Raw genomic sequence first — 57,671 nt, forward strand, 5'->3', positions numbered from 1 at the left:
GGACGAGCGCCTCGCCGAACTCGGGGCCACCCGCCTGCACCCGCGTACCGACTGCGAACCCGACGACGACGGGCCCGCCTCGCACTGGCTCGACGAGGTCACCGCCGCTCTCGCCAGGGCGGGCGCCGTGGTGGGGCCCGGTGGGGGAGTCCCGGCCGAGGTGGTGCCGACCGCCGCGCCCCCCTCCTCCGGCCCGGCCGGACCCGTCACGTACTCGAAGTCCGCCCCCTTCGCGACCCTCCTGATCGGCAATCGGGTGCTGAGCCGGTCCGGATCGCGCAAGGAGGTACGGCAGTTCGCCTTCGACACCCGCGGCGGTGAACTCGCCTACGAGGCCGGTGACGCCCTCGGTGTCTGGCCCTCGAACGGGGCCGCGCTCGTCTCCGAGTGGCTGGCCCTCACCGGTCTCGATCCCGAGGAGACCGTCCAGCTGCGCGGCGACGGAGGGATCCCCCTGGGCGAGGCCCTGCGGACCCGGCTCGACATCACCCGCCTCACCCCGGACCTGCTCGGGTTCGTCGCCGAGCGGACGGGGGACCGCCGGCTCAGACGGCTGCTGCGGCCCGGCAACACGGGCGAACTGGCCAAGTGGAGCTGGAGCCGGCAGGCCGCCGACGTCATCGGCGAGTTCCCCGTCCGGGCCTCCGCCGCGGAGTGGGCGGGCGTGCTCAAGCGGCTCCAGCCCCGGCTGTACTCGATATCCTCCAGCCCGCTGGTGCACCCGGGCGAAGTCCACCTCACGGTGTCCGTCGTCCGCTACACCAACGACCTCGGCCGCGATCGCGCGGGTGTCTGCTCCACCTACCTCGCGGACTGCGCCGACGACGGTCCGGTCCAGGTCTTCGTCCAGCCTTCCCGCCACTTCCGGCCGCCGACGGCCCCCACCACCCCGATGATCATGGTGGGCCCGGGGACCGGCGTCGCGCCGTTCATCGGGTTCCTGGAGGACCGGCGCGCCCGCGGCCACACCGGACCGAACTGGCTGTTCTTCGGCGAGCAGCGCGAAGCCACCGACTTCTACTACCGGGAGGAGTTGGAGGCGTACCGGGCATCCGGTCACCTGGACCGCCTCGACGTCGCGTTCTCGCGCGACCAGCGCAACAAGGTCTACGTCCAGGACCGCATGCGCGAGCACGGCGCGCGCCTGTGGCGGTGGCTCCAGGACGGCGCCCACTTCTACGTCTGCGGCGACGCCGGCCGCATGGCCAAGGACGTCGACCGAGCCCTGCGGGAGATCGTCGCGGCCCACGGCGGCACGGACGAGGAGACGGCCGCCGCGTACGTCCGTCAACTCGCGAGCGACAAGCGCTATGTCCGTGACGTCTACTGATCCCGCCGCGCCGGCCGTGCGGACCCGAACGCGGCGAACCCGACTGGATCGGAGCGGACCGGACCGAATCGGAACGGACCGGACCTGATCAGACCGAGAGCGAGATCTCGGTCGACTTGATCAGAGCGACGACGGGGGAGCCGGCGGCGAGGGCGAGGGCCTCCACGGCGTCCTTGGTGATGGCGGCGGTCAGCTCGCCGCCCTCGACGTCGACCTTGACCGAGCCCATGGCCCCGCCGGTGGCGACATCGGTGACGGTGCCCGCGATCTGGTTGCGGATCGAGATGCCCTCGACCCGGGTGGTCGCGAGGGAGATCTCGGTGGACTTCACGAGCGCCTTGACGGCCGTGCCCTCGGCGATGCCGAGGTCCTTCACGGCGTCGGTGGTGATCGCCGCGGTGATTTCCTGACCGCCGACCAGGCGGACCTTCACCGCGGACATGGCCTCGCCGGCCGTGACGGAGGTGACGGTGCCGGGGATCTGGTTGCGGATGCTCAGGCTCATGGACGTACGCCTCACTCGGGTCGGTCGTGGAAACCGCGGCTTTCGGGCCGCCACCGGCCACGCTAGCCGCGCCGATCACGCCCCGGAGGAAGCCCCTCGCATCCGCGAGGGCAAGGGGCGCGGAGGCGTCGCATTTCCCGTTCGGTCGAACGTCAGGAGAATTCGGGCTCTCGGGCCTCCCCTTTCAGAGCTTTCGGGGCTGCGGATCGCCGCCGCCCCTGATAGGCGGCGGCGTGGCCGCGGGGCAGGGGCCTGACGGCGCCTCCCGGAGCCGCCGTCAGGCCCCGCCCAGCACCTCCACCAGCGCGGTCAGGAACTCCTCCGGCCGTTCCAACTGCACGCTGTGCCCGGCCCCTTCGACGGCGACCTCGCGCACCCGCCCGCCCGCGGCGGCGTAGCGGTCCAGGACGGCGCGGGTCTGCGCCACCATCGGCTGCGCCGGGCAGGTGTCGGCGCCGGGCCAGCCCGGGACGGCGCCGATCGCCCCCAGGTGGGCCAGGTCGAAGAGCGAGGTGTCGGAGACGATCACGTCGGCCGTGCCGCGGATCCACAGGACCGGCGGCTTCGGTTCGACCGACTCCAGGTCGTCGATCCGGAAGTGGGTCGGCGCCATCGAGTTGAGCACCCCGCGGTCGCCGGGCCGGAAGCCCGGCCAGGCCCCGCTCGGGCGGCTGTCGCCCGGGTAGTGGTCCTCGCCGGTCCGGGTGGTCAGCATCGCCGCCAGGTAGCGGTCCGGGTCCGGCAGCGGCTCGCTGACGTAGGCGGTGTTCAGCACGGAGAGCGGCGCGAACGGCGACCCGGAGCCCGTTTCGCCCTCGCCCAGCAGCCGGACGAACTCGGGTGCCGCGCCGCCGGCGCCCGATCCGGCCCCGTCGGGGGAGTTGAGCCGCCCGTCCACCCCGTGGGTACCGCCGAACCCGTAGGGGGAGACCGGATTGACCAGGGTGAGCGTACGGACCAGCTCCGGGCGGTCGCGCAGCAGTTGCAGCGCCACGCCGCCGCCCATGCTCCAGCCGACCAGGTGGACCGGGCCGAGGGCCAGCGCCCGGAGGTAGGACAGCAGGTCCTCGCTGTGGTCGCGCAGGCCCCGGGTGGCGTCCACCGGCAGCGGCTCGGTGCGGCCGAAGCCGCGCAGGTCGGGTGCCAGCGGGCGGTAGCGGTCGGGGAGCGCGGTCATGGTCGGGTGCCAGAAGGCGCCGGAGGAGACGTTCCCGTGCACCAGGACCACGGGTTCCCCGGTGCGGCCCTCGACCTCGGCGTGGTGCACGGTGAGCCGGTCGGTGGTGACCAGTCGTTCGGTGACCAGTCGTTCGGTGATCGGTCGCTCGGTGGTCGGTTGCTCGGTCGTCGGTCGCTCGGTGGTCATTCGGATCGTCCTCAGTTCAGCCAGCCGGCGACCTGCGCGCCCGCGGCGCCGTCCCAGCCGAGTTGCAGGTGGTTGGCGAGGGGGATCAGCGCGGTGCCGCCGACGGTGCCGAAGCCGGTGGTGTCCAGCGCGCTGGACACGAACACCACGCCGTCGCTGGGCCCCCGGTTCTCGTTGAAGATCCCGACGATGCTCGGCGTGCCGCCGGCCAGGAGGTACGCCGTCACCGAGGAGGGCACTCCGGCCCGGTGCAGCGGGGCGATCAGCGAGCCGGCGTCGATCGCGGCCTGGATGCCGCCGCCGTCGGTGTAGAAGCCCTGCCCGCCGTAGTAGGTGGTGTACCAGTCCTGCTGGGTCTGGTCGACGCCGAACACCGAGTCCCAGCGTGCCAGCATCTGCCGCTGCCCCGGGTAGTCGTCGTAGCCGCCCGCCGCCGTGAAGGAGAACTCCGGGTGCGCGGTGTAGGTGCCGTAGCAGGTCATGCGCAGGTGCGGGGACGGGGCGTTGACCGCGCCGCCGCACTGCGGCCAGATCGAGAAGTCGTGCGCCCACCCGTGCGCGAACGGGTAGTCGTAGCCGCCGTTCGGGCCGCCGAGGGTGATCAGCTTGCGCACGTCGCCCGCGTACGGGCGGCCCCAGGAGGGCTTCACCGAGGAGACGTAGGCCCGCGCGGACATCTCGCCCTTGCTCCAGCCCACCACGTCGACCTGCGGGACGCCGAGCTTGGCGCGGATCAGCGCGACGGCGTCGCCGACCTCCTGGGCCTGCATCAGGTTGTCGCCCTGCTTGTGGGCGAACCCGATCGCGAACACCCGGTAGCCCCGCCCGGCGAGGTTCTGCATCAGCCCGGTGTTCGGGCAGGAGGCCGAGCCGCAGCCGTACCCGCCGGACTCGCCGGGGTTGGCCCAGGCCCGGTCCGGGTTGTCGTTGGCGCCGTGCACCAGCAGTACCGGGACCGGGTGCGCGCCGGTGTTCCAGCCGGGGGCCGAGTAGAGCAGGAAGCGGCCGGAGAAGGGCTGCTTGACGCCGCCGAAGAAGGTCAGCCGCTGCCCGTCCTGGTCGCCGCGGCCGTCCGGCGGGTACTGCTCCTGCCGGAAGCCGGCGGTGGTGTCGAGGTAGCGCTCCACGCGGTCCCAGCCGTTGGCGACGGTGCCGTAGGTCGCCTCCAGGCTCAGGTTGGCGGGCACCGCCGCCGCTGCCCGCCCCGCCGGGACGACCACGCCCACCAGCGCCAGCACGGTCGCGAGCAGCCAACCCGCGCCTCTGCGCCCACCACTGCTTCTCCCCGAGCCGTGTTCCATGCCGCGTCCACTCCTCCGCATCGCGCCGCCGGTTCGCGACACCCTACGAACGCCGGAGTGCCCTCCCTATGGCGGCGACCCATACCCCGGCGACCCTGCTGTGGTCGCCGACCACATGGTCAGGACGCGAACCTGGGCGACCCGGCACGATGACACCCAGGGCCTCGCGCCGACCGGGTCCTCTGGCGTTCCGCCGCCCCGCCGGTGGGTTGCCGAGGACCGACCGAACACTCCCGCAGATCAGGCGAGGAGCCAGTGGGCCAGGGCTGCGTCGTCCGATGTCTTGTAGCGCGGGTGGCGGCGGGCGTCCGGGTCCGCCGCCTCGAAGGAGCGGATCCTGTCGATGACGGTGTCCGGTCCGTGCGCCCGGGACAGCGCGGCGATGTGCGGCCAGGTGAGGAGGGCGTAGGAGTCGACGGCCTCGGTGATGCCGTCGGTGGCGAGGAGCAGGTCGGTCAGGCCGTCGGTCGGCCAGGTGGCGGTGATGGCGTTCTGGCCGGCCTCGGGGTCGGCTTCGGCGATCCAGTACCCGCCGGGGCGGTTGACCTGGGTGTTCTGGAAGTCCCGCAGTTCGCGCAGGATTTCGCGGTGGCGCTCGTCGAAACCGTGGCCGTCGCGGAGCCGGGACCGGTAGAGGGACGCCTGGGGCTGGGCGTCGACGAGGTGCGCGAGACGGTCGTCCCGGAGCTGCAGGAGGGTGCCGTCGCGGTGGATGGCGGTGATCGGACTGTCGCCGAGGACGGCGACGTCGACCTGGTGGTCCGCGAGGCGGGCGACGGCGACGGTCGCGGCCGGGGAGCGCCCGGGAATCAGGTGGTGGTCGCGGGCGAGGCCGCCGATGGCGGCGGTGAGGACGTCTCGAAGGTCGGCGCGGGGTGTTCGGGTCAGCAGGTCGGCGATCCGCTCGCCGAGGGCGCCGGCGTACCAGCCGCCGCGTGGCTGCTCGTCGGTGACGGTGCTGACGCCGTCCAGGACGACCAGGGCGTGGTCGAGCACCACGATCCGGTCCTCGGTGGGGCGGTTGTCCTGTCCGGCGCGCTCGCCCGTGCGGACGACGGGCACGGTGGAGGTGGTCGACATCGGGGGTGTCCTTCGCGGGTGTGGAAGCGGTGGTCGGAGCTCAGGCGGTGTGCAGGGCCGTGGTGATGATGGCCCGGGCGTCGTCTCCGTACACGGCGGACTCGTGAAGCCGGTCGAAGGCCCGGTGGAAGATCTGGACACGGTCGCCGGTGATCGTCTCGCCCCCTCGGTAGCCCTCGACTTCGACTCGGGTGCCGTCGAAGATCCCGAATCCGTCGCCGGGGTAGACAGCGAGCCGCGCGCGGGTGGGGATGATGCCGAGGGCGAGGCCGGGCAACGCCAGGGCCTCCAGGAGGTGTTCGAGCTGGGCCCGCATGACCTCTGGGCCGCCGATGCCGGTGCGCAGCGCCTGCTCACCGAGCAGGACGTGGAAGGTGCGTCCGCCGACGCCGAAGTACTGGGCGCGGGCGACGCGCTCGGCGGCACCGGCCTCGATGTCCCGCGGGATGCCGTGCAGGTCGACGACGAGGCGCAGGACCTCCTCGGCGTAGGCGCGGGTCTGCAGGTTTCCCCAGACGAGGGCGGGGCTGTAGCCGTGGTAGTGCGTGGTCTGCTCGACGAGTCGGCGGAACTCGGCCTGGGTCGGGCCGGTCCCCTGCTGGAGAAGAGCCGGCCAGTCGATGGCGGCCGGGGCGGTGGCGGTGAGGTCCGGGGTGGGGAGGGTGGCGTCGGACATGCGGTTCCTCCTGGGAACGGGCTGCGGTGCGGGGCCTGCTGGACTGGTTTTCCCCGCCCGGCGCACGCACGCGCCGGGCGGGGACGGCGAACGCGGGGTCAGCGAGCGGGCTGCGACGGCTCGGCGCCGTCGGAGCCGCCGGCGAGGGGGATGGTCGCGACGGGCTCCCAGGACAGCTCCCAGGCCGACTCGCCACCCGGACGTGGGAACTGCTGGAATGTCACGTCGAGCAGCTGGAGCGCGCTGAAGCGAACGGAGGCGTGGCTGGGCGAGATCTTCCGCAGGGCCGTCTGCAGCGCGTCGGAGGACACCTCGGCCCAGGCGTAGCCGAGCGAGATGTGGTGCCGGCCGCCGTTGTGGAGCAGCGCGCCGGGCCCGCGGACCTCGCGAATCGCATCGCGGACCCGCTCGCGCAGGTCGACCAGGCTCTCATCGGGACCGAGGTCCAGGAAGGCCCCGGCTCGGTTGGCGATCGGGGAGCCGGCCGTGACCTCCAGCGGGCCGGTGAAGGCCAGGTGCGTGTGGAGGGCTGCTACCAGGTCGTCGCGTTCCTCCGGGGCGATCTTGTCGGCGGTGGTGTCGGCGACCATCTCGATGGTGCAGTGCAGCGTGCCGTCGCCGAGCGGCGTGATCGGGTAGGGGCTCATCGCCTCCCGGCACTCGTCGACCAGCCGGGCCAGGGCGAGGTCGGACTGCAGGTCCGGAACGGCGTAGACGTGCAGGACGCGGGCGCCGTCGGGCCACGGCGCGCCCTGGAACTTCGGAACGAACTTCTCCACGATCGCTTCTCCGTCACGTTGGTGCGGCAGCCGTTACGCGTGGGGCGGCGCGGCCTCGCCGCTGCTGGGTCAGGACTGGCCGAGACGCAAACGGCGGGCGCGCTCGAAGGCGTAGCAGGGGGCTGGAGCGGGGTGCTGGCGTTCCCACACCGGCCACACGCTGGAGACAGTGGCGTTGGTGCGGATTCCGGGCCGGATCCGGCGGCCGAGGTCGGAGGCGAGGCGGTCCGAGCGGGCGGCGAGTTCGGGGGTGTCGGTGTCCTGGACACCGTAGCCGCACGACATGTGCCACCAGAAGTGCGTCTCGGCGGGCGGGAGTTCCGGGCCGGCGGCGGTGAGCTCGGCCCGGATCAGGGCGGCCACCTCCCGGACATGCTCAGGCTCCGATCAGGTCGAGGTAGTGGGCGACGTACGGCGGGGTCTTGAGTGCGGCGACCTCGGAGAACGGCACCCAGGCGATGCCCACCCCTTCGTCGCCGAGCCGGATCGCGTCCTTCGGGCCGGTGTACACCGCGTGCAGGACGCGAGTCATCGCCGAGACGTGCTCGTGGCGGGGGCCGGGCAGCTCCCGGACGTCGGTGATGGTGATCCCGGCTTCCTCGAACACCTCCCGGGTCGCGGTCTCGCGCGGCGTCTCGTCGTGCTCACGCCACCCGCCGATCGGGGTCCGGTACCCCGGCCAGGCGATGCCCTCCTTGTCGTCCCGGTGGTGCACCAGCAGCTCGCCGTCCGGGGTGGTGACGAACACCACGACGCCCTCGAAGTCCTGGTGCGCCGGGGTCGGCCGCTCGATGTAGAGCACCCGACCGGAGCGGGCGGCGCGCAGCACCTGGAGCAGGTCCCGGTACTCCTGCGGCGTCATGAAGTGACGCCAGGTGTAGTCCGTCTCGAAGCGGAACTCGCAGTGCTCGGCCGGGTCGAGGACGATGCGGGCCTGCTGCTGATCGGTGAGCGTGCCGCCGTCGAAGACCCAGCCGATCGACGGCACGGGGCGGACGTGGTCGGCCTGCTGGTGGATGACGGCGATCAGCCGCTGTCGGCCGACCGGGTCCGGGTTCTCGGCGAGCAGGTCGAGGCCGATCTCCTCACGGGCCTCGCGCAGGGCGGTGTCGAACGGGGACTCGCCGGGCTCGGAGTTCCCGCCCGGCCAGTCCCAGCGCTCGGTGTCCACGGAGTTGCGCATTCCGAGGACGCGGCCCTCGTGGTCGCGCGCCAGGAAGCAGGCCCACGTCATCGGCCGGTCGATCGTGCCCAGGTAGCGGCTGGCGGGCTGCCACCCCGCGGCGAGGCGGTGGGTGAGCCAGGCGATCACCTCGCGGTAGCCGTCGCTGGTCGGCGGCAGTTCGTCCGGGCGGAACCAGCCGAAGGCGTCGTGCTCGGAGAGGGTCACCGCGGTCTCGTCCGGGACCGTGCAGGTGAAGACGAACTGACGGGTCAGGCGGCCTCGGGTGTCGACGAAGTCCAGGGCCCGCACGTACTCGATGTCGGAGCAGTGGAGGCCGGTCTCCTCGGCCAGCTCCCGGATCGCCCCGTCCCGGGGGTCCTCGCCGTCGTTCAGCCCGCCGGCCGGGTAGTCCCACAGGCCGGGCAGCACGTCGTCCTGCTTGCGGCGCAGCATCAGGATGCGGCCCTGCGGGTCGCGCACCACGGTTCCGGCCGCGAGCTTCTGGATGCCTTCGGTCAGGGCCTGTTCGGCGAGCAGCTTGTACGAGATCATGCGGTGGTCTCCTCCTTCGTACGGTTCCAGTCGCCCCAGGCTGTGACCGGCTGCCCGGCCAGGGTCTCGGCGACCTGCCAGAGCTTCCCTGAGCGGGAGCCCTTCACAAGGACGACGTCGCCGGGGCGTACCTCGCTCTGGAGCCAGGCGACGAACGGGCGCGGGCAGTGGCCAACACGCCGGCCTTGCGGCCGGAGATGAGTTCGGCGTCGCTCTCGGGCGGCAGGTACTCCATCATCTCGGCTTCGTCCTCGGCCGTCAGGTCGAGCTGCTGCGTGCTGCTCAAGCGGTGCCCTCCCAGCCCTCGGTCTTGGTGCGGATGGTGCGCAGGTGCTCGGTGAGGAACCATTCGGGGTCGCCGCCGAGCATGCAGAGCGTGACGAGGGCGGTGAGGGCGGTGTCGCACGCCTCGGCGCGCACGTGGTCCCAGGTGTGGGAGTGGCCCTTGTTCGGGCTGACCCCGAGCGCTCCGATGATGGCCTGGGCGAGCTCGCCGGCCTCCTCCTGGACCTTGAGTCCTTGCAGCATCCGGAGCTTTTCGGGATCGTCCTTGAAGCGCGAATTCAGCTTATTGGCAACCAAGTTGGCAACTTGCAGCAGCTCTTCCATGGGGGTTGATCCTGCTCCCTGTTCGATTTCGCATCCAAGCGCCGGGAGGTTCCCGGCGGTTCTCGGCGAGCCCGGGTCGAAGACCCCGAAGAGCACGTTTTCGATTCGGGTCGGGCCGCTCACCGCGAGGTCGGGTCCTCCTGAGGCTGGGGGTGGCCGGGCAGGCCGGGGCGGTCGGATCAGGGTGGAGCGTGTCGAGGCCGGGCGCCGGGCTGCCGTTCACCACCGGGACGGCTGCCAGCTCCACCAGGTCCGGCGGCTGGGCGTCGTTGCCCTCCACGTCCACGGCGACAACTCGGGGCCAAGTGCTGTAGTCCATGCGTTCCCCACGGGCGCCGGTCATGTCTGGACGAGCTCCCGCCTTCCGGAGGCGGCGTCGAATCCGTGGGTGGAGAACGCGCGCCCGCCAGCCAGGTGCGCTTCCACCGCGGCCTTGGAGGTCGGGAACATCGGACTGAGCATGACGTCGGAGGCGGGGTGCCAGCGCACCTCCAGGTGTTCGTCCGGCTCGACGTCGGCCAGCTCGCCCGTGAACTCGCTGGTGGCGAAGACGAAGAGGACGAACCCGCCGTGCTTCCGCCGAAGGAGCAGGATCCGGCCGCGGTCGTGGATCAGGCACCCGGCGCCGAAGCGCTCGATGCCGTCACGAGCAGCATCCTCCACGGGGGCCAGGACGGACGGCGGGACGTTGCGGCACATACGCTGCTCCTCGGGTCCGGACCGCTCGGGTTGAGCTGGGCCGATACGAGCTGAGCCCTTCATGTGCGTCCTGGCGTCATGATGGGTCATCAGGGATCACGTGTGGCAGCCGCGATGGGCCCTGATCTGGCGGGATTTGGACTGATGGACACCAGTCGGACGCCCTTTCGATCACTGAGGATCAAGTGGGTTCAGAGCCATCGGGTGTTGCGATCTTCGTGGAGCGATGCGCCTCCCCTGGTGTTCCGCCGCCCCGCCGGTAACATGAGTACCCCTCACGTTTCCGTCGTGTTCGCGCCAGGAGGCTGTCATGCCCGACCGCTACGACCTGCCGGCGGGGTTCCGCTGGGGTGCCGCCACCGCCGCCTACCAGATCGAGGGGGCGGTGGCGGAGGACGGCCGCGGCCCGTCCGTCTGGGACACCTTCACCGCCCGCCCCGGGGTCGTCCGCGACGGCCACACCGGCGCGGTCGCCTGCGACCACTACCACCGCTACCCCGAGGACATCGCCCTGATGAAGGGCCTCGGCCTCGACGGCTACCGCTTCTCCCTCGCCTGGTCGCGGATCCTGCCCACCGGCAGCGGGCCCGTGAACCCCGCCGGACTCGCCTTCTACGACCGCCTGGTGGACGCGCTGCTGGAAGCGGGCATCACCCCCCTCCCCACCCTCTTCCACTGGGACCTCCCGCAAGCCCTGGAGGACCACGGCGGCTGGCTCAATCGCGACACCGCCCACCACTTCGCCGACTACGCCGCCGTCGTCACCGACCGCCTCGGCGACCGCGTCCCCACCTGGATCACCCTCAACGAGCCCTTCGTCCACACCGTCTTCGGCTACGCCCTCGGCACCCACGCCCCCGGCCGCACCCTGATGTTCGAGGCCCTCCCGGCCGCCCACCACCAGCTCCTCGCCCACGGGTTGGCCGCCTCCGTCCTCCATGACCGCGGCCTGGAGGTGATGCTCTCCAACAACCTCACCCCGGTCGAGCCGGCCACCTCCTCACCCGAGGACGCGGCCGCCGCCGCGGCCTACGACGCCCTGCACAACCGCCTGTTCGCCGACCCCGTCCTCCTCGGCCGCTATCCCGACCTCTCCGCCCTCGGCGTCCCCGACGACATCTTCGGCGCCGTCCACCCCGGCGACCTCGACCTCATCCACACCCCCGGCCTGGACGGCCTCGGCCTCAACTTCTACAACCCCACCCGCGTCGCCGCCCCCACCGAACCGGGCCTGCCCTTCGACCTCGTCGACATCCCCGAGGCCCCCCACACCGCCTTCGGCTGGCCCGTCGTCCCCGACGCCCTCCGCCAACTCCTCATCCACCTGCGGGACTTCTACGGCAAGGCCCTGCCGCCCATCACCATCACCGAGAACGGCTGCTCCACCGCCGAGGACCTCGACGACACCTTCCGCATCGACTACCTCGCCACCCACCTCGACGCCCTCGCCGCCGCCACCGCCGAAGGCCTCGACATCCGCGGCTACTACACCTGGTCCCTCCTCGACAACTTCGAATGGGCCGAGGGGTTCAATCAGCGCTTCGGCCTCGTCCACGTCGACTTCGCGACCCAACGCCGAACCCCGAGGGCGTCGTATGCCTGGTACCGCGACCTCATCGCCGCCCACCGGAGGCGGTCCACCACGTAGGTGGGCCGATTCTTCCCGTCACCTTGCTGTGGCGAAGTGGGGAAGTGGCGAAGTGGCTCCCTGACCGCCGCCCTGACCGGCTGGGCTGACTCGTCCTCCGCCGCCGGCGCGGGTGAGAGGCGGCGGTCGGCCGGAGCGCCGCTGTGCCGGCGCCTACAGCCGGCGGAACACGGAGATCAGGGTTTCGATCTCCTGTGCGGAGAGCTTGTCGGTGAGGTGGCGGCGTACTGCGGTGTCCAGGCCGGGGTGTACGGCGGTGATGGCCGCCCGTCCGGAGTCGGTGAGGGCGACGGTGACGCCGCCGGCGCGTTCGCGGGTGACGAGTCCGCGTTTGCCCATGCGGGTGAGCTGGTGGGAGACGCGCGTGCGGTCCCAGCCGAGTGACGCGGCGAGCTCGCTCTGGCGCAGGCTGCCTCCCGCCTTGTTGAGGTCGGCGAGGATCGTCAGGTCCGGTTCGGACAGGCCCGCCGCCTCGGCGGTGTCCGCGATCACGCGGGCGCGGACGACCTCGTGGGCGCGTTTGAAGGCGCTCCAGAAATCGACGGGCCCGCCCATGGCGTCGGTCGTGGCCTCGTCCGGAGCGGCGGCCCCCGCGTTCGGTGTTGACATATCAACGCGCCTCTTCCTAGTGTTGAGATGTCAACGCTAGCAGTCGGCTGCGCCCTCGGCAGCCCCTGTCGGCCGCGTCCATCCTTCCCGCCCCGCAGGAGGCACCGTGCAAACCCGACCCCTTGGAGCCGGCGGCCCGCAGGTCCCCCCGCTCGCACTGGGCTGCGCCGGCATGTCCGACCACACGGCCCCCGCCGACGAGGCCGACGCCATCGCCACGATCCGCACGGCCCTCGACGCCGGCGTCACCCTCCTCGACACCGCCGATTTCTACGGCATGGGCCACAACGAGGACCTCATCCGCCGTGCCCTGCGTGCCGGCGATCGCGAAAAGGCGCTGCTGAGCGTCAAGTTCGGCGCTCTGCGCGGCCCCGACGGATCCTTCGTCGGCATCGAGGGCCGTCCCGCCCACGTGAAGAACGCGCTCGCCTACTCGCTGCGCCGCCTCGGCGCCGACCACGTCGACATCTACCGCGCCGCCCGCCTCGCCCCCGACACCCCGGTCGAGGACACCATCGGCGCCCTCTCCGAGCTGGTCCAGGCCGGGTACGTGCGGCACATCGGGCTCTCCGAGGTGGGGCCCGAGACCATCCGCCGTGCCCATGCCGTTCACCCGATCTGCGATGTTCAGATCGAATACTCCCTGTTCAGCCGTGGTCCCGAGGCCAACGGCATCCTGGACACCTGCCGCGAGTCGGGGATCGGCGTCACCGCCTACGGGGTCCTCGCGCACGGCCTGCTCACCGGCACGTACCGGCAACCCGCCGGAGGCGACCCGCGCGCCCACTGGCTGCCCCGATTCCACCCCGACAACCTTGCCGCGAATCTCACCCTCGTCGAACGGTTGCGGCCTCTCGCCGACGCGCGCGGCATCAGCGTTGCGCAACTCGCCACCGCCTGGGTCATCGCCCGGAGCCGCGAGCGCGGCACCGTCGTGGCCGTCCTGGGCGCCCGGCGACCCCACCGCGTCGCGGAGGCCCTGGCCGCAGCCGACGTCGCCCTGACCGACGCGGACCTCCGCGCGATCGACGAGGCCGTCCCAGCCGATGCGGTGGCCGGAACCCGCTACGCCGCGCCCCTCATGGCGCTGCTGGACTCCGAACGCGGCCCGGATCCGTCGGCAAGCGCACGGAACTGACCGCCGACGGCCGACCGGACTCCCGTGCCCACCGGGCGCGGATCTCCGCCCCATCCACCCACAGAACAGGCTGCGCATCGTGAACACCTCTGCGTCACCGCTCACCGAGCTGGTCCGGTCCGAGAAGCCGATCGGAGTAGGGATCATCGGCCTCGGGGCGCACGGCAGTTGGGCCGAACGCTCCCACCTGCCGGCGCTGCGGGCCGTCCCGGGGTACGAGTTGAAGGCCCTGAGTACGAGTTCGAAGCAGTCGGCGGAGCGTTCCGGACAGAAGCACGGCGTCTCCCGAACCTTCGGGACGGCGGCCGAACTGGTCGCCTGCGAGGAGGTGGACCTCGTGGTCGTGGCGGTGAAGGTGCCGCACCACCGGGAACTGGTGCGGACGGCGCTGAGCGCGGGCAAGAGCGTGCTGTGCGAGTGGCCCTTGGGCAACGGGCTCGCGGAGGCCGAGGAGATGGCGCGGGAAGCGCGCAGCCGCGCTGTGCCGACCGTCGTCGGACTCCAGGCGCGGTCGCATCCGGCCCTCGCGTACGCACGGGATCTGGTGGCCGACGGCTACGTGGGGGAGGTGCTGTCGACGACGGTCGTCGGCTCCGGCGGTGCCTGGGGCGCCACCGTCGGCCCCGGCGATCACTACGTGCTCGACGCCGCCAACGGCGCAACACTGCTGACCATTCCTTTCGGCCACACCCTCGACGGACTCGCGTCCGTCCTGGGGGAGCCCGAGGGGCTGCGGATCCGACTGGCGTCGCGGCGTACGTCGGCCATGGACACCGAGAGCGGACAGCCCGTGCCCATGACCGCCGCTGACCAGGTGGTGGCCTCGGGACGGCTGCCGGGCGGCGCGGTGGTCACCTTCCACTACCGCGGAGGCATGTCCCGGGGCACCAACTTCCGCTGGGAGATCAACGGCACCGAGGGCGATCTCGTCCTCACCGCCCCGGTCGGCCATCCCCAGCTCAGCCCGGTCGCCCTCGAAGGCGGCCGCGGAACCTCCCCCGGACTCGCTCCCCTGCCGGTGCCGGAGTCGTACGTTCGCGTCCCGCACCTCGATCCCCGAGCCGACGCGCCGCTCTACGCGGTCGCTCACGCCTACCGGCAGTTCCTGGACGACCTGCGCGAGGGCACGTCGGCGGTACCCGATTTCGCGCACGGCGCCGCCCGGCACCGCAGCATCGAATCCGCCGTGACGACAGACCGACCTGACGTGCTGATCTCACCTGCGCCCGCGGTCCGCTGTGGTGACCACCGCTGTGGCGACTACCCGACCGCCGCCGGGGAGCGGGGTGCTTCGGCGGCGGTGTGCGGCTGGTAGAAGTCGCTGTGTCCTTCGACGTGGAGGTGGGGCAGGCGGCGGTCCAGCCAGCCGGGCAGCCACCAGTTGCCGCGGCCGAGCAGGTGCATCACGGCCGGTACCAGCAGCAGTCGGACCAGCGTGGCGTCGATCAGGATGGCCGACCCCATGCCGACGCCGATGACCTTGATCGGCAGGTCGGGCGCCGGGACGAAGGCCGCGAACACGGCGACCATGATGGCCGCCGCCGCGGTGATCACCCGCGCGGTGCCCGCCAGTCCGCTGACGATGGACTCCGCGTTGTCGTCGGTGCGCAGCCAGGCCTCACGCATCCGGCTCACCAGGAAGACCTCGTAGTCCATCGAGAGGCCGAACAGGACGGCGAAGGTCAGCACCGGGACGAAGGCCGGCAGCGGGGTGGGGCTGTCGATGCCGATCAACCGGCCGGCGGTGCCGCCTTCGAGGACGAGGGCGACCACGCCGTACGCGGCGCCGACGGAGAGCAGGTTCATCACCGCGGCCTTGAGGGCGACGGCGAGGCTGCGGAAGGCCACCAGGAGCAGGAGCATCGACACCGTGACCACGCCGCCGACGAGCAGCGGGATGCGGCCGGCGATGTTGTCGGTGCTGTCGATCGCGGCGGCGGTCGCCCCGCCGACGTGCACCCGGACGCCGGGGCCGACCGCGGCCGGGATGACGTGATCGCGGAGGTCGCGGACCAGGGTCTTGGTGGCGCCGGACTGCGGACCGCTGTCCGGGACGACGGTGAGCAGCAGCGAGCGGCCGTCGGCGCCGGGCACCGGCGGGCTCACGGCCGTGACGCCGGGCACCGCCTTCAGCGCGGCGGGCAGCGAGGCCGTCGCGTCGGCGGGGGTGCCCGGCGCCGACTCGGCGACCAGGACCAGCGGTCCGTTGCTGCCCGGTCCGAATCCGGCGGCCACCGTGTCGTACGCCAGCCGGTTCGAGCGCCCGGCGGGGTCGTTGCCCGCGTCGGGGAAGCCGAAGCGCACGCCGAGGAACGGCGCCGCGAGCGCCAGCAGGACGACGACCCCGGTGACGGCGCCGAGGACGCGGTGACGTTCGACGAGCCTGCTCCAGCGCAGCCAGCCGGCGCCCACCGGGCTCCCGCCCCGGGCGGCGCGGCGCCGGGGCACGGGCAGCCGGAGGCGCTCGACGTGGCGGCCGAGGTAGCCGAGCAGGGCGGGGAAGAGGGTGGCGGACGCGGCGATCACGACGAGCACGGAGAGGATCGCCGAGACCGCGGCGCCGCGCATGAACGACAGGCCCATCGCGAACAGCCCGAGCATGCTGACCACCACGGTCATCCCGGCGACCACGACCGCGCGGCCCGCGGTGTCCAGCGCGGCGACCGTGGCGGCCTCGGGGTCGAGTCCCTCGGCGCGCCACTCGCGGAACCGGGTGACCAGCAGCAGCGCGTAGTCGATGCCGACGCCGATCCCCAGCATCGCGGCGAGCGAGGTCGACCAGTCCGGGACCGGCATGATCGCGGCGAGGACCGGCAGCAGGGCGCTGCTGACCGCGAGCCCGCCGAGCGCGGTGAGCATCGGCAGGCCGGCGGCCACGACCGAGCCGAAGGTGATCACCAGGATCACGGCGGCGGCCGCGATGCCGATGGCCTCCGAGCCGATCGCGCCCTGCTCGGCCTGCTGGACCGTCATGCCGCCGAGGTGGACGCGCACGCCGCCGTCGACGGAGCGGGCGAGGTCGAGCAGCCGCTGGGTGTCCGCCTTCGGCATGTCGGGGGCGACGGCGACGTCCAGGCGGATCTGCCCGAGGGCGGTGCGGCCGTCGGCCGACACCCTGCCGCGCGGGCCGTACGGGTCGTCGATGCCGTTGACGTGCGGCACCTGGGCCATCCGGGCGAGCAGGTCCTTGACCCGGTCGCGGGTGGCGGCGTCGGTCACGCTGCCGTCGGTGGTCAGTACCAGGCTGATCGACTCACCGCCCAGCCCGGGGAAGTCCCGTGCCAGCAGCTGCTGGGCCTGCTGGGAGTCCGAGCCGGGCGCGGTGTAGTCCGCGCTGTACTTGCCGCCGAGGCCGGCCGAGAGGCCGAAGGCCGCGCCGGCGGCGAGCAGCCAGAGCAGCACCGTGCGGCCCCGGTTGCGGAAGCTCCAACCGGCTATTCGGCCGAGCGGGCCGGGCCTGTGCGGCCCGTTCCCCCCGGCGGCCGTCCGCCGGTCCTCGCGCGGTCCCTGGGACATAGTGGTCCTCCGTGCGTCGTCAGGGGCGCGGCCCCCGGCAGAGCGTTACGCTTCATAACGGGTCTTATGAAGCGTAACGTTTCCTTCGACGGGTACGGATTGTCAATGCGGTGACCGGTGCAGCGAGCCGATGGAGATGTGATGACGGGTGGGGCGACCGAGGAGGGCGGGGGGCGGAGCCGCCGTGAGCGGCTGCGCGCCGACACCGTGGAGGAGATCAAGCACACGGCCCTGGGCCTGATCGTCGAGCGCGGCGCGGCGAACCTCCGCTTCACCGACATCGCCCGCGTCATGGGGATGACCCCGCCCGCGCTGTACCGCTACTTCGCCGACCGGGACGAGCTGCTCACCGCCCTGGTCGCCGACTCGTACGACAGCCTGTCGGACGCGTTGGCGGCGACCGGCGGGACCGTGCCGCCGGACGACCTGGACGGACGCTTCGTGGCCACCTGCACCGGCTACCGCACCTGGGCGCAGCGGAATCCGGAGCGCTTCGCCCTCATCTTCGGCTCCCCCGTGCCCGGGTACGCGGCCCCGCCGGACGGGCCGACCGTGGTGGCCGCCCGGCGGGCGATGGAGCACATGGCCGAACTCGTCGCCGACACGGCCGAGCGCGGCCGGCTCGGCAGCCCACTGGTGCCGGACGCGGGGGAGGCCCTGATGCTGGCCTGGGCCACCGTGCACGGCTTCGTCGCCCTGGAGGCGCACGGCCACTTCCACGCGCTCGACCAGGACGCGCGGGACCGCCTCTTCGCGGTCCAGGCGGGCGTCGCCGCGCGCACCGCGGGCCTGTCGCCGGCCGCGGACCGGTGGTGACCAGGGCCCGCGCGGCGGACGGTCACAGCCGCCGCTGACGTATCGCCACCCGTCCGACGGGTGTCCCGGTCGATCCTCGGTGGGCCCCGGCGGCGGCGGGCACCGCGCGTGGCGCGGCCGAACGGGCGAATCCCACCCGCTGACGGGCGGTGACCGTACGTACGGCTCGACACCGGTCGGCCACGGAGTGTAGCCATACAGTGCTTCGGCCGGTGTGGTGCACGTGGGGCGGGAGAGGGACCGGTGGCCCGTGCGGTCGGGACGGGGCGCCGGGCAGGATGGGGTGCGGCAGGGAGGTGGGCGGATGAGAGGGCTCGGCGTCGGCGGTGCCGGGGTTGCCACGGCCCTCGCGGCCGCCGGGACCACGCTGGTGTGCGTGGCGGCCTGGTCGCTCCTCGCGCTGACCCACCCCGGGGTCGGGGGCGTCAGCGACCAGTACCTCTACAACGGCGTCTGGGTGGCGGTCGGCCTGGCGTTCACGCTCGCCGGCCTGTTCCTGGTGGTGAACCGGAACGGCCAGGCCCTGGGGGCGCTGCTGCTGTTCGCCGGTCTGCTGCAGTCCTTGCGCATGGTGACGCTGCTGGCGGCCGCGTTGGCCGGAGCCGGACCGACGGCCGTCACGGTGGTCGCGGGGGTGATGCTGGCCGCCGACATCGCCAACGCCTCCGTGGTGATCGGCTTCCCGCTCTGGCTTCCCGACGGCAGGTTGCTCGGCGGGGCCTGGCGCGGCATCACCGCCTCGGTGGCCGCCTGGAGCGCCCTGCTCGCCTTCGGCAACACCGCCCAGGTGCCCGCGTGGTACGGCCTGCCCAACCCGCTCCACCACACCGCGCTGTTCGCCTGGCTGGACGGGTGGCTCAGCCCGTACGCCGTCAGGGAGTTCGCCGCGACCCTGGTGTTCACCCTGACGGTGGCCGCGGTCCGCTGCTGGCGCCTGCCCGGACCGCACCCGTACCTGCGGGCGGTGATCGCCGCCTACCTGCTCTGGTGCGTGCTGGCCGTCGTCCCGCACTTCGTCGGCGAGTGGCTGCCCTACGCGGTCGTCGTGGCCGGTGAGGCCGCCTGGATGCTGGTGCCGATGGCCGCCTTCCGCCGTGACCGCCAACTCTCGCTGGACCGGGCCACCCGGCGCTACCTGGCGGCGTTCGCGTTCTGCGCGCTGCTGTTCGTCGGCGCCCTGCTCACCGCCTGCCTGACGTACCGCCTGCTGCCCACCGCCGGGCCCGGCGCGCGTTGGTGGCAGGTGGTGGCGGCCGGGGCCGTGGGTGCGCTGCTGCGGCCCACCGCCCGGGCGGTGGGCCGCGCCGTGGACCGGTACTACTACGGCGAGCGGGCCCACCCGTACCAGCTGGTCCGGCAGCTGGCGGAGCGGATGAGCCATGCCGTCGACCCGGCGGACGCGCCGCCGCTGCTCTGCCGGACGGTGGTGCAGGCCCTCGGGCTGCCGGCCGCCGTGGTCCGGGTGCGGACCCGGAGCGGGCCGCGGGAGCTGGCCCGGCTCGGGACGGTCGAGCCGCCCGGCGTCCGCTTCCCCCTCACCTACGAGGGCGCCGAGATCGGCGAGCTGCTGGTGCCGCCCCGCCTCGGGCAGTCCGAGCTGGACCGGCAGGACCGCGAGGTGCTGGGCCTCCTCGCGGACCAGGCATCGCCCGCGATCGCTTCGCTCGGCCTGTCCGAGGACCTCCGGGCCAGCCGGGAGCAGCTCGTCCTGGCCCGCGAGGAGGAGCGCCGCCGTCTGCGCCACGACCTCCACGACGGCCTCGGCCCCGCCCTCTCCGGCCTGCGCCTGCGCATCGACGCCGCCGGCACCGACCTGCCCGACGGCTCCGGGGCCGCCGCCTCGCTCACCGCGGCCTCCGCGGGCATCGGCCAGGCGATCACCGAACTCCGGCGGATCACCGGCGGCCTGACGCCCGGCCCCCTCGACAGCAAGGGCCTGGCCGACGCGCTCCGCCGACTTGCCGACACCCTCGGCAGCCGGGCCCTCCGGATCACCCTCGACCTGCGACCCGACCCGCTGCCCGCGCTCTCCGCCGCCGTCGAGGTCGCCGTCTACCGGATCAGTGGTGAGGCCCTGAACAACGTGGTCCGGCACTCGGGTGCCACCGCCGCCAGGCTCAGCCTCCGCGCCCTCTCCGACCGCGTCACCGTCGAGGTCGCCGACAACGGCGCGGGCTTCGCCGGCCGCGACTCCACGTCCGGCGTGGGCCTCCGCTCCATGGCCGAACGCGCCGAGGAGCTCGGCGGCACCTTCACCGCCGGCAACGCCCCCGCCGGTGCCGTCGTCCGCGCCGTCCTCCCCCGCGGCCGCGCCGACTGATCCGGGAGGTGGTCGTCGGGAGGTGGTCGGCGGGCGGCGGGAGTGGCCGGCGGGAGTGGGTGGTGGGCTGGGTAGGGTGCCGGGCATGAGCCGGAACGTGAGTGGTGCCGCGGGTGTCGGAGACCTGGTGATCGTCGGGGCGGCGGCGGTCGGTGGGGAGTTCGCGGGGACGGCGCAGGCGATCTTGGCGGAGTTGGTGCTGGGGGGCGCCGCGTTGGGGTGGGTGGAGCCGCCGTCGCTGGAGGAGGTGGCGGCGCTGGTGGAGGAGGTGGTGGCGCGGTCGCGGGCCGGGGACGGGGCGTTGCGGGTGGCGTACCTGGGCGGGCGGCCGGTCGGCTTCGGCTACTGGCTGCGCCACCGGCGGCCGACGCACCGTCCGCACGCGGAGCTGGAGAAGCTCGCGGTGTCCGCCGCCGCCCAGGGGCGGGGCATCGGGCGGGCGCTGACCACGGCGTTGATCGCGGACGCGAGGGCCGCGGGCATCGAGGTGCTCACCCTCGACGCCCGCGGCGACAACGCCGACGCGCTGCACCTGTACTACTCGCTCGGCTTCACCGAGTACGGGCGGCTCCCGGACTACGTGGCCGTCGGGGAGCGCCGGTACGACAAGGTGTTCGCGATGGTGGACCTGCGCCGGGGCCACCCCCGGACCTGAACCGGTCCGGGGGTGGCCCCGGGGGTGAGCCCGGCGCAGGCCGGCGTCACGCGGTGGGCTGCCGCCGGTCGACCACCGCCCGGAGCTTGCCGCTGGTGGGCGTCCGTTCGAAGGCGGCGGAGGGGGCGGTCTCGACCGTGACGTCGAGCAGGGCCTCCGCGACGGCCGAGCCCAACTCCGGGACGGCGGCCAGGAACGCGGCGCGGGCGGTGGCCGCAGGCGGGGCGTAGCGCTCGTCGAGGCGGACGGTGGCGTGCTCGCGCTCCGCGCCGGTGTCCAGGACCAGCTGGAGTTCGCCCTGGTAGCCGAACTCCTCCTGCGCCACCGCGCCGAGGCGCCGGACGTTGAGGAAGTACGTGCCGACCCGGACGACGTCCCCGTAGCGGCCGAGGAGTTCGATGCGGGGGGTGTGGCTGCCGCAGGGGCAGACGCCCTCGACGGTGCGGCCGAGGTCGCCGATCTGGTACCGCTCCAGGCGCTGCCCGGCCCGGGTGCGGCTGGTGAAGACCAGGCGGCCCGGCTGCCCGGCGGGCGCCGGGGTGTCGGCCTCCGGGGCCAGGATCTCCAGGGTGTGCAGGTCGGTCAGGACGTGGTGGACCGAACCCTCCGAGTGGGTGCACTGGTAGCCGAGCGGCCCCAGGTCGGTACTGCCGTACGCCGCCGAGCGGATCACCTCGACGCCGAACTCCTCGGTGAGCACCCGGCGTTGCTCCGCCGTGAAGTGCTCGCCGCCGTAGAACACCTTGCGGATCCCGCCGTACGCGCGCAGCGCGGTGGCCTGGTCGTGGAACAGCTGCCAGAGGTACGAGGGCATGCCGAACACGGTGTCCGCCCGGTGCGTCACCAGGGCCTCGGCGGTGGCGGCGTGGTCGGGGCCGGCGGCGATCGGGAGCTGGGTGGCGTTGAGGCGCTCCAGGATCGAGAAGAAGCTGATGAAGCTCCCGTACATGCCGCCGCAGTAGAACAGGTTGGCGGCGCGGTCCCGGGCCGGGTCGAACCCGGCGGCGAGCAGGCCGTCGGCGGAGGCCCGCATCTGGGTGTCGTAGTCGGCGTTGGTGAACACCGACAGGGCCGGGGCCCCGGTGCTGCCGCCGCTGCGGAAGTGGAGGTGGGCGTGCTCGGGAGCGAGGGCGCCCAACTGCTCCTGCACCCCGGCCTTGTCCAGCAGCGGGCCGCTCGGTGCGGCGGGGACGAAGGCGGGGGCCGCCAGGTCGTCCAGGCAGGCGGTGGTGGCGAAGGCCTCGTCGGCCCGGACGCTGACCCGGCGGCTGTAGCGCTGGAGCGCGTACACGCCGTCGTGGGGCTCGCCGTGGTAGCCGTCGAGCATCCCGCCGACCGGGGTGACCCGCAGCACGCCGGCGGCGAGCACCGCCTGCGACAGCCGGGCGACGTCGGCCCGGCTGCCGCCGATCGCGGCGGTCTGCAGGTAGCGGCGCATCGGGCGCAGCACCGTCATGGCGGAGCCGCGGGGCAGCGGCTTGACCCAGACGCTGCGGTGGAGCGGCGAGGCGGCCAGGGCGGGGCGGGTGTCGGCGAGGACGCGCCAGGACCCGTCCTCGGCGGCCAGGACCCGGGTCAGGCCGAGGTGTTCCTCCAGGCGGGCGATGAGTTCGGTGGTGGTGACCTCGGCGTGCTCGGCCGGTTCGAGTGCGGGCCGGGGGAGGCGGGCGGAGGCCTCGGCGAGGTGGGCGGCGAAGCGCTCGGCGAAGGCGAAGACCTCGGTGGCGGCGGTGGTGCCCTCGGTGCCCTCGGTGTCGAGGTAGATCACCTGGGGGCTGGAGCAGGCCTGCTGTTCGAAGCGGCAGACGTCGGCGGCGAGCGCGTCCAGGGTCCGCGGGTCCGACCAGGCGTCACGGGTCAGGTAGGCGAAGGAGATCCGGTGGCCCCACTCGACCAGGCGGCAGCCGGCCGGGACCAGTTCGGCGACCGAGCGGACGGCGTCCTCGCCGCCCCACACCGCCACCGCGTCGGCGGGCTCGCACAGCAGGCGCAGCCACTCGGTGCGGGAGGAGGGGAAGCGCAGTGCGACGATCCGGCGGGCCAGCGCGCCGGTCGGGTCGGCGGCGGCCAGCTCGGCGAGCAGGAGCTGGGGGAGCAATGTGTCGTTGCTGCTGGTCTTGAGCACGTTGAGGTTGCCGGTGAGCAGGCCCTCGATCACGCTCAGCGGGGCCACGGCGGCGGCGTTGCCGGGGGCGATGTGGACCAGGAGCCCGACCGGCGCCCATGCCTCGAAGGTGGTCTCCCGGGCGTCGGGCCGGGTGAGCCGCTCGGGGCGCAGTCCGCCGAGTTCGCGCCGGAGCTTGAGTTCCAGGGCCGGGCGGGCGATCGCGCCGGTGATCTCGGCGAGCGTCGCGGCCGCTTCGTCCGGGTCGACACCGTCGCCGCCGGTGACGAGTTCGGCGAGGAGGCGGGTGCGGACCGGGCTGCCCGGCGTGGCGAGGGCGTCGGCGAGGCGTTGGCAGGCGCTCAACACCAGTTCGGTGGGCAGGGGTTCGGCGAGGACGCGGGCGGCGAGCGCCGGGAGCTCGGCGAGCCGGCGGGCGGCCTCGGCGTCGTCGATGAACGAGCCCTGCCAGAAGTGGGGCCCGGTGCCGACGAGTTCACCCATCGCGGGCGCAACGGTCGCGGGCTCGGTGGCCACGGGCTCGGTGGTCATGGGTTCGGTGGTCACGACATCCCCTTCAGGAGTTCGGCGGCGGCCGCCGCGCAGTTGCGGTTCCGGCTGACCCCGGCGCGGCCGTGGATGGTGAACCACGGGGTGGGCAGCGGGCAGGGGCACTCCTGCCCGGGGTGCAGCGAGGCGAGGTCGCCCATGACGACGCTCTGCGCCGGCACCGAGGTGATGTACGGGGAGACGAGGTGGAGGAACCCGCGTTCGCCGTACGGCAGCGGCTCCAGGGTGCGGGTGTCGCGCACCGCCGCCCGCGACCAGACCGGGACGTGCAGGCGGTGGTGCCCGCACTCGATGTACGGCACGCAGTGCTCGACCGAGCCGAAGGTGTCGCGGATGCGGTCCGAGGGGATGCCCAGCTGCTCCGTCACTCCGGCGTAGAACTGCTCCTTGCCGATCTGCCGGTCGGTGTGCCCCTTCCAGCCGCCCCCGAGCAGGACCAGGGAACCGGCCGGGAGTCGCAGCGGCGGGAGGCCGAGGGCGCGCATGCGCTCCAGGGTGAAGTGGAGGAAGGACGGGAAGCCCAGGATCCGTACCGGCAGGCCCTCCTCGGCGTAGCGCTGTAGGGCCTCGATGCAGCCGTGGACGTCGAACTCGTGGCCGCTGCCGGTGTGCCGCAGCGCGTGGGTGGTGTGGTTCGCCGGGGCGAAGTCGCAGAGGTAGTTGTCCGTGAACGAGGTGCCGAGTTTCAGCTGCGGGGCCGGCTCGTAGCTGTACAGCAGGTAGTTGACGGGCTGGTCGGGCGTGATCCAGCCGTAGTGGTCGAAGATGCGGGCCACCATGCGCTGCGCGGAGCGGATCGTCCAGCTGTCGAAGAACATCTGCGACTTCTGGCCGGTGGTGCCGGAGGAGGTGAGGTGGAGGAACACGTCCTCGCGGGGGATGGAGAGCACCTCGTGGCGCTTGAAGAAGTTGGCGTGCACCAGGGGTGTGCGGATCCCCTCGCCGACGGTCGGCGCCGGGCTCTCCACCGGGCCGTCCAGCAGGGACCGGAGGAACGGCGAGCGCTGTGCGTGCCAGGCGTGGGACTCGGCCATCGCGGCGGCGAACAAGGCGTCGGTCTCCGGCCCGGCCGTGTACGGGGCGGCGAGGTCGCAGAGCTGCTGGACGTGCGGGAGCGCGGCCGGGTCGGGGACGGTGACCGGCGCGAGATGGGTGTTCACGGGTCGGTCGGCCGGGTGGTCGGCCGGGTGGTCAGTCAGGTGGTCAGTCAGGTGGTCAGTCATCGTGAGACCTCGGGAATGGGTAGGTAGGTCGACGTCCAGGCGGTCAGGTAGGCCAGCAGGTACGGCTGGAGCGGACTGCTGACGGCCGCGGCCCGGAAGTCGATCTGACGGCTGGTGCGGGAGAGCACCACGTAGTCGTGGAACCGGTCGCCGATCCGGCGCATCGCCGGGTAGACGGCGCTCGGGATGAACCCGGCGGCCAGGAACGCGTCGAGCCCGGCGGTGTCGGCCAGCGGCAGCAGCGTCTCGACGTAGTCGGCGCCGGCCCGGGTGACGGCCGCCATCAGCGGTTCCAGCGCCCCGGTGAGGGCCGCCGGGGACGGGTGCACCGCGATCAGCGAGCAGCTCGCCGCGACCCGGTCCAGGTCGGCGTAGGCCTCGAACGCGCCGTCCGGCGGGGTGAGTACGGCGTTCGGGACGTGCAGCGGGAAGAACCGCTCCCCCGGATCGGGGAAGAGTTCGAGGAAGCGGCGGCGGACGAAGGCGGGTGCGGTGACCAGCTCCATCGGCGCGGTGACCGGCGCGGTCCGTCCCAGGGTCGGGGCGGGGGCGTCCGTCGGGCGGGGGTGCCCGTAGTCGACGCCGGTGCTCTGCCGGGCCGCCTCCAGCAGCGGGACCAGGGCCCGGGGCACGGCGTCGACGCGCTCCCGGCGGGCCAGGACGCCGTCGGCGTGCCGGGCGAACAGGGCGAGGCTCTCGCACCCGGCCACCTCGACGGCGTTCGGCATCAGGCCGAGCGCCTGGAAGCCGTTGCGGGAGAGGACCTGCTGGGGGCCGGGGGTGACCACCCGGGCGGTCGCGTAGACCGAGTCCAGGGTGCCGGCGGCGAAGGCGTCCGCGCAGACGGCGGCGGTCAGCTGTCCGGCCAGCCCGGCGCCGCGCTGGTCCGGATGGACCGCCAGGCCCACCAGTTTGCCGATCCGGCCGCCGGGGTCGGTCTGCACCGCCACCGAACCGGCCAGCCGGCCGGCACCCTCGGGGCGGGCGGTCAGCCAGTGGGTGTGCGGGTCGTCGATCAGACGGCGCATCTCGGCGGGGTCGCTGCCGAGCGCGACCGGGTAGCCGTGGCCGTAGACGTCGAAGTAGAGCTGCCGCAGCTGCGCGACGTCCTGCGGTACGGCCGGGGCGAGCGTCACGGTCATCGCACGGCCCCGTTCGGCTGCGCGGTGGCGGTGGCGGTGGCGGTGGCGGTGGCGGTGGCGGTGGCGGTGGCGGTGGTGTCGGTGCTCGTGGCCGGCGTCGTGGCCGGGGCCGGTTCGCGGCGGCCGGTCCACCACAGCGCGGCGGCGACCGGCAGCACGCCGACGGCCTGGACCAGGCACAGCGTGCGCGCCGGGAGGTGGTCGCCGAGCAGGCCGAACGCCAGCGAGGACACCGGGAAGGTCGCCCCGAGCAGCGCCTGCATGACGGCGAAGAAACCGGGGCGGTCCTCGGCCGGTACCAGGCGTTGGAACAGTGCCACGAACCGTACGCCGATCACGCCGACGCACCAGCCGGCGACGGCCATCGCCCCGACGGCCGGCGCCTGTCCCACGGCCAGGCCGGGCAGGCCGAGCGCGGCGGCCATCAGGCCCAGACAGCCGGCGCCGACCGCGGTCGGCGAGCCCGGGAGCCGGCCGCCCGTGAAGGAGCCCACCAGGGTGCCGGCGCCGAGGGCCGCCTCCAGCGCGGCGACGGTCGAGCCGTCGGCGTGCAGCACGGTCCGGGTGTACAGCGGCATCACCACGAACACCGCCGTGGTGAACACGTTCGCGGCGGCGAAGCAGAGCAGCACCCGGCGGATGAACGGGAGTCCGGCCAGGATGCGGCGCAGCGGACGCCGGGCGGCGGGCGACGGGACGTCCGCGGTTGCCGGGCCGTCCACGCCCGGGGCTGCGGGGGTGGCCGGGGTGCCCGGGGCTGCGGGGGTGCCCGGGAAGCGGGTCGCGCCGACCAGGGCGGCCGCCAGCAGGTAGGCCCCGGCGCACCCGGCGACGATGCCGGGCAGACCCGCGCCGTCGACCACCAGCGGGCCCAGCAGCCCGCCGGCGAGGCCGGCCAGCGACTGGGTGGCGAGTTCGAAGCCGGTCGCGGCCTCGATGTCGGCGTCCTGGACCAGCTCGGGGACGGACGTGGTCAGGCAGGGGTCGAAGACCGCCTGGCAGCCAGCCAGCAGCAGCGCGGCACCGTACATGACCGCCATCGGCGGTGTCGCGGTGTACGTCCAGCAGGCCGTGCCGAGCGCGACCAGACCGGCGACGGCCGCGGCGGCGGCCAGCACCGTGCGGTGCGGGCGGCGGGCGATGAGCGCGGCCACCAGCGGGGCCAGCGCCACCGCGGGCAGGGTGCTGACGGCGAGGAAGGCGCCCGAGGCGAGGCCCCGGTCCGGGCCGGCGGCGTAGCCGATCAGCCACCACACCGCGCCGACCTGGAACATCCGTCCGGCGGCCTGGGTGAGGACCTGCGCGCCCCAGACGGCGGCGAAGCGCCGGTTGCGCAGCACGAGCGGCAGGTGGCGGGCGGCCGCCTCGGTCGTGTCGACCGCTTCGGCTGCTCCCGCAGCCCGGGCCCCCGTCACGAGTGCGGCCGTTCGTCGAGGACGCGGATCAGCTTGCCGGTCCGCGGGTTGACGGCGAGTTCGTGCGGACGCACCCACGTGACGGACAGCGGGTGGACGTGGCCGGCGGCGGCCGCCTCCGGGTACAGCGGCCGCGCCGTGTGGACGGCGGTCGTGACGTCGGAGGCCAGTTCGGGGAGCCCGGTGGGGTCCCCGTCGCAGGCCAGCCGCAGGACCAGCCCGTCGCGGCCCTCCCAGCGGCGCACCACCAGCTGGACGCCGATCACCCGGCCGGCCGGGTCGGCGGCCCGGACGAGGTCGAGCACGTCCTGGGTGTACAGCGACACCGGCCCCACCCGTACGCCCTCCTGGGCCCGGCCGAGGATGCGGAACCGGCCGGTGGCGACGTCGGTCCACTCCGCGCGGTCCCCGACGGGGTAGCGCAGGACGGGCATCAGCCGTCGCCGCAGGTCGGTCACCACGACCCGGCCCGGTACGCCCTCGGTGTCGATCGGCTCGCCGGTGTGGTCGTCGAGGATCTCCACCACCGTCTCCGGGGTGAACGCCCGGTGTACCCGGGTGTCCGGCCCCGGTACCGGGCGGCCGAGCAGCCCGGCATCGACGGCGGCGTAACCGATCGACGAGACACGGGCGTTGGGGAACACCTTGCCCAACAGCGGCTGCTGGTCCTGGTAGAGGCCCTCGCCGCCGAACAACAGCATTTCCACGGAGGGGAGTTCGCGGCCGGAGGCCAGGAGGTGGTCGGCCAGGGAGCACAGCGTCGTCGGGGTGCCGGCGACCACCTCGACCTGGAACTGCTCCAGGGTCTGCGCGGTCGACTCCAGGGGCGCCGCCCCGCCGATCGGCAGTCGGACGTTGGAGACGGGCGAGCGGTGCAGCGAGTCGAGGATGAAGGTGTAACTGGCGTACAGGTCGCCCGCGTAGAAGAGGTCGGCGACCCGGTGCCCCGGGCGCAGCCCGGCGTCGACCAGTCCGGCCCCGAAGGAGGTGGTGAACTCCCGCCACTCCTCCCGGCTGTAGAAGGAGAACTTCGGCGAGCCGGTGGTGCCACCGCTCTTGAAGACGACGGCCTCCTCCAACGGCCCGGTCAGCAGCCGGTTGTCGCGGGGCGTGTTGGCCTGCCAGAACTCGGCCTGCGGGACGACCGGGAGGTTGGTCAACCGCGCGGTCGGGTCGGGCAGGCCGGCGTACAGCTCGGCGTAGAAGGGTGAGTTGCGGCGGGCGAAGCGTATGAGCTCCGCCAGGGGTTGAACGGGCATCAGTTCCTGCTTTTGGGCGTGCGAGGGCGGAGCGAGGTCGTGCGGGTGCACGAGCTCGCCCTACGGGTCGGAGGCGATCTTGGAGCCGGCGGTCGGTGGAATTCGATTCCGGTGCGACGCGGCGGGCCATGGGTTCGGGAAACGGACCGAGCGTGCGCACCGAGGTTCAGTGGTGCGCGGATGGTTCGTCAGCTGATGCGACATCGGGGTCTGTGGGGTCACCCGCTCGCAGAATGCAAGGCTATCACCAGGATATGCCTTCGGAACCCTGGTTGAGTTGTCGTCGAATGGTATGGATACGACCCGAGGCTTCATTGCTGCCGTGTTACGGCGATATGACGCGCGGAGGGTGAGGTGGATCTCCCGGCGGTCGGACGGGGGCGGGGGGCCCGCGCCCCCGTCGGCCGGTATTCGCCATTCAGTTAGTTGAATTGACGACATTTCATGCTCGGACTGCCTGATGGCGGAGCGGAGGTCGGAATTGCCGACGGCCTCAGGAGGTGCGGGCGGCCAGGCCCTCGGCGACGGGGGTGAACAGCAGCCCCCAGTTGCCCGGGAGGGCGGCGATCGCGGCGGTGAGGTAGCCGCGGGCGACCGTCCATTCGTCGGGGTGGTGCGACGGGCCGTGGGTGGCGACGGTCTCCAGGCAGTCGTCGACCGTGTCGGCGAAGTCGTCGTCGTCCGGCGCGGCGTGGCCGAGGCGCTCGCAGGCCCGCGCGAGTCCGGCGGGCAGGTCGGTGGCCGGGTCGAGGTCGGTGGCGGCGTCGAGGAGGTAGAGCAAGTGGCCGCCCGGCTCCGGGAGTTCGGTGCGCAGGGCGTCGGTGCGGAACTCCCGCTCGGCGTCGTCGTCGACCAGGGCGGAGGCCTCGGCGGCGTCGGCCACCAGGGCCGCCCAGTAGGCCCGGTCGTGCGGGCCGTCGCTCTGGCGCAGGTGGGCGGCGGCGAACGCGGCCATCGCGTCCGGGTCGTCGACGAGGGGCGAGACGACCAGGTCGCTGCGGTGGTCGAAGGCGAAGTAGTGGCGGCGGCCGTCGAGCGTGAGCGACTCGATCCCGGCGACGTGGCCGACCCGCCCGGGCAGCGGTTCGTGCGGGGAGCCGTCCCGGGAGCCGTGCGGGGAGCCGTCCGGGGGCCTGTGGTGGGACGCGTGCGGGGAGGTCTGGGCGGCGCTGTTGTCCATGGCCGGACCGTAGCGGGGGCCGCCGACAACCCCGGGCGCCGTGCGCTCCCGGCCCACCTGGACGGGCCGGGCCCGGATCCGGCGAACTCGCCCCGGCGGCAGCCGCGTTCGGGCCCGGCCGGGAACGGCCGACCGGGCCCGGGCGTCCCCGTCTCAGAGCCTGACCAGCGCCTCGGGGGTGAGGTCGGCCAAGGTCGGGTAGCCGTCGACGGCCATGAGGAGGTCGGCCTCGGCGAGCAGGGAGCGCAGGACGTGGACGATGCCGTCGGTGCCCTCCAGCGCCAGCCCGTAGGCGTACGGGCGGCCGACGCCGACCGCCGTGGCGCCGAGGGCGAGTGCCTTGACGACGTCGGCGCCGGTGCGCACCCCGGAGTCGAACAGGACGGGCAGGCCGGCCGCGGCCTCGACCACGCCGGGCAGCGCGTCGAGCGCGGGCAGGCCGCCGTCGGCCTGGCGGCCGCCGTGGTTGGAGCAGTAGACGCCGTCGACCCCGCCGTCCCTGGCGCGGCGGACGTCCTCGGGGTGGCAGAGGCCCTTGAGGATGATCGGCAGGTCGGTGAGGGACCGCAGCCAGGGCAGGTCGTCCCAGGTCAGCGGGTTGCCGAAGAGGCCCACCCACTCCAGGACGGCCGCGCCCGGGTCCTCCTCCGGGGCCTTGGCGAGGCGGGCCCGGAAGACCGGGTCGGAGGTGTAGTTGGCGAGGCAGTGGCCGCGCAGCTGGGGGAAGTTGGAGGCGGCCAGGTCGCGCGGGCGCCAGCCGGTGATCCAGGTGTCCAGGGTGACGACGATGCCCTTGAACCCGGCGGCCTCGGCGCGGTGGACCAGGCTGGCGGCGAGGTCGCGGTCGGTGGGCGTGTAGAGCTGGAAGAAGCCGGGGGTGTCGCCGAACTCGGCCGCGACCTGCTCCAGCGGGTCGACGGTGAGGGTGGAGGCGACCATCGGCACGCCGGTCCGGGCGGCGGCCCGGGCGGTGGCGAGGTCCCCGTGGCCGTCCTGGGCGCACAGGCCGATCACCCCGACCGGGGCCATGAACAGCGGCGACGGCAGCCGCAGCCCGAACAGTTCCACCGACAGGTCCCGCTCCTTCGCGCCGACCATCATCCGCGGGTAGAGGCCCCAGCGCTCGAAGGCGGCGACGTTCGCCCGCTGGGTGGCCTCGTCCCCGGCCCCGCCCGCGACGTACGACAGCACCGACGGCGGCAGCGCGGCCTGCGCCCGCGCCTCCAGCTCCGCGAAGGCCATCGGCATCGTCGGCAGCACGCCGCCGAGCCCGTTGAGGTAGATCTCGTTCTGGTAGTCGCCGAAGTGCTGCGCCATGGTTCTCGGGCCTTCCTCGTCGGTGTCGGTCCAACGGTCGCGAAGGTACCCCGGGCACGGCGCCCGCCCGTGGGGCGGGTGGTGGGGGTGGGGGCGGGCGGGGTGGCGGGGCCCGGTGGAGGGGCGTGACGGCCCCATTCCCTTGGGCATGTTCATGCTCTAGCTTGTTGGTGGTGGTCGATCTCGCTAGTGATCCTTGGGGAGGATGGAAACCATGCGTCCCATCGCGAACAAGCACCACGCAGAGGCCTGGAACGGTGAGGAAGGCGCCCATCGGGCGGAGAACGCGGACCGGTACAACGCGATCGTGGAGGCCTTCAACGAGGACCTGTTCCGGGGGGCCGCGATCGGCCCCGGGGACCGGGTGCTCGACGTGGGCTGCGGCACCGGGCAGGTCGCGCTGCTGGCCGCCCGGCAGGCGGCCGGGGGGCAGGTGCTCGGAGTGGACCTGTCGGTGGCGTCACTGGCGCGGGCCCGCGCCGACGCCGCCGAACAGGGCGTCGGGAACGTCGAGTTCGCGGAGGGGGACGCGCAGGTCTACCCGTTCCCCGACGGCGGGTTCGACGTCGCGCTGAGCCGGGGCGGGTGCCTGTTCTTCTCGGACCCGGTGGCCGCGTTCGCCAACATCCGGTCCGGGCTGCGGGAGGGCGGCCGGCTGGTGTTCATGGTTCCGCAGGCGGGGTCGGCCGACAGCCCGATCGCGCGGGCCACGTCGGCGCTCGTTCCGCTGATGCGGATCCCGGCGCCCACCGCCCAGGGCATGGACTCGCTGCTGGAGCCGGACCGCATCCGCGAGGTGCTCGGCGGGGCCGGGTTCGACGGCGTGGAGATCGCGCCGGTCCGGGCGCTGATGAACTTCGGCCAGGACGCCGACGACGCGGCCGAGTTCATCCTCGGCCAGGGCGGTGTGCGGATCAACCTCAAGGACGCGGACGACGCGGTCGTCGAGCAGACGCGGCAGGGGCTCAAGGACGGGCTGCTGGGCCACGAGACGGCGGAGGGCGTACTGATCCCCGGGGACGTCTGGCTGGTCAGCGCCGTCCGCCCCTGAGGCCGGAGGCGACGGCGAGGCCCCCGGACCCGGTTGCGGGTCCGGGGGCCTCGGCCGGTACGGCTGCGGTTGCGGCTACCCGCGGGCCGACCGGGCCAGCAGGGCCTTCTCGTCGACCTTGCCGTTGAGGGTGAGCGGGAGTTCGGGCACGGGCACGTACACGGTCGGCACCATGTAGGCCGGGAGCGTGCGCGCGAGTGAGTCGCGCACGGTCTCCACGGGCACGGCCTCCTCGAGCACGAGGTGGGCGACCAGCCGCGGCGCGGGCGGGGCGGTGTCGAGCAGCACATGGCAGTCGAGGACCCCGGGCAGGCCGCGGAGCGCGGTCTCCACCTCGCCCAACTCGATCCGGTAGCCGTTGAGTTTGGTCTGCCGGTCCAGCCGGCCGAGGTAGACCAGGTCGCCGTCGGCGGTGCGCAGCACCTCGTCGCCGGAGCGGTACCAGCGGCGGCCGGGTTCCACGTCCTCCCGGAACCGGGCCGCCGTCATCGCGGGGTCGCCCAGGTAGCCGAGCGCCAGTCCGGCCCCGGAGACCAGCAGTTCACCGGGGGTGCCGTCGGGGACCGGACGCAACCGCTCGTCGACGACGCGGACCTCCAGGTCCGGGAGCGGCCGGCCGATGGTGCCGGGGCCGCCGGCCTCGGCGTCGCGCGGCGACAGCCTGGCGCAGGTCACGTGCACGGTGGTCTCGGTGATGCCGTACATGTTGATCAGCTCGACCGCGTCCCCGGCCAGGGCGTACCACGGGCGCAGCGCGCCGGGGTCGAGCCGCTCCCCGCCGAGGACCACCCGGCGCAGCGCCAGCCGGTGCGTCTGCTCGGGGGTGAGGACGGTGCACAACTGCCGGAAGGCGGACGGGGTCTGGTTGAGGACGGTGACCGCCCGGTCGCCGAGGAACCGCGCGAAGTCGGCGGGCGTGCGCTTGGTCCCGGGCGGCACGATCTCCAGCCGGCCGCCGTGGAGCAGGGGGCCGAACAGCTCCCACACCGAGAAGTCGAAGGCGGGGGAGTGGAACAGGCACCAGACGTCGTCCGGGCGGAAGTCCAGGTGCCGCGCGCAGGAGCGGAACAGCCGCAGCACGTTGTGGTGACTGACGACCACGCCCTTGGGGACGCCGGTCGAGCCGGAGGTGAAGATGACGTAGGCGGGGGACTCCGGGTGCGGCTCCGCGGAGGGGAGCGGCGGAAGGCCGTCGGCGGCCGCCATCGCCTCGGAGATCCGGACCGGCCGGACGCCGGGCAGCGCGGGCAGTCCGGGGAGCACCTCGTCCTCCGCGAGGAGCGGCAGGGCGAGGAACTGTTCGAGGATCCGGCGCATGCGCTCCGGCGGGCTGTCGGGGTCGACGGGGACGTAGGCCTTGCCGGCCCGCAGGACGGCCAGCACGGCGGTGACCAGGTGGAGCCCCGGCCGGAGCGCCAGGCCGACGTACGGGCCGCGGGCCGTCCGCCGGAGGTGGGCGGCCAGGCTGCCGGACACGGCGTCGAGTTCGGCGTAGGTCAGCTCCCGGTGGCCGTCGCGGACGGCGACGCGGTCGGGGTGGTCGGCGGCGGCGCGTCGGAAGGCGGCGTGCAGGGACGTCGGCGCGGTGCCTGGCTCTTCGGGTGCAGCGGACAACGAGGACTCCTTCGGGAAGGCGGCCCGGTTCGTATTTCACCGGTATTTCGACGTCTTTGCTGGTCAGCGAGCCCGAGGTGATTGTAGTTCGGGCCGGTGGCCGTCGTCTCGGGTTTGACGCGACGGGAATCGCTTCCGGTGGCATCGGTGACACCGGGAACGGCGGTGGCCCGTGGGGTTCCTGACGGCTCCTGGGCGGGGGAGGGTTAGCCGGGTGTGCCGGGTGGTGGGGGATGTATCGGGATTGACTGACATGGTCATGAATGTTAATCTATTGAAGATCATGGAACTGGCGAGTCGTGAACCGCCCTTCTGGTCCGACCGTCGTACTTCATTTGCTATCGGATTTCCGGCACCTGTCGAATCCTGGGCGAAAGTGGGGTCATGGGGTCATGAAGGTGTGGATCAACGGCGAGCTGTTCGATCCGGAAGAAGCTTCGATATCGGTGTACGACCACGGCCTGATCGTGGGCGACGGCGTCTTCGAGACGGTCAGAGCCGGTCACGGCCGACCCTTCGTCCTGACCCCCCACCTGCAGCGCCTGGCGCGCTCCGCCGAGGGCCTCGGGCTCCCCGCCCCGGACCTGGACGCCGTCGAACGAGGTGTCCGGGACGTGCTCGCCGCGGCCCCCGCGTGGGCGGTCGGCTGGATCCGGATCACGCACACCAGCGGCGTCGGCCCGCTGGCCTCGAACCGCGGCGACCAAGGGCCCACCACCGTGGTGGCCGTCGCGGAGGGATGGTCGTTCCCGGCCCCCGCGGACGTGGCCGTGGTGCCGTGGCCCCGGTGCGAGAACGGTGCCCTCGTCGGCCTGAAGACCACGTCGTACGGCGAGAACGTCAAGGCCCTGGACCACGCGCGGCAACGGGGGGCCGGCGAGGCGGTCTTCGCCAACCTGGCCGGGAACCTCTGCGAAGGCACGGGGAGCAACGTCTTCGTGGTCGTGGACGGGAGGCTGACGACCCCGCCGCTCTCCTCCGGGTGCCTGGCCGGAATCACCAGGGAACTCGTCCTGGAATGGTCCGGTGGCGAGGAGGCCGACCTGCCGATCGAGCAGTTCGCGAATTGCGAGGAGGCATTCCTGACCTCCACCACGAGGGACGTCCAGCCGATTCGACTGGTGGACGGAAAAGCGCTCCCGGCGGCACCCGGACCGGTCACCTCCCGGGTGCGGGAAACCTTCGCCGAACGCAGCGCGAAGCTGCTGGAATCCTCCTAGAACCCCCTTCCTCCGACAAGGCGTTCCACCCCGGGAAACGGTGTTCCGTCCCCGCCGCCGACCCGGGTGACATTCGCGCGCAGAAATACCGCCAAGGCGTTCCGGCAGAACTCGCCGCGAACTCCGTCGGCGTGCCCGTTCCTTCGTCAGCGCCGGAGCTCGGCCGAGGAGAGAGAATGCGACTGCCTGGCCGTGGAACGAGTCATCCGTTCTTCGTGGATGCCGTCCTCGCACACGCCCGCCGGGATCCCGACCGGACCGCGGTGGAGTCCGACGGGGGCCGGCTGACCCGCCGGGAGCTGGCGGTCCGGAGCGGAGAGCTGGCCGCCGTCCTGCGCGGCGCGGGAGTCGTCCCGGGCGACCGGGTCGCCATGATCGTCGGCCGCGGGGTGGAGATCGCCGTGGCGCTCCTGGCGACGCTGCGGGTCGGTGCGGTGTACGTGCCGGTCGACGTCTCGTGGCCGGACAACCGGATCCGTACGATCCTGGCGGACGCCCGGGCCGCGGCCGTCGTCTGCGACGGGGACAACGGGCGGCGGGACTGCTTCCCCTCCGGGCAACTGCTGCTCGGCGTCGGCGACCACGAGGCCGACAGGGCGACGGACTTGACGGCGGCGGACTCCACGGCAACGGACTTCGCGCCGCCGGACCCGACGGTGGCGGACTTCACGCCGGACGGCTCCCACCCGGCGTACATGATCTACACCTCGGGGAGCACCGGCCGTCCGAAGGGCGTCGTGGTGCCGCACGGGGCGCTGGCCGCCCGCCTGGGGGCCTTCGAGCACGTCTTCCGGCTGAGCGGACGGGACCGCTTTCTCGCCCAGTCCTCGGTGGCGTTCGACGCGAGCATCCTCGACCTGTTCCTGCCGCTGGCCCTCGGCTGCCGGACCTTCATCGCCTCCGACGCCCAGCGCCGCGATCCCGACGAGGTGCGGGGCCTCCTGGAGTCCCGCTCGCTGAACGCCACCTTCGCCACCCCGACCCAGTGGCGCTCCCTCGTCCTGGTCGGCTGGCAGGGCGGCCCCGACATGCGGATGCTGTCCAGCGGCGAGGCGATGCCGCCCTCGCTCATGGAACAACTCGCCCGGCGCGGAACGGTGTTCAACGCGTACGGGCCGACCGAGGCGACGGTCGTGGTGTCGGTGGCGGACCTGCGCGCCGGGGACGCGGTGCACCTGGGCACGCCGCTCCCGGAGGTGGAGCTGAGCATCGAGGACGAGGACGGGACTCCCGTCACCGAACCCGGGCGGGCGGGCGAGCTCTTCATCGGCGGCCCGCACCTGGCCACCGGGTACTGGAACAACCCGGAGCTGACGGCGGAGAAGTTCGCCGGCGGCCGGTACCGGACCGGCGACCTCGCCTCCTGGAACGCCGACGGCTGCCTGCTGTACCACGGCCGGGTCGACGACCAGGTGAAGGTGCACGGCCACCGGATCGAGCTCGGGGAGATCGAGGAGGCCGCGCGCTCGCTCGGGCTCGTCGACGAGATCAAGGTCGTCGTGGACGACGGGGACCCGGTCCGGCTGGCGGCGTTCTACACCCCGGCGGGACGGACCCCGGCCGAGGTCCGGGCCGCGCTGGCCACCGAACTCCCGGCGTACATGGTGCCCGCGGTGTGGACCGAGGTGGCGGCGCTGCCGCAGGGGACGACCGGAAAGGTGGACCGGCAGGCCCTGTTGGCACTCCTCGACCGGCGCCCGACCGGTGGAACCGCAACCGTGAGCGCGCACCGACCCGCGGCCGGAACCGCGCAGGAACCCACCGGCGGAGCCGACGACGGGCCCGCCGCCGTCGAGGCGGCGCTGCTGGACATCTGGCGGGACGTCCTGGACGAACCCGGCCTGACCGCGGAGAGCGACTTCTTCGCCAGCGGCGGCAACTCGGTGCTCGCCGTCCGCACCGTGAGCCGGGCCCGGGAGGCCGGCATCTCCTACCGGATGTCGGCGCTGTTCGCGAACCCGACCGTCCGGGAGCTGGTGACGACCGGCCTGGCGGTGCCCGAGGCCGCCCCGGGGGAGGGCCGGTCACCGGCCGGGGCCCCGGAACGCTTCGCCCAGCTGCCGAACGCGGAACAGCTGCTGCGCGGCGGCGGGTTGGACGTCGCGCGGGTGCAGGACGCGTACCCGCTCAGCTCCGTCCAGGAGGGCATGCTGGTGCGGTCGCTCACCGCGCCGGAGAGCGGGGACTATCTGATCCGCATCCTGTGCGACCTGCGCGGGGAGCTGGACCAGGAGGCCTTCCGCCGGGCGTGGGAGGAGGAGGTCGCGAGCCAGGACCTGTTGCGTTCGGTGTTCGCGTGGCACGGTCCGTTCCCCTTCCAGGCCGTCCTCGCCGGGCCCGTCCTGCGCTGGGAGGCCCACGACTGGCGGGAGTTGGGGCGGCGGGCCGCCGAGGAGGCCTACCAGGAGCTGAGCGCGGCCCGCTTCGAGGAGGGGCTGGAGTTCGACGCGGCACCGCCCCTGCGGCTCGACCTGATCGATTTCGGCGCAGGGGCCGCCCGGCTCCTGCTCACCTTCCACCACCTGCTCCTCGACGGCCTGAGCATCCCGCTGCTGCTCCGGCGGGTCCTGCGCCGCTACGACGGGGACCCGGCCGTCGCGGGGGAGCCGGTCCTGCGGTTCGGCGACTACGTGTCCTGGACCCGCCGCCCCGCCGGAGAGCCGGCGCAGGCGTTCTGGCGGGACCACCTGGGCGGGAACGGCGGGGAACCGGCCGCGTCCCTGGTGGCCGACCGACCGGACGGTGGCGACGGCGGCCACGGCCACGGGGCCGACGGCGCGCACCTGTCGACCGCCCTGCACCTGGACCCGGACCGCTGGTCCGCCGTCGTCCGGCGCTGCCGCCGGGCCGGGATCACGCCGAGCAGCCTGGTGCAGGCCGTCTGGTGCCGGGTGGCGCAGGCCTACACCCAGGCCGACCGGGTCGTCTTCGGCCTGACCCAGGGCGGGCGCGGCCTCCAGCCGGCCGGGGCGCAGGAGGCGGTGGGCACCTTCGTGGTCACCGTGCCGGTCGCGGTCGTCCCGGGCGCCCACGACTCGCTGACCGCGGTCGCCCGCTCCGTGCAGGAGGCCAACGCCCGGACGGCGGAGCTGGACCACGTTCCGCTCAAGGACCTCCAGCGGATGGCGGGGGCGGGCCCGGACCGCCCGCTCTTCGACTGCCTGCTCTCCTTCGACCGGGAATGGACCCCGCTCACCGTCGGGCGGCTGTCGGTGGTCGCAAGCGAAACGCTGGAGACGACCGAGTACCCGGTCACCGTCAACGTGCTGGAGGGCCGGGACGGCGGCTGCGAGGTGCTCTTCGCCTTCGCGCGCGGCGCCGTCAGCGCCTTCCGGGCGGAGGGGGTGAGCGGACTCTTCGAGCGCCTGATCTGGCTGTGGGCGGACGGCGCCTCCGACCTCCTCCCGGAGCTGCCCGGCGCGCCGGCCCGCGACGCGGAACAGCCCCCCGGGAACGCGCGGTTGTACGTGCTGGACCGGACGTTGGCCCCGGTGCCGCACGGCGCACCGGGGGAGCTGTGCCTGGCCGGGATCGTGCCGGCGGGCCAGGAACCGGCCGGGCGGGAACCGGCGGGCCGGCTCGTGCAGGCCCCGTGGGCCGAGGGGCAGTGGCTGATGCGCACCGGGCAACGGGCCCGGCTGCGCCCCGACGGGACGGTCGAGCACCTCGGCGCGCTCGACGCCACGGTGCCTTCCGAGCCGGAACCCGAGGCAACCGCTACCGATCCCGCGCCCGACACCCCGCCCGACGCCCGCCCCCGGACCGAGGCCGAGCACGCGATGGCCCAGGTCTGGCGCGAGGTCCTCCGGGCGGACGCCGTCGGACGCGACGACAGCTTCTTCGCCCTCGGCGGCGACTCGATCCTCAGCCTCCGGGTGCTGGCGCTGGCCCGCGAGGCCGGCTGGACGGTGGAGCTGCGCGACCTGCTCCGCACGCCCAGGCTGCGCGACTTCGCGGCCACCGCCGGCCGGACCGCCACCGTCGACGGTTCCGCTTCCCCCACCGAGTCCGGCCGCCGCCCCGGCTCCGAGCTGCTGACGGAGGCCGACCGGCGCGCCCTACCGGCGGGGATCGAGAGCGCGTTCCCGCTGACCACCCTGCAGTCCGGCATGGTCTACCACACCCAGCTCGACCGGACCGGCGCGATGTACTGGGACGCCTTCGTCTACGAGATCGAGGGCCGCTTCGCCACGGAGGCGTTCCGTGCCGCGCTCGCCGGGCTGGTCGAGCGCCACCCCCTCCTCCGGGCCCGCTTCGAGCTGGCCGCCTTCCGGGAGCCGCTGCAACTGGTCGAGCGGGCCGTCGAGCCCGCGCTGACGGTGGCGGACTGGCGGGCGGTGCCGGACGCCGTGCGGCGCCGGCGCCTGACGGACTGGCGGGACGACCTCTCGGCGCCCTTCGACGCCCAGCGGGCACCGCTGTTCACCGTGGACGTCATGCTCCTGGACGAGGACCGGTTCGCCGTCGGGCTGCGGCTGTACCACGCGATCGCCGACGGCTGGAGCCTGGCGTCGATGGTCACCGAGCTGCTGCTCGACTACCAGCGGCGGCTCACCGGGGAGGGCGAGCCGATCGCGGCTCCCCGGGCCGACTACGCCGAGTTCGTCGCGCTGGAACGCGCCGCGGTGGCCGACCCGGACCAGCGGGCGTTCTGGTCCTCCTACCTGGGCGACGCCGAGACCGTACGGCTGCCGACCCGCCGCCCGCTGCGGGACGCCGACCGCCTCGGCACCCGCGAGCTGCGCAGGTACGCGCTCCCCCGGGAGCTGGTGGGCGCGCTGGACGCGCTCGCCGCGGAGCTGGACGTACCGGTCCGGCAGCTCTTCCTGGCGGCCCACTTCCGGGTGCTGTCGATGATCTGCGGGCAGACGGACGTGGTCTCGGGGGTCGTCATGAACGGCCGTCCGGAGACCCTGGACGCGGACCGGGTGGTCGGCCTGTTCCTCAACGCCGTCCCGCTGCGGCTCGACCTGCGCGGCGGCCGGTGGCGGGACCTGGTGCGCGCGGTCGCGGACACCGAACTCGCCGTCGTGCCGCACCGCCGGTACCCCGTCTCGGAGATCAAGCGGCACTGCGTCTCGGGCGGCCTGTTCGACGTCGCGTTCAACTACGTGGACTTCCACGTCTACACCCGGGCCGCCGAGCAGCTGCGGGCGGTGCGGATTCGCGGGATGGAGCACCGCGACGTGATGAACTTCGCGCTCTGCGCCACCTTCTACCGCGGCTGGCCGTACGACAGCGAACTCACCCTCGCCCACGACCCGGACTGCTTCACCGCCGAGCAGATCGACGACTTCGGCCGCTACTACCTGGCGGCGCTGACGGCCATGGCCCGGTCCGGCGACGCCCCGTACCAGGCGCCCCTGCTGGACGCCGCCGAACGGGACGGCCTCGCCCTGGCCGGCCCGCCGCCGGCCGACCGCGCCGCGCTCCTCGACCGGGTGTGGGAGCACGCGGCCCGCACCCCGGACGCCCCGGCGGTCACGGACGCCACGCGCACCCTCGGCTACCGCGAGCTGGCCGAGCTGACCGCGGCCGTCGCGGCCGCCCTGCGGGAGGCGGGCGCGGGCCCCGGCGACGTGGTCGGGGTGAAGGTGCGCCGGGACGCCCGGCTGCCCGCGGCCCTGCTGGGCGTCATGGCGGCCGGAGCCGCCTACCTCCCGCTCGACGGCCGGGCCCCGGCCGACCGCGAACGCTTCCTGCTCGACGACGGCGGGGCCGCCCTGGTGCTCTGCGACGCGGACACCCGCGACACCCTGCCCGCGGGCACCCGCACGCTGGACCTGGACGGGATCACGCCCGCGCGCACCCCCTGGCCCGGCGCCGCCCCGACACCCGACCCGGAGTCGGCCGCCTACCTGATCCACACCTCCGGCTCCACCGGGCGGCCCAAGGGCGTCCTGGTCCGGCACCGCAACCTGGACAACCTGCTGGCGGGGATGGCCGGGAGCCCCGGCCTCGGGGCCGCCGACCGGCTGCTCGCCACCACTGCCGTCGGCTTCGACATCGCGGCCCTGGAGCTGTTCCTGCCGCTGCGCCAGGGCGCCCGGGTGGTGGTCGCCCCGGACGCCGTCACGCGGGACCCGCTGGCCCTGGCCGGCCGGCTGGAGGCGCACGACATCACGGTCATGCAGGCGACCCCGTCCCAGTGGGCGCAACTGCTGGACGCGGGCTGGCGCGGGAAGGCCGACCTCAGGGCGCTGTGCGGCGGCGAGCCGCTGCCGGGCCCGCTGGTGGCCCCGCTGCGGGCCGCCTGCCGCGAACTGTGGAACATGTACGGCCCCACGGAGACGACCGTCTGGTCCTCCTGCGCCCGGGTCGAGCCGGGCGAGCCGGTCCGGCTCGGCACGCCCACCGCCGACACCCGGATGTACGTGCTGGACGCCCACCTGGCCCCCGTACCGCGCGGCGTGGCCGGGGAGTTGTGCATCGCCGGCGGCGGCGTGGCGGCCGGCTACCGCGACCGGCCCGGACTGACCGCCGAGCGCTTCGTCCGCGACCCGGCCGACGGCGGCCCGATGTACCGGACCGGCGACCTCGCCCGGATCGACGAGCACGGCCGGGTCGAGTACCTCGGACGCCTCGACCACCAGGTCAAGATCCGCGGGCACCGGATCGAACTCGGCGAGGTCGAGAACCTCCTCGAACGGCACCCGGACGTCGGCAAGGGGATCGCCGCGCTGCACCGCCACCCCGAGCGCGGCGGGGAACTCGTCGGCTACGTCACGCTCGCCGCCGGCGCGCTCGCCCGGCGCTCCGCCGCACTGCACCGCGCCCAGGTGGCCCACTGGGAGGACGTCTGGTCCTCGGTCTACTCCGGCGCCGACGATGCCGACGACGGTGCCGAGGCTGCCGAAGCCGCCCCCGGACTGCTCAACCTGGCCGGGTGGAACAGCAGTTACACCGGCGGGCCGATGCCGGACGGCGAGATGCTGGAGTGGATCGACACCACGGTCGAGCGGATCCGGTCGCTGGGCGCCCGGCGGATCCTGGAGATCGGCTGCGGCACCGGCCTCCTGCTGGGCCGCCTGGCCCCGCACTGCGACCGCTACGTGGGCACCGACGTGTCCGCCGCGGCCCTCGACCGGGTCCGCGAAGGCGTGCTGTCCGCCCCCGGACTCGCGGGCTGCGACGTGCGGTTGGTGCAGGCCCCGGCCGACGACCTGAGCCGGCTCGGCGACGAGCGCTTCGACCTGGTGGTGCTCAACTCGGTCGTCCAGTACTTCCCCAGCCGCGCCTACCTCGACCAGGTGCTCGCCGGGGCCGTCGCGGTGCTCGACGGGGCGGGCCGGGTGCTGGTCGGCGACGTACGGCACCTCGACCTGGCCGCCGCGATGTACGCCTCGGTCGCCGACCACCGCGGCACCCTGGCGGGTTCGACGGTCGACGAGGCGGTGGCGCACGGACGGTCGCAGGAGAAGGAACTCCTGCTCGCCCCGGGCTACTTCACCGGTCTGGCGGAGCTCGGCGTCACCCAGGCCGAGGTCCTGTTGCGCCGGGGAGCCGTCCACAACGAGCTGACCCGCTTCCGCTACGACGCGGTGCTGCACGTCGGCGCGACCGCCCCGACCGTCGAGGTCGACTGGATCGAAGGGGCCGACGGCCGGACCGACGGGGGTGCCGGGCCGCTCGAACTCGCCGCGCTGGAGCGCCGGTTCGGCACCGGCGCGGCGTTCGGCCTGCGCCGGGTCGCCAACGCGCGGCTGGCCCGGGAACGGCTCCTCCTCGGCGGCGAGGCCGACGGCGCCGGGGTGCCGGAGGCGGACGTCGAGGTGCTCAGCGCCCTCGCGGAGCGGTACGGCTACCGGGCCCACGCCAGTTGGGCCGCCGAACACCCGCTCGGCGCCTTCGACGTGGCCTTCGTCCCGCACACCCTGGCGGGCGTGCCCGACGTCCCGGTGGCGCCGCGCCGCGACCGCCCGACCAACACGCCGCTGCTGGCGGAGCTGGAGCGCGGCCTGGTCGCCGAACTCCGTGCGACCCTGGCCGCCGAGCTGCCCGAAGCCGCCGTGCCCACCCAGCTGGTGCTGCTGGAGGCGCTGCCGCTCACCCCCAACGGCAAGGTCGACCGCGGGCGGCTGCCCGACCCCCGCTCGGCACCGGCCGGCGACGGGTACGTGGCGCCGCGCAACGACGCCGAACGGCGGCTGTGCGAGCTCTGGGCCGACCTGCTCGGGGTGGAACGCGTCGGCGTGCACGACGACTTCGTCCGGCTGGGCGGCCACTCCCTGCTGGCCACCCGGCTGATCACCCGGGTCAACCGGGCCTTCGCCCGGGACCTGCGGCTGCGCGACCTGTTCGCCACCGCCACCGTGGCCGGGCTCGCCGCGGAGATCGAACGGCGTGAACCGCCCGCCGATGACCGGGCGGCCGAACGCCCCCGGATCCAGCGCCGACGGCGTGCTGCCCGATGACCCCACCGAGCGACACCACGCGACGACCGGAGACGCCCGATGCAGCCTGACGTTCTTCCCCTGTCCTTCGCCCAGTCGCGCCTGTGGTTCCTGGAGCAGCTCTTCCCGGGGCGGGCGACCTACCACCTGCCGCTGTTCGTCACCTTGGACGGCCCGGTGGACCAGGACGCGCTGCGAACGGCGCTCGGCGAGGTCGCCGACCGGCACGAGGCGCTGCGCTCGACCTTCCCCGACCGGGCCGGCGAGCCGCGCCAACTCGTCCACGAGCGCGCGGTGGTGGACTTCGCGGTGGTCCCCGCGGAGGCCGACGTCGACGCGCAGCTGCTGCGGCTGGTCGGGCGCCCCTTCGACCTGGCGGCCGGACCGCTGTGGCGGGTGCGGCTGTTGCGGGTCGGGCCGCGCGCGCACGTCCTCGCGGCGGTGTTCCACCACCTGGTCGGCGACGGCTGGTCGTTGGGGATCTTCACCCGGGAGCTCGGGCACCACTACAACCGCGCGGTGCGCGGCGGCGTCAGCGCCCTCGCCGCACCCGCCGCACCCGCCGCACCCGCCGAACCCGCCGAGCCCACCGAACTCGCCGAGCCGGAGATCCAGTTCGGCGACTACGTGCTCTGGGAGCGCGAGCAGCTGTCGGACGAACGCCTGGCGCGCGGGCTGCGGTTCTGGAAGGAGCGGCTGGACGGCGCCCCCGACCTGCTCGCCCTGCCGACGGACCGGCCGCGCCCGGCGGTGGCCTCCGACGCGGGCCGGCTGTTCGGGACCCGGCTGCCCCGCACGCTGTCCGAGGAGGTCCGCCGCCTCGGCGCGCGCGAGGGTGTCACGCCCTTCATGGTGCTGCTGGCCGGGTACGCCGTCCTGCTGCACCGCTACGCCCAGTCCCCGGACCTCGTGGTGGGCGTCCCCACGGCCGGCCGTTCGCAGCCCGAGACCGAGGGCGTGATCGGCTACTTCGCCAACACCGTCCCGCTGCGCCTGCGGGTCGACCGGGGCCAGGGCTTCCGCGAGCTGCTCCAGCAGGTCAAGCAGACGACCCTGGACGCCCACGACCACCAGGACATCCCGCTCGACCTGCTGGTCGACGAGCTGGGGGTGGCGCGGGACCTCAGCCGCAGCCCGCTGATCCAGACGCTGTTCGTGCTGCTGGAGGAGGGCCGCTCCACGCTCGGGGCCGGGCGCAGCGGGCTGGAGCTGGACGGGGTGACGGCCACCGGCCGCCGTCCGGTGACCGGGCACGCCAAGTTCGACCTGTCGCTGGTGGCCGAGGAGACCGGGCGGGGCTACGCCCTGGAGTTCGAGTACGCCACCGACCTGTTCGTCGAGTCCACCGTCCGGCGGATGGCGGAGCACTACGCCCGGCTGCTGGCCGGGGCGGTCGCCGACCCGGCCCGGCCGGTGGGCGAACTCCCGCTGGAGGAACCGGCGGTGGTGGCCGAGCGGGTCCGGTCCCTGAGCGGCGCGGACCTGCCGCACGACCGGGACGTCCTGCTGCACCAGTACGTCGAGCGGTTCGCGCGGAGCACCCCGGACGCCCCGGCGCTCCGGGGCGAGCACGGCGACCTGACGTACCGCGAACTGAACGAGCGGGCCAACCGCTTGGCGCGGGCCCTGGTGGCGCGCGGCGCGGGGCCCGGCGCGGTCGTCGGGATCGCGCTGCCGACCGGGCCCGAGCTGGTGACCGCGATGGTCGCGGTGGTGAAGACCGGGGCGGCGTACCTCGCCGTCGAGGTGAACCACCCGGGCGAGCGGATCCGGTCGGTGCTGGCCGACGCGGGCGCGGCGGTCGTGGTCACCACGCCCGGGCTGCGCGCGACCGTGGCGGGCGGCGCCGAGGTGCTGGTCCCCGCGGACCCGGCCGTGCGCCGGGGCATCGAGGCGCTCGGGTCGGCCGACCTCGGGGTGTCCGTCGGCGCGGACGCGATGGCCTACCTGGTGTACACCTCCGGGTCGACCGGCGAGCCCAAGGGCGTGCCGATCACCCACCGCAGCGTCACCCGGCTCTTCCCCGACCCCGATCCGCTGTACGCCTTCGGGCCGGACGACTGCTGGACCCTGTTCCACTCCTGCGCGTTCGACCTCTCGGTCTGGGAGATCTGGGGCGCGCTGAGCCACGGCGCGGTGCTGAGCCCCGTCCCGCCGACGGTCGCCCGGGCCCCGGAGGAGTTCGCCGACCACCTGGTCCGGCACCGGGTCGGCGTGCTCAACCAGACCCCGGCGGCCTACGAGCAGCTGCTGGACCACTTCGCCCGGCACGGCGTCCCCGACGGGCTCCGGCTGCACACCGTGATCGTGGGCGGCGAGGCGTGGGGCGAGGAACTCGCCGAGCGGCACCGGGTGTTGCTCGGCGGGGTGGCGCTGTTCAACGAGTACGGCCCGGCGGAGGCGGCGGTGTGGACGGCGCACCGGCTCGTCCACGACCCGGTGACGAAGCGCTCGCACCCGGTCGACCTCGGTGTGCCGCACAGCCGGAGCCTGGTCGTGGTGCTCGACGAGGGCGGCCGGCCGGTGCTCCCGGGGGCGGTCGGCGAGATCTGCCTCGGCGGCGAGGGGCTCACCCGGGGCTACTGGAAGCGGCCGGAGCTGGACAAGGCCGCGTTCTTCGAGGCGGTCCTGCCGGGGGTCGGGGCGCAGCGGCTCTACCGCACCGGGGACCTGGGCCGGTGCACCGCCGACGGCCGGGTCGAGTTCGTCGGCCGCAAGGACCGCCAGGTGAAGATCCGCGGCTACCGGATCGAGCTGCGCGAGGTGGAGCGCGCGCTGCTGGCCCTGCCCGGGGTCCGGGAGGCGCTGGTCACCGCCGTCGACGGGCGGCTGGTCGCCCATGTGGTGCCGGAGCCGGGGGCCGACGCGCCGGGGGCCGGCGCCGGCGTTGACGCCCGAACCACCGAAGCCGCCCTGACCGGCGCGCTGCGCGCCCGGCTGCCGCTCCACCTGGTCCCCGCCCACGTGGTGCTGCTGGACGCGTTCCCGCTGACCGCCAACGGGAAGGTCGACCACGACCGGCTGCCCGCGCCGCGTCCGGCGGACCGTGCCGCCGGGGTGGAGCCGAGCACCCCGACCGAGAAGCTGGTCGCCGGGGTGTTCGCCGAGACCCTCGGCGTCGACTCCGTCCCCGCCGACGCCGACTTCTTCGACCACGGCGGGCACTCGCTGCTCGCGACCCAGGCCGCCGCCAGGATCGCCGACCGGTCCGGCCGGCCCTGCCCCGTCCGCGCGCTGTTCGAGTGCGGCACGGCGACCGCGCTGGCCCGGTGGCTGGACGAGGCCCGGTCGGCGGCCGGCGGGCCCGCCGACCCGGACGGCCCGGCGCTGCCGCGGATCGTCGCCGACCCGCAGCGGCGCTACGAGCCCTTCCCGCTGACCGACGTGCAGCAGGCGTACTGGGTGGGGCGGACGGGCGCGCTGGACTTCGGCGAGGTCTCGGTCCACTGCTACGTGGAGTACGACGTGCCGGACCTCGACGTCGCCCGCCTGGAGCGGGCGTTCAACCGGCTGGTGCGCCGGCACGAGGCACTGCGGCTGGTGGTGGCGGAGGGCCGGCAGCGGATCCTGCCCCACGTCCCGGAGTACCGCATCGCGGTGGCCGACCTGGCCGGGCACGGCCCGGCGGAGGCGCAGCGGGCGCTCGCGGCCACCCGCGACCGGATGGCGCACCAGGTGCTGCCCAGCGAGCGCTGGCCGCTGTTCGAGATCGCCGCGAGCCGGCTGCCGGACCGTCACCGGCTGCACCTCAGCCTGGACGCCCTGGGGCTCGACGCGTGGAGCCTGAACCTCGTCCTCAACGAGTGGGCCCGGCTCTACCGCGACGAGGACGCCGAACTGCCCGCGCTGGACCTGAGCGTGCGCGACTACGTGCTGGCGGAGCGGGAGTTCGCCGGCACGGCGGCCTTCCGCCGCTCCAGGGACTACTGGACGGGCCGGCTGGACACCCTGCCCGCCGCCCCGGCGCTGCCCCTGGCGGCGACCGCCCCGACCGGGCCGCGCCGCTTCGACCGCGTGCAGCGCCGGCTCCCCGCCGCCGACCTGCGCGCCCTGCGCGAACGCGCCGAGCGCCGCGGCCTGTCGCTGTCGGCCGTCCTGGCGGCGGCCTTCGCCGACACCCTCGCCACCTGGAGCGCCGAACCGCACTTCACCGTCACCACGACGCTCTTCAACCGGCTGCCGGTCCACCCCCGGATCAACGCGATCGCCGGGGACTTCACCTCGGTGAACCTCCTGGAGCTGGACTGGTCGGAGCCGGACGTCCCGTTCGCCGAGCGCGCGGGCCGGACCCAGGGCCGGCTCTGGGAGGACCTCGACCACCGCCACTTCGGCGGCGTCCGCGTGCTGCGCGAACTGGCGCGCACCCGGGGGCTCGACGGGGGACCGCTGATGCCGGTGGTGTTCACCTGCCTGCTGGGCGGCGAGGGAGAGGCGGACGGCTGGGAGAGCCTCTTCCCCGACGAGGTCTTCAACATCACCCAGACCCCGCAGGTCTGGCTGGACCACCAGGTCTACGAGTCCCGCGGGGAGCTGGTGCTCTGCTGGGACCACGTGGCGGGGCTCTTCCCGGACGGCCTGGTGCGCGACATGCACGAGGCGTACTGCGCCGCGCTGCGCGCCCTCGCCCGGGACGAGCGGGCCTGGGACCGTACGCGGCTCACCCCGTTCCCCGAGGCCCAGGCCGAACGCCGGGCCGTGGTCAACGACACCGCCGGGCCGGAGTCGGACCGGCTGCTCCACCAGCTCTTCGAGGACCGGGCCGCGAGCGGCCCCGATGCCGTCGCGGTGGTCGCCGAGGACCGCACCCTGACGTACCGGCAGCTCGACACCGCCGCCAACCGGGCCGCCCGGCGCCTGACGGCCGCGGGCGTCGAGCCGGGCGGGCGGGTGGCCGTCCTGGCCGGCAAGGGCTGGCGCCAGGTGGTGGCCTGCCTGGCGGTGCTCAAGGCGGGCGCGGCCTACCTGCCGGTCGACGCCGGGTCGCCGCAGCAGCGGATCGAGGACCTGCTGCGCCGCGCCGAGGTGGGCGGCGTGCTGGCGGACCCGGACCGGCTCGCCCGGGTCACCGGGCCGGCCGGGCGGTGCGCCCCGGGCGGAGCCCCGGTGCTGCCGGTGGACGAGGACCTGCTCGCACCGGTCGCCGAGGGCGAGGACGTCAGCGCCCCGCCGGCGTGCCGGACGCCCGCCGACCTCGCCTACCTGATCTTCACCTCGGGGTCCACCGGCGAGCCCAAGGGCGTGATGATCGACCACCGGGGCGCGGTGAACACCGTCCTGGACATCAACGACCGCTACGGGATCGGCCCGCGGGACCGGGTCCTGGCGCTCTCCGCGCTGGGCTTCGACCTGAGCGTCTACGACGTCTTCGGCCTGCTCGCCGCGGGCGGCGCGGTGGTCGTCCCGCCGGACGACCAGGTCCGCGAACCGGCGCGCTGGGCCGACTGGGTCCTCGACCACCGGGTCACGGTGTGGAACACGGTGCCGATGTCGATGGAGATGTTCACGGCGGCCGTGAGCGGCCGCCCGGACGAGTTCCGCGAGCGGCTGGCGCACAGTCTGCGGCTGGTGCTGCTCAGCGGGGACTGGATCCCCACCGAGCTGCCCGGCCGGGTGTCGGAGGTGTTCCGCGACGCGCGGACGGTGGGCCTCGGCGGCGCCACCGAGGCGTCGATCTGGTCGATCGCCCACGAGATCGACCGGGTCGACCCGGGGTGGGCGAGCGTCCCCTACGGACGGCCGCTGCGCAACCAGACCTTCCACGTCCTGGACCGGGCCCTGCGGCCCCGCCCCGACCACGTGCCCGGCGACCTCCACATCGGCGGCACCGGGCTGGCCCGGGGCTACTGGCGGGACGAGGAGCGGACGGCGGCGGCCTTCGTCGTCCACCCCGACACCGGCGAGCGGCTCTACCGCACCGGCGACCGCGGCCGCTACCTGCCGAACGGCGACATCGAGTTCCTGGGCCGCGACGACCTCCAGGTCAAGGTGGGCGGCCACCGGATCGAGCTCGGCGAGATCGAGCACCACCTGGCCGGGCTCCCGGGCGTGCGGCACGGCCTGGCGCACGTCGTCAGGCCGGACGGGCGCACCCCGCGGCTCGCCGCGTACCTGCACGTCGACCTGCCGGAGGAGGACGAGGAGGCCGCGGCCGCGGCGGTCGAGTTCCGGCTGGCACAGCCCGGGCTGCGCGTCCTCGACGGGGAACTCCACCCCCTCGGCAGCGGCACGGACAGCGCCGACGCCGACGCGGCGCTGAGCGCGCGCAAGAGCTTCCGGGCCTTCGAGGGCGCCGAGCCGGACCCCCGGGCACTGGCCGACTGGCTCACCGGGGCCCTGGCACCCCGCCCCGCGCCGGGCGACGACCGCTCGGTCGCCGCCGCCGTGCGCCCGCTGCTGGCCCGTCCGGTCGAGGGCTCCGCCCTGCCCCGGCGGCGCTACGGGTCGGCGGGCTCGCTGTACCCCGTCCGGACCTACCTGGTCGGTGACCGCGACGCCGAGGGTCTGGCCGCCGGGGTGTTCTACCTCGACCCCGTCCGGCACGGGTGGGTCCGGGTGGGCTCCGGCGAGGCGGCGGCCGCCTGGCGCGCCGCCCACGGCGGCCGGGGCCCGGCCCTGCTGCTGGTGGCCAAGGGCTCGGCGATCGAGCCGCAGTACGGCGGGCGGGGCCTGCGCTACGCGGCGGTCGAGGCCGGGTCGATGGCTCAGCTGGTGAGCGACGCGACCGGGGCGGCCTGGCGGCTGCGGCAGGACCGCGAGGCGGGCGGGCTGGCCCCGCTGGTGCTGGAGAGCCCGGACTGCCGGCTGCTGGGCGTGCTGGAACCCGGCCCGGTGGACGAGGCGGCCGGTGGCGCCGTGGACGAGGTGCTCCCGGACGGCCTCACCGTGCTGGTGCACGTCAGGCCGGGCGCTGTCCCGGCCGGGGCCGGCGGCGGACTGTCGGCGGGCTGGCACCGCTGGGAGGGCGGCCGCTGGGCCGGCTTCGCCGGGCCGGAGCCCGCACCCGACCTGAGCAACCCGGACAACTGGTCGATCTACCAGGGCGCGACGGCCGCCGTGTTCCTGCTCGGCCCCACGTCCGGCGGCCCCACGTCCGGCGGCCCCACGCCCGGCGGTCCCACGCCCGGCGGTCCCACACTCGGGGCCGAACGGGAGCCCGGGGCAGCCGAGTCGGCGGCCGGCCGGCTGGTGCAGCGGCTCGCGGACACCGGCCACCACCACGGGCTCGGCGGCTGCTCGATCGGCGAACTCGACCCGACCGGCGACCGGATCGTCCGGGCCGCGGCCGGCGGCGGCGAGGTCCTGCACGCCTTCTTCGCCGGTCCGGTGGCCGACGCCCAGCGCGCCGACCCGCGGCCGAGCGAAGCCGTCCCGTTCCGCCGGGTGCTCGCCCGGCTGGCCCGGACGGCGCTGGAGCGCCGGCTGCCCCCGTACATGGTCCCCGAGCACTACCTGGTGCTCGGCGAGCTGCCGCTGTCGCGCAACGGGAAGGTCGACCGCGGCCGGCTGCCCGCCCCGGCGGCGGCCGCGGCGCAGCGGCCCGCGCGGCCTGCGGGCGACGGGCGGCCGTACGGCGCCACCGAGCAGGCGGTCGCCCGGCTGTGGGCCGAGCTGCTGGGGGTCACGCCCGGGCCGGAGGACGACTTCTTCGCCCTCGGCGGCCACTCGCTGACCGCGACGCTCCTGCTCAACCGCGTCCGGGAGGTCTTCGGGGTCGAACTCCAGCTGCGCGGCATCTTCCTGCACCCCGACGTGGGCGGGCAGGCCGGGCTGATCGAGGCCGCCCGCGCCGACCGCCCGGCGGCGACGGTGGCGGCGGCGGACCGGACCCCGGCCCTGCGGCGGCGCTCGGCCACCCGGGCACCGGCCTCCTCCGGCCAGCAGCGCCTGTGGTTCGCCGAGCAGCTCGCCCCGCCCGAACTGCGCGGCGCCGTCTACGCGATGCCCTCGGCCGTCCTGATCGAGGGGGCGACGGACTGGCCGCTGCTGCGCCGGGCCGTGCAGCGGATCGTGGACCGGCACGAGGTGCTGCGGACCACCTTCCGGATCGCCGACGGGCGGATCGAGCAGGTCGTCCACGCGCGGATGCCCGTCGACCTGGAGGTCGAGGACTGCCCGGGCGTGGACGAGGCCGACCGGCGGGCGTACGCCGACCGGCGGCTGCGCGAACTGGCCGGGCACCGCTTCGACCTGGCCCACGGCCCGCTGTTCCGCTTTCACGTGCTCCGGCTGGCCGAGGACCGCCACCTGCTGTTCAGCGCGCTGCACCACATCGTCTCCGACGGCTGGTCGGTCGGCGTCTTCGCCGCCGAGCTCGACCTCGCCCAGCGGGCCGAACGCGACCGACAGGCGCCCGAACTGCCCGAGTTGGCGCTCCAGTACGCCGACTACGCGGCCTGGCAGCAGGAGCCCGCCACCCAGCGGGCCGCCACCGCGCGGGTCGACTTCTGGCACCGGACGCTGTCCGGGGCGCCCGCCACCTCGGTGCCGCCGGCCGACCTGCCCCGGCCCGCCCGGCAGGACTTCACCGGATCCAGCGTCAGCCGGCCGCTGCCGCCCGGACTGGCCGCCCGGATCGAGGAGCACTGCCGCACCCTCGGCGTCACGCCCTTCGCCTTCCACCTGGCGGCCTACACGGCCTGGCTGTCCCACAGCACGGGCCAGGACGACCTGGTGGTGGGCACCCCCGTCGACTCCCGCCACCACCCGGACCTGGAACGGCTGATCGGATTCTTCGCCAACATGCTGGCCCTGCGCGTCGACCGGGCGGCGCGGAGCACCTTCGGCGAGCACGCCCGGGCGGTGCAGGAGCGCCTGCTGGCCGCCCACGAGCACCGGGAGGTGCCGTTCGAGAGCGTGGTCGACGCGCTCGGCCTCGACCGCCGCTCCGGCAGGCACCCGCTCTTCCAGACCACCTTCGTGCACGAGAGCGCCGACCGGGCCGCCACCCTGCCCGGAGCCGTCCCCGTACCGCTGGAGTCGACCGTCGCCCGCTACGAGGTCAGCGTGCTGCTGCGGCCGCGCGGCGGAGAGCGGGAGCTCACCGTCGAGTACGCGACCGGGCTCTTCCTGCCCGGGACGGCGCACCGCTGGCTCGACGAACTCCTGCTGCTGCTGGACGCGGCCGCCACCGACCCGGGGGCGCGCCTCGACGAGCTGACCGCCGTACTGGACGCCGCCGAACAGGACCGCACCGGGGGCCGCCGCGGCCCGCACCGCCCGCTGCCGGAGACCACCGTCGCCGAGCGCTTCGAGGAGATGGCGCGGCTGCACCCCGACGTGTGCGCGATCCGCTCCGGCGACGGCGGCCGGGAGACGCTCACCTACCGCGAACTGGACGCCCGGGCGAACCGGATCGCCCGGCTGCTGCTCGCCCACGGGGCCGGACCGCGGCGGGTGGTGGCCGTCCGCCTGCGCCGTACGGCCGACCTGTTCGCCACCTACCTGGCCGTGCTCAAGACCGGCGGCTGCTACGCGGCGATCGACGGCGGCAACCCGCCCGCCCGGATCGCCGCCCTGCTGGCGGACCTGGCGCCCGACCTGGTCGTCACCGACCGGGCCGACGCCGCCCCGACCACCGACGGCCCCTGCCTGGTGCTGGACGAACGGTCGGGCGCCGACCTCGACGACGGCCCCCTGCCCACCGCGGCCGGCCCCGACGACCTGGCCTACATCGTCCACACCTCGGGCTCCACCGGCGAGCCCAAGGGCGTGCGGATCCGGCACCGCGGCGTGGTCAACCTGGCGCTCTCCCAGCACGACCACTACGAGGTCGGACCGGGCCGCCACGTGCTCTCCCTGGCGTCCTGCGGGCACGACGGCTCGGTCTGGGAGTGGACCACGGCGCTGCTCAACGGGGCGACGCTCAGCATCGTGGCGGACTCCGCCGCCGAGGTGGTCAACCGGCTGCACCACCCGGACCGGCACCCGCCGGTCCACCTGGCCGCGCTCACCCCGACCGTGCTGGCCACCCTGCCCCCACACGCCCTGCCCGACCTCCAGGTGCTGGTGGTCGCGGGGGAGAGCTGCCCGCAGAGCCTGATCGACCGGTGGTCCGGCCGGGCCCGGATGTTCAACTTCTACGGGCCCAGCGAGGCCACCGTGACCGCCACGGCCTTCCCCGTCGACGGGCGGCGCGGCGCCGCCACCATCGGGCTGCCCGTGCGCAACACCGAGGTCCGGCTGCTCGACGAGCGGCTCCGGCCGGTGCCCCCCGGCGGCAGCGGCGAGATCTGCATCGGCGGCGTCGGACTGGCCGAGGGCTACCACCGGCGGGACGGCGAGACCGCCGCCGCGTTCGTCGAGACCGTGATCGGCGGCCGCCCCACCCGGCTGTACCGCACCGGCGACCGGGGCCGCTGGTCGGCCGACGGCCTGCTGGAGTTCCTCGGCCGGCTCGACGAGCAGGTGAAGGTCCGCGGCGTCCGGGTCGAGCCCGGCGAGGTCCGCGCCCGGCTGCTCGACCTGCCGGGCGTCGACCAGGCGGCGGTGGTCGCCGACAGCGGGTCGGGCGAGGTCCGGCTGCTCGGCTACCTGGTCGCGGCGCGACCGCTCGACCCGGACGCGCTGCGGGACCGGCTGCGGGCCACCCTGCCGGACGCGATGGTCCCCGCCTGGCTCTGCCAGGTCGACGCCCTGCCCCGGGCCCTGAGCGGAAAGGTCGACGCGGCGCGGCTGCCCCGGCCCGAGGCGGCCCCGGCGCCGGAGGAGCCCTCCCCGGGGGCCGGCTCGACCGTGCAGCGCCTCCAGGGGCTGATGGAGACGGTCCTGGAGGGCCGACGGCTCGGGCCCGAGGACGACTTCTTCCGCCACGGCGGCCACTCGCTCAAGGCCGTCCAACTCGTCACCGCCGTGTACGAGGAGTTCGGGACCGAGCTGGAGGTCCGGGACGTGTTCGACCACCCCACGGTGGCGGAACTGGCGCAGCTGATCGACGACAAGGGGCAGACCCGATGACCGGCGCACCCACCCGGACCCGGCGTCAGCCGGTCTCCCGCTTCCAGCGGCAGCTCTGGCTGGCCGAGCGGATCGCCCCCGCACCGGGCACCTACAACCTCCCGGTGCTCCTGGAACTGCGCGGCACCCCGCAACTCCCCGCCCTGGCCGAGGCGTTGCGCACCCTGCTGCGGCGGCACGCCGTGCTGCGCTGGCAGTTCCCCGAGGCGGACGGCGAACCCCACGCCGAGGACAGCGGCGACCCGGAGGTGCCGGTCGCCGAACTCGACTGGCGGGAGCTGTCCGCACCGGACCGGGAGGCACGGCTCGCCGCGTTCTTCCGGGAGCCCTTCGCGCTCGACCGGGGGCCGCTGGTCCGGGCCGCGCTGGCCCGGACCAGGCCGGACCGCCACTGGTTCGCGCTCTGCGTGCACCACCTCCTGGTGGACGGCTGGTCGATCGGCATCCTGCTGCGCGAACTGGCCGCCGCCTACAGCGCCGCCGTGCACGGCCGGGAGCCCGAACTCCCGCCCCCCGGCACCCCATTCGCGCAGGACGTCGAGCGCGAACCGGCCGACCTGACCCGGCAGTCGGAGTTCTGGAAGAAGTCCCTGGCCGGTGCTCCGCAGCGGCTCACCCTGCCCTTCGAACGCGGCCGCGACTCCTGGTCGGGGCAGGCCCGGCGGTACGACTTCGGCCTCTCCCCGGAACTCAGCGCCCGACTGCGCGGGCTCGGCGAGGAACGCCGCGCCAGCCCCGCGATGACGCTGATGACGGCCTACCTCGCCCTGCTGGCCCGGTTCGGCGCCACCACCGACGTGCTCGGCACGGTGCCGGTGGTCAACCGGCTGCGCCCGGGCCTGGGCGACACCGTGGGCCTGCTCACCAACACCCTGCCGGTGCGGCTGACCCTCGCCCCCGGCGCGAGCTTCGCCGACGCCCTGACCCAGGTGCGCGACCGGCTGCTGAACGCCATGGCCAACGCCGACGTGCCGTACCAGCAGATCGTCGACGCCGTCGCCACCGAGCGCGAGCCCCACGTGCCCACGCTCTGCCAGACGCTGTTCACCTGGGGGGAGAGCGGGCCGCCGCTCGTCCTGGACGGCCTGGAGACGGAGCTGCGGCCGGCCCCCGAGATCGCCGTCAGGTTCGACCAGATGCTGTTCGCCGGGGAGCGGGACGGCCGCATCGAGCTCCGCCTGGAGTACCCGGCCGAGCTCTACGACGAGGACTCCGTCGCCGAGTTCGCCGAGAGCTACGTCGCCTGCCTGACGGCGATGGCCGAGGACTGCGACCAGCCGGTCGAATCGGCCTCGCTGGTCTCCGAGCGGCAGCGCCGCCGGATGGCCGCGTGGTCGCGGCCCCGGCCCGAGCCGCCGCGGTCGCGCACCGTCCACCAGGCGGTCGAACACTGGGCCGCCACCGGCCCGCGGGTGGTCGCGCTGCACCGGGGCGAGCGCACCTGGGACTACGGGTGGCTCAACGCCACCGCCAACCGGCTCGCCCGCAGGCTGCGCGCCGCCGGGATCGGGCCCGGCGACGTCGTCGCGCTGCGGATGGAGCGCTCGGTCGAACGGGTCGTCGCCTGGCTGGCGACGGCCAAGGCCGGCGCCTGCTACCTGTCCGTCGACCCGGGCGACAGCGAGGCCGGGGAGGTCGGTGAGGCCGTCGCCGGGGCCGCGCTGCTGCTGGCGCACGAGGCCCTGGCGGCCGACCCCCTCCCGGGCGTCCCGCTGCTGCTCTGGGAGCGGACAGAACCGGAACTCGCCGCGCTGGACGGCACCGACCTCGGGCTGGACGTCGACCCCGACGCCCCGGCCTGCCTGGTGTTCACCTCCGGAACCACCGGGCCGCCCAAGGCGGTCCGGCTGGCGCACCGCGGCCTGGTCAACCTCGCCGCCCACCACCGGGAGGCCTTCGGGGTCGGGCCGGGCGAAGTCGTCCTCCAGCTCGCCGCCGCCGACTGCGACGCCTCGGTCGGGGAGTGGGCGGGCGCGCTCGCCAACGGCGCCGCGCTGCGGCTCCCGCCGACCCGGGACGTCCACGACCGCCCGGCCGAGGTCGTCGCGGCGCTGCGCGAGCCCGGCGCCACCGTGGTCGCCCTGCCGCCCTCCCTCGCCGCGGCGCTGCCCGACGACGCCCTGCCCGCCGTCCGGGTGCTGCTGCTGCGGGGCGAGCCGTCCCCGCCCGAGCTGCTGACCAGGTGGGCGGCGCGGGTGCCCGTGGTGGCCGACACCTACGGCGTCGGCGAGGCCACGGTGACGAGCACCAGCTTCGTCCACCGGCCCGGGTTCCCCGCCCGGACGGTGGGCACGGCCCTGCCCGGCGTCGGGATCCACGTCCTGGACGAGGCCGGCCGTCCGCTCCCGCCCGGCCTGGTCGGCGAGATCGGCGTCTCCGGCGAGGGCCTGGCACCCGGCGGGGGCCTGACGCCCGGCCACCCGGACAGCCCGAACGGCCCGGACGGGGCTCCGGCTCGGATTCACCGCACCGGCGACCTGGGCCGGTTCCTGCCCGACGGCAACCTGGTGTTCGAGGGCCGCCGCGGCGACCGGACCGAACTGCGCGGCCACCGGGTCGACCCGGACCGGATCGCCTCGGCCCTGCGCACCCACCGCACGGTGCGGGACGCCGCGGTGACCGCCGCCCCGGTCGGCACCGACGGCCCCCGGCTCACCGCCTACGTGGTGCCCGCGGGCAAGGCCCCCATCGGCGAGGAGGCCCGCGCCCGGCTGCGGCTGGAGCTGCGCGACCACCTGGCCGAGCGCCTCGGACCCCACCCGGTGCCCGAGGCGTACGTCCTGCTCGACGAACTGCCGCTGAACCCGCGCAGCCTGACCCTCCGGCCGCGGGCCCTGCCCCGCCCCGGGGCCGACAGCTTGCTCGGCCCGGACGCCTCCGCGCTGCGCACCGCCACCCAGCGGGAACTGGCCGGGATCTGGCGCGGGTTGCTGGGCGTGGAGACGGTCGGCCCGGACGACTCGTTCTTCCTGCTGCGCGGCAACTCGCTGCTGGTGGTCAAGGTCGGCCACGCGATCCGCGCCCGCTTCGGCATCGACCTGCCGGTCCGCCGGCTCTTCGAGCGCAGCACGCTGCGCGACCTCGCCGAGACCGTGGACGAGGCACTGGCCGCCCGGGACGCCGTGGACCCGGCGGCGCGCCGGGCTCCGGCCGAGCCCCTGCCGCGGGCCACCGACCGGCCGGAGTGGCCGCTGTCCTTCGCCCAGGCCCGGATGTGGTTCCTGGACCGGCTCACCGACGGCAACCCCGCCTACCACGTGCCGCTGGCCCTGCGGCTGACCGGGCGGGTGTCGGCCGAGGAGGTCGGGCGGCTGCTGACCGCGCTGGTGCACCGGCACGAGGTGCTGCGCACGGCGTACGTCGAGACCGACCGCCGGCCCGTCCAGCGGGTCCTGGCGGCCGCGCCGGTCCGGGTCGCGGTCAGCGACCTGCGCGGCCTCGACCGGCCCGAGGGCGAGCGGGAGTG

33 protein-coding genes (2 of these 33 running past the window's edge) are annotated in these 57,671 nt (G+C 74.5%); 12 read left to right on the top strand and 21 right to left on the bottom strand.

Annotated features, from left to right (window positions below; translation table 11 throughout):
• Window positions 1-1,330, top strand: the end of a protein-coding gene (locus ACFXOZ_RS03965; protein ID WP_380587188.1) for a molybdopterin-dependent oxidoreductase. Its footprint begins 2,903 nt before the window's first position; 1,330 of the gene's 4,233 nt are visible here — the last part of the coding sequence; its start codon lies beyond the left edge, outside the window; its stop codon occupies window positions 1,328-1,330.
• Window positions 1,331-1,418: 88 nt separating this feature from the next.
• Here ACFXOZ_RS03965 and ACFXOZ_RS03970 read toward each other — a convergent pair whose 3' ends face one another.
• From ACFXOZ_RS03970 to ACFXOZ_RS04020, 11 genes are all read right to left on the bottom strand, one after another.
• On the bottom strand, window positions 1,419-1,835 hold the full coding sequence (locus ACFXOZ_RS03970; RefSeq protein ID WP_380587191.1) for a molybdopterin-binding protein: 417 nt from the start codon (window positions 1,833-1,835) through the stop codon (window positions 1,419-1,421).
• Window positions 1,836-2,112: 277 nt separating this feature from the next.
• A complete protein-coding gene (locus tag ACFXOZ_RS03975) occupies window positions 2,113-3,201 on the bottom strand; it encodes an alpha/beta fold hydrolase (RefSeq protein ID WP_380587194.1) in 1,089 nt (362 codons plus the stop codon).
• 11 nt (window positions 3,202-3,212) lie between these two features.
• Entirely contained in the window at window positions 3,213-4,502 is a 1,290-nt protein-coding gene (locus ACFXOZ_RS03980; RefSeq protein ID WP_380587197.1) for an esterase/lipase family protein, read from the bottom strand.
• 240 nt (window positions 4,503-4,742) lie between these two features.
• On the bottom strand, window positions 4,743-5,582 hold the full coding sequence (locus ACFXOZ_RS03985; protein ID WP_380587200.1) for a PP2C family serine/threonine-protein phosphatase: 840 nt from the start codon (window positions 5,580-5,582) through the stop codon (window positions 4,743-4,745).
• 40 nt (window positions 5,583-5,622) lie between these two features.
• Entirely contained in the window at window positions 5,623-6,258 is a 636-nt protein-coding gene (locus ACFXOZ_RS03990; protein WP_380587203.1) for a DUF5753 domain-containing protein, read from the bottom strand.
• A gap of 98 nt (window positions 6,259-6,356) precedes the next feature.
• Window positions 6,357-7,037, bottom strand: a complete 681-nt coding sequence (locus ACFXOZ_RS03995; protein WP_380587206.1) for a hypothetical protein — start codon at window positions 7,035-7,037, stop codon at window positions 6,357-6,359.
• 69 nt (window positions 7,038-7,106) lie between these two features.
• Window positions 7,107-7,400, bottom strand: a complete 294-nt coding sequence (locus ACFXOZ_RS04000) for a hypothetical protein (RefSeq protein WP_380587209.1) — start codon at window positions 7,398-7,400, stop codon at window positions 7,107-7,109.
• 13 nt (window positions 7,401-7,413) lie between these two features.
• Window positions 7,414-8,754, bottom strand: coding sequence for an NUDIX domain-containing protein (locus tag ACFXOZ_RS04005; protein WP_380587210.1), 1,341 nt, complete (start codon window positions 8,752-8,754; stop codon window positions 7,414-7,416).
• Between the two features lie 103 nt (window positions 8,755-8,857).
• Window positions 8,858-9,040: a hypothetical protein gene (locus ACFXOZ_RS04010; RefSeq protein WP_380531102.1), complete on the bottom strand. Its 183-nt coding sequence runs from the start codon at window positions 9,038-9,040 to the stop codon at window positions 8,858-8,860.
• On the bottom strand, window positions 9,037-9,363 hold the full coding sequence (locus tag ACFXOZ_RS04015; protein WP_380531105.1) for a MazG-like family protein: 327 nt from the start codon (window positions 9,361-9,363) through the stop codon (window positions 9,037-9,039). Before ACFXOZ_RS04015 ends, ACFXOZ_RS04010 begins: the two co-directional genes overlap by 4 nt.
• Window positions 9,364-9,702: 339 nt before the next feature.
• A complete protein-coding gene (locus tag ACFXOZ_RS04020; protein WP_380587212.1) occupies window positions 9,703-10,062 on the bottom strand; it encodes a hypothetical protein in 360 nt (119 codons plus the stop codon).
• Between the two features lie 310 nt (window positions 10,063-10,372).
• On the opposite strand from ACFXOZ_RS04020, the gene ACFXOZ_RS04025 reads away from it, so the two are divergent.
• A complete protein-coding gene (locus ACFXOZ_RS04025) occupies window positions 10,373-11,710 on the top strand; it encodes a GH1 family beta-glucosidase (protein ID WP_380587214.1) in 1,338 nt (445 codons plus the stop codon).
• Window positions 11,711-11,863: 153 nt separating this feature from the next.
• On the opposite strand, the gene ACFXOZ_RS04030 is transcribed toward ACFXOZ_RS04025, so the two are convergent.
• Window positions 11,864-12,319 carry a MarR family winged helix-turn-helix transcriptional regulator gene (locus ACFXOZ_RS04030; RefSeq protein WP_380587218.1) on the bottom strand — a complete coding sequence of 152 codons (456 nt, stop codon included), beginning with the start codon at window positions 12,317-12,319 and terminating at the stop codon, window positions 11,864-11,866.
• A 106-nt stretch (window positions 12,320-12,425) separates the two neighbouring features.
• Here ACFXOZ_RS04030 and ACFXOZ_RS04035 point away from each other — a divergent pair, with 106 nt between their 5' ends.
• Window positions 12,426-13,457 carry an aldo/keto reductase gene (locus ACFXOZ_RS04035; protein WP_380587221.1) on the top strand — a complete coding sequence of 344 codons (1,032 nt, stop codon included), beginning with the start codon at window positions 12,426-12,428 and terminating at the stop codon, window positions 13,455-13,457.
• Window positions 13,458-13,536: 79 nt separating this feature from the next.
• Window positions 13,537-14,772: a Gfo/Idh/MocA family protein gene (locus ACFXOZ_RS04040; RefSeq protein ID WP_380587224.1), complete on the top strand. Its 1,236-nt coding sequence runs from the start codon at window positions 13,537-13,539 to the stop codon at window positions 14,770-14,772.
• Here ACFXOZ_RS04040 and ACFXOZ_RS04045 read toward each other — a convergent pair.
• Window positions 14,718-16,973, bottom strand: coding sequence for an MMPL family transporter (locus ACFXOZ_RS04045; protein WP_380587226.1), 2,256 nt, complete (start codon window positions 16,971-16,973; stop codon window positions 14,718-14,720). The two genes, ACFXOZ_RS04040 and ACFXOZ_RS04045, sit on opposite strands and share 55 nt — an antisense overlap.
• A gap of 141 nt (window positions 16,974-17,114) precedes the next feature.
• Here ACFXOZ_RS04045 and ACFXOZ_RS04050 point away from each other — a divergent pair, with 141 nt between their 5' ends.
• The 3 genes from ACFXOZ_RS04050 to ACFXOZ_RS04060 all read left to right on the top strand — a co-directional run bounded on the left by ACFXOZ_RS04050 (window position 17,115) and on the right by ACFXOZ_RS04060 (window position 20,764).
• Window positions 17,115-17,789 carry a TetR/AcrR family transcriptional regulator gene (locus tag ACFXOZ_RS04050; protein WP_380531126.1) on the top strand — a complete coding sequence of 225 codons (675 nt, stop codon included), beginning with the start codon at window positions 17,115-17,117 and terminating at the stop codon, window positions 17,787-17,789.
• A gap of 304 nt (window positions 17,790-18,093) precedes the next feature.
• Entirely contained in the window at window positions 18,094-20,109 is a 2,016-nt protein-coding gene (locus ACFXOZ_RS04055; RefSeq protein ID WP_380587229.1) for a sensor histidine kinase, read from the top strand.
• 85 nt (window positions 20,110-20,194) lie between these two features.
• A complete protein-coding gene (locus ACFXOZ_RS04060; RefSeq protein ID WP_380587232.1) occupies window positions 20,195-20,764 on the top strand; it encodes a GNAT family N-acetyltransferase in 570 nt (189 codons plus the stop codon).
• A 46-nt stretch (window positions 20,765-20,810) separates the two neighbouring features.
• Here the strand turns inward: ACFXOZ_RS04060 and ACFXOZ_RS04065 are convergent, their stop codons facing one another.
• From ACFXOZ_RS04065 to ACFXOZ_RS04095, 7 genes are all read right to left on the bottom strand, one after another.
• Complete coding sequence (locus tag ACFXOZ_RS04065; RefSeq protein ID WP_380587235.1) at window positions 20,811-23,435, bottom strand: acyl-CoA reductase; 2,625 nt, start codon at window positions 23,433-23,435, stop codon at window positions 20,811-20,813.
• Window positions 23,432-24,598 (bottom strand): acyl-protein synthase, encoded by a 1,167-nt coding sequence (locus tag ACFXOZ_RS04070; RefSeq protein WP_380587297.1) that lies wholly within the window; start codon window positions 24,596-24,598, stop codon window positions 23,432-23,434. The genes ACFXOZ_RS04065 and ACFXOZ_RS04070 overlap by 4 nt, the downstream gene beginning before the upstream one ends.
• Window positions 24,599-24,657: 59 nt before the next feature.
• Window positions 24,658-25,803, bottom strand: a complete 1,146-nt coding sequence (locus ACFXOZ_RS04075; RefSeq protein ID WP_380587238.1) for a GNAT family N-acetyltransferase — start codon at window positions 25,801-25,803, stop codon at window positions 24,658-24,660.
• Entirely contained in the window at window positions 25,800-27,218 is a 1,419-nt protein-coding gene (locus tag ACFXOZ_RS04080) for an MFS transporter (protein ID WP_380587241.1), read from the bottom strand. The genes ACFXOZ_RS04075 and ACFXOZ_RS04080 overlap by 4 nt, the downstream gene beginning before the upstream one ends.
• Window positions 27,215-28,477 carry a phenylacetate--CoA ligase family protein gene (locus ACFXOZ_RS04085; protein ID WP_380587243.1) on the bottom strand — a complete coding sequence of 421 codons (1,263 nt, stop codon included), beginning with the start codon at window positions 28,475-28,477 and terminating at the stop codon, window positions 27,215-27,217. The genes ACFXOZ_RS04080 and ACFXOZ_RS04085 overlap by 4 nt, the downstream gene beginning before the upstream one ends.
• 493 nt (window positions 28,478-28,970) lie before the next feature.
• Entirely contained in the window at window positions 28,971-29,657 is a 687-nt protein-coding gene (locus ACFXOZ_RS04090; RefSeq protein WP_380587246.1) for a hypothetical protein, read from the bottom strand.
• Between the two features lie 153 nt (window positions 29,658-29,810).
• Window positions 29,811-30,974 (bottom strand): alpha-hydroxy-acid oxidizing protein, encoded by a 1,164-nt coding sequence (locus ACFXOZ_RS04095; protein ID WP_380587249.1) that lies wholly within the window; start codon window positions 30,972-30,974, stop codon window positions 29,811-29,813.
• Window positions 30,975-31,188: 214 nt separating this feature from the next.
• Here ACFXOZ_RS04095 and ACFXOZ_RS04100 point away from each other — a divergent pair, with 214 nt between their 5' ends.
• Window positions 31,189-32,025, top strand: coding sequence for a class I SAM-dependent methyltransferase (locus ACFXOZ_RS04100; RefSeq protein WP_375890326.1), 837 nt, complete (start codon window positions 31,189-31,191; stop codon window positions 32,023-32,025).
• A 75-nt stretch (window positions 32,026-32,100) separates the two neighbouring features.
• On the opposite strand, the gene ACFXOZ_RS04105 is transcribed toward ACFXOZ_RS04100, so the two are convergent.
• Window positions 32,101-33,639, bottom strand: a complete 1,539-nt coding sequence (locus tag ACFXOZ_RS04105; RefSeq protein ID WP_380587252.1) for an amino acid adenylation domain-containing protein — start codon at window positions 33,637-33,639, stop codon at window positions 32,101-32,103.
• A gap of 392 nt (window positions 33,640-34,031) precedes the next feature.
• Between ACFXOZ_RS04105 and ACFXOZ_RS04110 the strand changes: the two genes are divergently transcribed.
• The 4 genes from ACFXOZ_RS04110 to ACFXOZ_RS04125 all read left to right on the top strand — a co-directional run.
• Window positions 34,032-34,859, top strand: a complete 828-nt coding sequence (locus ACFXOZ_RS04110; protein WP_380529504.1) for an aminotransferase class IV — start codon at window positions 34,032-34,034, stop codon at window positions 34,857-34,859.
• 176 nt (window positions 34,860-35,035) lie between these two features.
• A complete protein-coding gene (locus ACFXOZ_RS04115; protein ID WP_380587254.1) occupies window positions 35,036-43,273 on the top strand; it encodes an amino acid adenylation domain-containing protein in 8,238 nt (2,745 codons plus the stop codon).
• A gap of 39 nt (window positions 43,274-43,312) precedes the next feature.
• Window positions 43,313-54,205, top strand: coding sequence for an amino acid adenylation domain-containing protein (locus tag ACFXOZ_RS04120; protein WP_380587257.1), 10,893 nt, complete (start codon window positions 43,313-43,315; stop codon window positions 54,203-54,205).
• Window positions 54,202-57,671 carry the beginning of an amino acid adenylation domain-containing protein gene (locus tag ACFXOZ_RS04125; RefSeq protein ID WP_380587260.1) on the top strand. It continues 3,568 nt past the right edge of the window, so 3,470 of the gene's 7,038 nt are visible here — the first part of the coding sequence; its start codon is at window positions 54,202-54,204; the stop codon falls past the right edge of the window. Before ACFXOZ_RS04120 ends, ACFXOZ_RS04125 begins: the two co-directional genes overlap by 4 nt.

It is taken from the genome of Kitasatospora sp. NPDC059160, from assembly GCF_042755465.1.
Classification (GTDB): Bacteria; Actinomycetota; Actinomycetes; order Streptomycetales; family Streptomycetaceae; genus Kitasatospora.

Excerpts from the sequence above, each read along its gene's own strand:
- ACFXOZ_RS03970 (WP_380587191.1), bottom strand. The coding sequence starts at position 1,835 with ATGAGCCTGAGCATCCGCAACCAGATCCCCGGCACCGTCACCTCCGTC.
- ACFXOZ_RS03975 (WP_380587194.1), bottom strand. The coding sequence starts at position 3,201 with ATGACCACCGAGCGACCGACGACCGAGCAACCGACCACCGAGCGACCG.
- ACFXOZ_RS03980 (WP_380587197.1), bottom strand. The coding sequence starts at position 4,502 with ATGGAACACGGCTCGGGGAGAAGCAGTGGTGGGCGCAGAGGCGCGGGT.
- ACFXOZ_RS03985 (WP_380587200.1), bottom strand. The coding sequence starts at position 5,582 with ATGTCGACCACCTCCACCGTGCCCGTCGTCCGCACGGGCGAGCGCGCC.
- ACFXOZ_RS03990 (WP_380587203.1), bottom strand. The coding sequence starts at position 6,258 with ATGTCCGACGCCACCCTCCCCACCCCGGACCTCACCGCCACCGCCCCG.
- ACFXOZ_RS04005 (WP_380587210.1), bottom strand. The coding sequence starts at position 8,754 with ATGATCTCGTACAAGCTGCTCGCCGAACAGGCCCTGACCGAAGGCATC.
- ACFXOZ_RS04015 (WP_380531105.1), bottom strand. The coding sequence starts at position 9,363 with ATGGAAGAGCTGCTGCAAGTTGCCAACTTGGTTGCCAATAAGCTGAAT.
- ACFXOZ_RS04020 (WP_380587212.1), bottom strand. The coding sequence starts at position 10,062 with ATGTGCCGCAACGTCCCGCCGTCCGTCCTGGCCCCCGTGGAGGATGCT.
- ACFXOZ_RS04025 (WP_380587214.1), top strand. The coding sequence starts at position 10,373 with ATGCCCGACCGCTACGACCTGCCGGCGGGGTTCCGCTGGGGTGCCGCC.
- ACFXOZ_RS04030 (WP_380587218.1), bottom strand. The coding sequence starts at position 12,319 with ATGTCAACACCGAACGCGGGGGCCGCCGCTCCGGACGAGGCCACGACC.
- ACFXOZ_RS04045 (WP_380587226.1), bottom strand. The coding sequence starts at position 16,973 with ATGTCCCAGGGACCGCGCGAGGACCGGCGGACGGCCGCCGGGGGGAAC.
- ACFXOZ_RS04050 (WP_380531126.1), top strand. The coding sequence starts at position 17,115 with ATGACGGGTGGGGCGACCGAGGAGGGCGGGGGGCGGAGCCGCCGTGAG.
- ACFXOZ_RS04055 (WP_380587229.1), top strand. The coding sequence starts at position 18,094 with ATGAGAGGGCTCGGCGTCGGCGGTGCCGGGGTTGCCACGGCCCTCGCG.
- ACFXOZ_RS04060 (WP_380587232.1), top strand. The coding sequence starts at position 20,195 with ATGAGCCGGAACGTGAGTGGTGCCGCGGGTGTCGGAGACCTGGTGATC.
- ACFXOZ_RS04075 (WP_380587238.1), bottom strand. The coding sequence starts at position 25,803 with ATGACCGTGACGCTCGCCCCGGCCGTACCGCAGGACGTCGCGCAGCTG.
- ACFXOZ_RS04085 (WP_380587243.1), bottom strand. The coding sequence starts at position 28,477 with ATGCCCGTTCAACCCCTGGCGGAGCTCATACGCTTCGCCCGCCGCAAC.
- ACFXOZ_RS04090 (WP_380587246.1), bottom strand. The coding sequence starts at position 29,657 with ATGGACAACAGCGCCGCCCAGACCTCCCCGCACGCGTCCCACCACAGG.
- ACFXOZ_RS04095 (WP_380587249.1), bottom strand. The coding sequence starts at position 30,974 with ATGGCGCAGCACTTCGGCGACTACCAGAACGAGATCTACCTCAACGGG.
- ACFXOZ_RS04100 (WP_375890326.1), top strand. The coding sequence starts at position 31,189 with ATGCGTCCCATCGCGAACAAGCACCACGCAGAGGCCTGGAACGGTGAG.
- ACFXOZ_RS04110 (WP_380529504.1), top strand. The coding sequence starts at position 34,032 with ATGAAGGTGTGGATCAACGGCGAGCTGTTCGATCCGGAAGAAGCTTCG.
- ACFXOZ_RS04115 (WP_380587254.1), top strand. The coding sequence starts at position 35,036 with ATGCGACTGCCTGGCCGTGGAACGAGTCATCCGTTCTTCGTGGATGCC.
- ACFXOZ_RS04120 (WP_380587257.1), top strand. The coding sequence starts at position 43,313 with ATGCAGCCTGACGTTCTTCCCCTGTCCTTCGCCCAGTCGCGCCTGTGG.